Here is a 56793-nt window from a genome sequence, read left to right as displayed (position 1 = left end):
TTCACCAACGGCGCAGTGACCGGCAAAACCGGTTCCCTGACCGCACTGCCGATCATCGAAACCCAGGCTGGCGACGTTTCCGCGTTCGTTCCGACCAACGTGATTTCCATCACTGACGGTCAGATCTTCCTGGAATCGGCCATGTTCAACTCAGGCATCCGCCCTGCAGTGAACGCCGGTGTTTCGGTATCCCGTGTGGGTGGTGCCGCTCAGACCAAGATCATCAAGAAGCTCTCCGGTGGTATCCGTACCGCTCTGGCTCAGTACCGTGAACTGGCGGCATTCGCCCAGTTCGCTTCTGACCTGGACGAAGCGACCCGTAAGCAACTTGAGCATGGTCAGCGCGTTACCGAGCTGATGAAGCAGAAGCAATACGCCCCAATGTCGATCGCTGACATGGCGTTGTCGCTGTATGCCGCTGAGCGTGGGTTCCTGACCGACGTTGAAATCGCCAAGGTCGGCAGCTTTGAACAAGCGCTGATTGCTTACTTCAACCGCGATCACGCCGAATTGATGGCGAAGATCAACGTGAAGGGTGACTTCAATGACGATATCGACGCTGGCATGAAAGCCGGTATCGAGAAGTTCAAGGCCACCCAAACCTGGTAAGCCGCAGCGGGAGCCGCAAGGCTCCCGCTTGCTAACCTGATAGGTGTTACATGGCAGGCGCAAAAGAGATTCGCAGTAAGATTGCGAGCATCAAAAGCACGCAAAAAATTACCAGCGCCATGGAAAAAGTGGCGGTCAGCAAAATGCGCAAGGCACAAATGCGCATGGCTGCTAGCCGTCCTTATGCGGAGCGTATCCGCCAGGTAATTGGGCATCTGGCCAACGCCAACCCGGAATACCGCCACCCGTTCATGATCGAGCGCGCCGTCAAGCGTGTGGGTTATGTGGTAGTGAGCAGTGACCGTGGTTTGTGTGGTGGTCTGAATACCAACCTGTTCAAGGCCCTGGTCAAGGACATGGCGGTAAACCGCGAAAACGGCGTCGAGATTGATCTGTGTGTTGTTGGTAGCAAGGGTGCGGCCTTTTTCCGCAACTTCGGCGGTAACGTCGTTGCAGCTATCAGCCACCTGGGTGAAGAGCCGTCGATCAATGATTTGATCGGCAGTGTGAAGGTGATGCTGGATGCGTACCTGGAAGGCCGTATTGACCGCCTCTCCGTGGTATCCAACAAGTTCATCAACACCATGACCCAGCAGCCAACCGTGGAGCAATTGATTCCACTGGTGGCGACCCCGGATCAGGAACTCAAGCACCACTGGGACTACCTCTACGAACCAGACGCCAAAGAGCTGCTTGACGGCTTGATGGTGCGCTACGTGGAGTCGCAGGTGTACCAGGCGGTGGTCGAGAACAACGCAGCTGAACAAGCGGCGCGGATGATCGCGATGAAAAACGCTACCGATAACGCCGGTGATCTGATCAGCGATTTGCAGCTGATCTACAACAAGGCGCGTCAGGCTGCGATCACCCAAGAGATCTCGGAAATCGTCGGCGGCGCTGCCGCGGTTTAACGGTTCAAATATTCAGAGGATCCAGCTATGAGTAGCGGACGTATCGTTCAAATCATCGGCGCCGTTATCGACGTGGAATTTCCACGCGACAGCGTACCGAGCATCTACAACGCGCTGAAAGTACAAGGCGCGGAAACTACCCTGGAAGTTCAGCAGCAGCTGGGCGACGGCGTAGTTCGTACCATTGCGATGGGTTCCACCGAAGGCTTGAAGCGCGGTCTGGACGTTGTCGACACTGGCGCTGCCATCTCCGTACCGGTCGGTAAAGCGACCCTGGGCCGGATCATGGACGTACTGGGCAACCCGATTGACGAAGCTGGCCCGATTGCCACCGAAGAGCGTTGGGGCATTCACCGCGCAGCACCTTCGTTCGCAGAACAAGCAGGCGGCAACGACCTGCTGGAAACCGGCATCAAGGTTATCGACCTGGTTTGCCCGTTCGCCAAGGGCGGTAAAGTCGGTCTGTTCGGTGGTGCCGGTGTAGGCAAGACCGTAAACATGATGGAACTGATCCGTAACATCGCCATCGAGCACAGCGGTTATTCCGTGTTCGCAGGTGTTGGTGAGCGTACTCGTGAGGGTAACGACTTCTACCACGAGATGAAGGACTCCAACGTTCTGGACAAAGTGGCACTGGTTTACGGTCAGATGAACGAGCCGCCGGGAAACCGTCTGCGCGTAGCCCTGACTGGCCTGACCATGGCCGAGAAGTTCCGTGACGAAGGTAACGACGTTCTGCTGTTCGTCGACAACATCTACCGTTACACCCTGGCCGGTACTGAAGTATCCGCACTGCTGGGCCGTATGCCTTCGGCAGTAGGTTACCAGCCGACCCTGGCTGAAGAGATGGGCGTTCTGCAAGAACGTATCACTTCGACCAAGGAAGGTTCGATCACCTCGATCCAAGCGGTATACGTACCTGCGGATGACTTGACCGACCCGTCGCCAGCCACCACCTTCGCCCACTTGGACGCTACCGTCGTTCTGTCCCGTGACATCGCTTCCCTGGGTATCTACCCAGCGGTCGATCCACTCGACTCGACGTCGCGCCAGCTGGACCCGAACGTGATCGGCCAGGAGCACTACGACACCGCTCGCGGCGTTCAGTACGTGCTGCAGCGTTACAAAGAACTGAAGGACATCATTGCGATCCTGGGTATGGACGAGCTGTCGGAAGCCGACAAGCAGTTGGTAAACCGTGCTCGTAAGATCCAGCGTTTCTTGTCGCAGCCGTTCTTCGTGGCTGAAGTCTTCACCGGTGCCTCGGGTAAATACGTTTCCCTGAAAGACACCATTGCTGGCTTCAAAGGCATCCTCAACGGTGACTACGACCACTTGCCAGAACAAGCGTTCTACATGGTCGGCGGCATCGAAGAAGCGATCGAGAAAGCCAAGAAACTGTAATCCAGGCGCCCGGAAATGGGCGCTCATCAGGTTGAGGCAATCAGATGGCTATGACAGTCCATTGCGATATCGTCAGCGCGGAAGGGGAAATTTTCTCCGGTCTGGTAGAAATGGTGATTGCACACGGCGAACTCGGTGACCTGGGTATTGCCATGGGCCACGCGCCGTTGATCACCAGCTTGAAGCCAGGTCCGATCACTCTGACCAAGCAAGGCGGGGAAAAGGAGGTGTTTTACATCTCCGGTGGTTTCCTCGAGGTTCAGCCGAACATGGTCAAGGTACTTGCCGACACCGTGCAACGTGCTGGCGACCTGGATGAAGCCTCCGCTCAGGAAGCCGTCAAGGCTGCCGAGAAGGCGCTGAACGAAAAAGGCGCAGACTTCGACTACAGCGCTGCTGCAGTCCGTCTGGCCGAGGCCGCAGCCCAGCTGCGTACTCTCCAGCAGATCCGCAAGAAGTAAGCGGCCACGCCGTTTTGCTTGATGCGTGATTGATTAAAAAGGGTAGCCTCGGCTACCCTTTTTCTTTTTTGCAAAACACTTCTTTGGTCTGAACCCGGACCGCCCAGGATTGGTAGCCATTCATGTCTCTTGAAATCGTTATTCTCGCCGCAGGCCAGGGCACCCGCATGCGTTCAGCCCTGCCCAAGGTACTGCACCCGGTCGCGGGCAACTCCATGCTGGGTCATGTTATCCACAGCGCCCGCCAGTTGGACCCACAACGTATTCATGTGGTGATTGGCCACGGTGCAGACCTGGTTCGCGAGCGTCTGGCCGCGGACGATCTGAATTTCGTATTGCAAGACAAGCAACTGGGCACCGGCCACGCGACCGCGCAGGCTGTGCCTTTCATCATCGCGGACACGGTATTGATCCTCTACGGCGATGTACCGCTGATTGAAGTGGAAACCTTGCAACGCCTGCTCAAGCACGTGGTGCCTGGCCAGATGGGCCTGCTGACCGTTGAGCTGGATGACCCTACGGGCTACGGCCGCATTGTGCGCAACGCCGACGGCAAGGTGGCTGCCATCGTTGAACACAAAGATGCCAGCGAAGCCCAGCGCGCGATTACTGAAGGCAACACCGGCATTCTCGCGGTGCCTGCCAACAAGCTCGCCGACTGGATGAGCCGCCTGTCCAACAACAATGCCCAGGGCGAGTATTACCTCACCGACGTCATCGAGATGGCCGTCAGCGATGGCCTGCTGGTCGCCACCGAGCAGCCCCACCATCCGATGGAAGTGCAGGGCGCCAACGACCGCAAACAACTGGCAGAGCTGGAACGTCATTATCAACTGCGCGAAGGCCTGCGCCTGATGGCCCAGGGCGTGACCCTGCGAGACCCGGCGCGTTTCGATGTGCGTGGCGAAGTCACGGTGGGCCGCGACATCCTGATCGATATCAACGTGATCCTCGAAGGCCGCGTGATCATTGAAGACGGTGTAGTCATCGGCCCGAACTGCGTGATCAAGGACAGCACCTTGCGCAAAGGCGTGGTGGTCAAGGCCAATAGCCATATCGACGGTGCGGTGATGGGCGAGGGCAGCGATGCCGGGCCGTTTGCGCGCTTGCGCCCGGGTAGCGAGCTGGGGGCCAAGGCCCATGTGGGTAACTTTGTCGAACTGAAGAACGCTCAGCTCGGCGAAGGCGCCAAAGTCGGCCACCTGACCTACCTGGGCGATGCCGTCATCGGCGCCCGCACCAACATCGGTGCCGGCACCATCACCTGCAACTACGACGGTGCCAACAAGTACCAGACCACCATTGGTGAAGACGTGTTCATCGGCTCCAATAACTCGCTGGTTGCTCCGGTGACCATCGGCGATGGTTCCAACACTGCCGCGGGCTCAACCATCAACCAGGATGTGGATAAGTCCCAACTGGCCGTTGCCCGCGCTCGCCAACGCAACATCGACGGCTGGAAACGCCCGGTCAAAATCAAGAAGACCTGAGTTATCCACAAGTCGATAGGTTGACACACCCTTCTGTGGGAGCTGGCTTGCCTGCGATAGCGGTCTGACATTCAACAGTGATGTCGCCTGACACGCCGCTATCGCAGGCAAGCCAGCTCCCACAGTTGTTTTGTGCAATGCCCGAACGCTTTGCAAAAATTATCTCCGCCCCTTGACGATCTTTCGCCAATAGGTTTTGATTGCCTTCGTTATCTTTCGAAACGAAACTTATCACTACCATGTCGAAACGAAACACCCCCCAACGACGCCACAATATCCTCACCTTGCTCAACGAACAGGGCGAAGTCAGCGTGGACGAATTGGCCAAACATTTCGAAACTTCGGAAGTGACCATCCGCAAGGACCTTGCCGCCCTCGAAAGTAACGGCCTGCTCCTGCGTCGCTATGGCGGCGCAATCACCATGCCACAAGAGCTGGTGGGCGACGCTGCCCAGCCGATCTCGGCCTACAAGCGCGCCATTGCCCGTGCGGCGGTGAAGCGTTTGCGTGAGCATGCGCGCATCATCATCGACAGCGGCAGCACCACTGCCGCGATGATTCCCGAACTGGGCCATCAACCGGGCCTGGTGGTGATGACCAACTCCCTGAACGTGGCCCGCGCCTTGAGCGAATTGGAACACGAGCCGGTGCTGTTGATGACCGGCGGCACTTGGGACCCGCATTCGGATTCGTTCCAGGGCCAGGTCGCCGAGCAGGTCCTGCGTTCCTATGACTTTGATCAGCTGTTCATCGGTGCCGATGGCATTGATCTGCAGCGCGGCACCACCACCTTCAACGAGCTGCTGGGTTTGAGCCGTGTGATGGCCGAGGTCGCCCGTGAAGTGGTGGTGATGGTCGAATCCGACAAGATCGGCCGCAAGATTCCCAACCTGGAACTGCCCTGGAGCAGCGTCCATACCCTTATTACCGATGATCGCCTGCCGCTTGAGGCCCGCGACCAGATCCAAGCCCGCGGCATTACGCTGATATGCGCGGCAATCATCTAGGAGAAGCACCATGTGTGGAATTGTTGGCGCAGTCGCCGAACGTAACGTTACTGCCATCTTGATCGAAGGCCTCAAGCGCCTCGAATACCGCGGCTACGACAGCGCCGGTGTGGCCGTCTTCACCAACGCCGGCAAGCTGGAGCGCATGCGCCGCCCGGGCAAGGTCAGCGAGTTGGACCAGGCCCTGGCCGGTGAGCCGCTGGTAGGTCGCTTAGGCATCGCCCACACCCGTTGGGCCACCCACGGTGCACCGTGCGAGCGTAACGCTCACCCGCACTTTTCCGGCGACCTGGCGGTGGTGCACAACGGCATCATCGAAAACCACGAAGTGCTGCGTGAACAACTCAAGGGGCTGGGCTACGTTTTCACCTCGGACACCGACACCGAAGTGATCGCCCACCTGCTCAACCACAAGCTCAAGGACCACAGCGACCTGACCACCGCCCTCAAGGCCACGGTCAAGGAGCTGCACGGCGCCTACGGCCTGGCCGTGATCAGTGCCAGCCAGCCTGACCGCGTCGTGGCAGCCCGCAGCGGTAGCCCATTGGTAATCGGCCTGGGCCTGGGTGAGAACTTCCTCGCCTCCGACCAACTGGCCCTGCGCCAGGTGACCGACCGCTTCATGTACCTGGAAGAAGGCGATATTGCCGACATCCGCCGTGAAAGCGTGCAGATCTGGGACGTGAACGGTCAGTCCGTCGAGCGCGAAGCCGTGCAGTACCGCGATGGCGCCGAAGCCGCTGATAAAGGCGAGTTCCGCCACTTCATGCTCAAGGAAATCCACGAGCAGCCGTCCGTGGTGCAGCGCACCCTGGAAGGTCGCCTGAGCCAGAACCAGGTGCTGGTCAACGCCTTCGGCCCGCAAGCCGCCGAACTGTTCGCTAAAGTGCGCAATGTGCAGATCGTCGCCTGTGGCACCAGCTACCACGCCGGTATGGTGGCGCGTTACTGGTTGGAAGAACTGGCCGCCATCCCGTGCCAGGTCGAAGTCGCCAGCGAGTTCCGCTATCGCAAGGTGGTGGTGCAGCCCGACACCCTGTTCGTGACCATTTCCCAGTCTGGTGAAACCGCCGACACCCTGGCCGCCCTGCGCAATGCCAAGGAACTGGGTTTCCTCGGCAGCCTGGCGATCTGTAACGTCAGCATCAGCTCCCTGGTGCGTGAATCCGACCTGACCCTGCTGACCCAGGCCGGTCGTGAAATCGGCGTCGCCTCCACTAAAGCCTTCACCACCCAACTGGTGGGCCTGTTGCTGCTGACCCTGTCCCTGGGCCAAGTGCGCGGCACCCTCGCCGAAGGTGTCGAAGCCACCCTGGTGGAAGAACTGCGCCGCCTGCCGACCCGCCTGGGCGAAGCCTTGGCCATGGACAGCACCGTGGAAAAAGTCGCCGAGCTTTTCGCCGACAAGAACCACACCCTGTTCCTCGGCCGTGGCGCGCAATACCCGGTGGCGATGGAAGGCTCGCTGAAACTCAAGGAAATCTCGTACATCCACGCCGAAGCCTACCCGGCCGGTGAGCTGAAGCACGGCCCGTTGGCCCTGGTGGATGACGACATGCCGGTGGTTACCGTGGCGCCGAACAACGAATTGCTGGAGAAGCTCAAGTCCAACCTGCAGGAAGTACGCGCCCGCGGCGGCCAACTGATCGTCTTCGCCGATGAGAAGGCCGGCATGACCAACGGTGAAGGCACCCACGTCATCAACATGCCGCACATCCACGACACCCTGTCGCCGATCCTCTACACCATCCCGCTGCAGTTGCTGTCGTACTACGTCGCCGTGCTCAAGGGCACCGACGTGGACCAGCCGCGTAACCTGGCGAAGTCGGTGACGGTGGAGTAAGCCTTACTGATGTACCCAAAAGGGGCTGTGTTTAACAGCCCCTTTTTTCGTTTTGGATTCGATTAATTCAAGGATGCGTACTGATGCAAAGCTCTTCTGCGACTGTCCAGGCACGTTTGCACAATCGTCGGTTCGTGGTCGCGAATAACGCCCAAGGGTTGTCCGGTACCGGCACCGTGTTTCATTACCAGGTCGAAGATGGCGTGATTTCCAGCACTTACCAGGGTGGCCGAATTCGCCTGGGAACGCAGGTCGGGCGGGTGACCGGTGCAGATGCTATCGAGCTGCTTTATCAGTGCGTCACCCTGGATGGGGAGCTGCTTGCAGGGTGGTCACGAGGCACGGTAGGTGTTGATTACGCCGGGCGTACTACCCTGAGTTTCGTTTGGGGCTGGCTATCGGGTGCGACAGGAGGCGGAGAGTCTAGCTATGTCGAGATCACTGGCTTGAGCTATTGAAAGCACCACAAAACCTACAGGTAAGCGCATATTCCCTGTGGGAGCGGGCTTGCCCGCGAAGGCGGCGTGTCAGTCGCTGCATCTGTTACTGCACCACCGCTTTCGCAGGCAAGCCAGGTCCCACATTTGGATCTCCATCGGGTTTGTAAAAGGGGTGGGTCAAGTCCACCAATACCGCACAAGATGGAAAAAGATCGGCGCCGCAAAGCACACTGAATCCAGCCGATCCAACATCCCGCCGTGTCCTTCGATCATGTGCCCCCAGTCCTTCACACCGCGGTCACGCTTGATCGCTGACATCACGATCCCGCCGGCAAACCCCAGCAAGTTGATCAGTAGGGCGATCAAGAATGACTGCCAGGGATTGAACGGTGTGGTCCACCACAACGCCGCGCCGATCAAGGAGGACAGCAGGATCCCGCCCACAAACCCTTCCACGGTTTTCGACGGCGACAGGTTGGGCGCGATCTTGTGTTTGCCGAACAGCTTGCCGCACACGTACTGCAATACGTCCGACAGTTGCACCACGATCACTAAATAGGCGATCAGCAGCAGGTTGCGGCCTTCGTAGCCGGGGATGTCCAACGTCAGCAGCGCCGGTACGAAAGACACGCAGAACACCGCGATCATCAACCCCCATTGCACCTTCGATGCACGTTCCAGGAAGTGCGTACTGTCGCCGCCTAAGGATGCGAGGATCGGCAGCAGCAGGAACACGTACACCGGGATGAAGATCGAGAACAGCCCATACCAGTCGGCGTAGATCAGCAGGTATTGCAGCGGCAGGGCCAGGTAGAACGCGGCCACCAGGGCCGGGTAGTCGCTGCGCCGGGTGGGCGTGAGGGTGAGGAATTCGCGCAGGGCGTAGAACGACACGGCGTAGAACAACAGGATTACCGCGCCGGTGCCGAGCCAGAAGGCGATGCCGATGACCACCACCATCACCCACCAGGCGTTGATGCGGGCGTTGAGGTTGTCGATCACAGCATTCGGGTTGCCGCGGGTGCGCAGCTTGAGGATCAGGCCGATCAGCGAGGCGATGACCAGGATCGCGCCGATGCCGCCAAATAACATCAGGGTTTGGCTATCCATCTCAAGAATGCTCCGGGGCAAGGGCGAGCAGGGCGTCGCGGCTGCGGGCAAGGAAGGCGGCTTTGTCTTCGCCTTCTTCCAGTTGCAGGGGGGCACCGAAGCTGGTGGTGCATAACAAGGGCAGTGGCAACACGCGACCCTTGGGCATGACCCGGTTCAGGTTGGCTATCCACACGGGGACCAGCTCGGCTTGTGGGTAACTCTTTGCCAAGTGATACAAGCCGCTTTTGAACGGCAGCAAGCCATCCTCCAGATTGCGCGTGCCTTCGGGGAAAATGATCAGCGAGTCGCCGCCCTCCAACGCCGCAAGCATGGGCTGCAGAGGGTTATCCACAGGGTCCTTGCGCTCACGGTCGATCAGCACGCCATTAAACACTCGATTGATGATGTAGCGGCGCAGCGCACTCTTGTTCCAGTAATCACTGCCGGCCACCGGGCGTGTGAACTTGCGCAAGTTCTGCGGCAGCGATGCCCATACCAGCACGAAGTCGCCGTGGCTGCTGTGGTTGGCAAAGTAGATACGCTGCACCGGTACCGGCGCGCACCCCAGCCACAGGCTGCGGGCGCCGGTGACGGTGCGGGCCATGGAAGTAATCAGCGTGGCGACCACGGGTTCGAACATGGGAATTCCTTATCCGGCGAAAGGTAGCCAAGGGCTGGCGAGGATGACGCCCAGGGTCAGCAGCGCTTGCGCGCCCAGCAGCCAGGCTTGTTTACGCAACAGTTTGAGGGCGCCACGACGGCGTTCAGTCCAGGGGCGACCGGCTCGTTTGGGCGGTTGCAGGCCAAGGGTCTGCAGGGCCTGGTCGAGGTCTGGCGTGCGGGTGGTGTCGCGAGCGAGCAGGGCGAACAAGTCGGCGTCAAAGGCCACCCGCAGCGCCCAATATTTTTGCAACAGGCCCAGCACAATCATCCACAGGGCCAACAGCAAGCAAATGGTGGAAATACTGGCCAGCAACAACTGGGCGAGGCCGAACAGCACACCGAGCAGCGTCAGCCCTGTGGATAACTGATCCAATGATCGGCCACGGCGCAACAGGCTGGCGACGACCTGAAGTTCCATATCAGCAGGCATTTGGCAAACCCTCCAACGCTTGACGGTGTGCGGGGTGCAGGACCACATCGGCCCGCGCTGTACGAATAATAGTCAGCGCTTGCTCAACCGTGGCGGCGCGCCCCGTGTTCAGCAGCCAGGCGGCGACGGCGGTGGCGCTGCGTGAGTAACCGAGGGCACAACACACCAACAGCGGGCCGCTCGCTCGCAGGCGTTCAATGGCGTGGGCGGCGTTCAGGCATTCGTCGGGGGTTGGGGCGATCAGGTCCAGCACGGGCACGCAGACGTAAGCACGGCCTTGTGGATCCATCGGCAGTTCGGCGCATAAGTCGACGATGCTCGCGAATGAGCGCTGTTCACCGGTTGTAGGAATGCGCCCAAGCCAGACGTTATCCACAATCAGGTCCGGCTGTGGATGTTTGCGTGTCCACAGCCGCGAATTGATCCACGCACACGCCAAATAAGGCGCATACAACCAGCGGGCGGCAGGCGTAAGACGGCCATTCGCACGTTTTTGAAAGCCCGACGCGCCGATCAAAAGGTAGTTGGCCGCGATCAAGGCCAGGGAAACCGCTGGCCACAGCAGCCACAGCCAGCCGCCGCGGAGCACCAAGGCAAGCGCCAGCAGTAATAGCGCGCCCAGCCCATAGCGCACAGCCAGGCGACAACGTTGGGTATCTCGCGTCAACCGCGCACTTAACAATGGGCTTGGGTGTTCTACCGGCCATAACCAAACGCACAGCCATCCCGCGAGGGCGCCTGTGGGTAAGTCGATAAAGTGATGTTGATAAGTGGTCAGCACCGAAACGCCGATCAACGCGAACCAGCCATGCACCAGCCAACGCCACAATCCTTGAGTGTGCCGCTGGTACATCACCCACAAGATCACCAGCAGCGCGATATGCAGCGAAGGCGCCTGGTTGAAGGGCTTGTCAAAACCGGCCAGCACCGCAAACAACCAACCGAACACACCGTCCAGTTCCGGCCGCTCAAACGTGAAGCGCAGTGGCCAGATCAGAAAGCAACTCACGGCAATCACCTGCGCACTCAGCAGGCGCAGCGCATGCTGTTTGAGCTCATGGCGTGTGTTGGGCAGCAGCAACGAGAAGCCGTAAAGCAGGTCGATGGACCAGTAGGGCACGATGGTCCAGGCCCAGAACGGCATATGGGTTTCCCAGCCGAACACCAGCGTGCCGACGTCGCTGCGCTGGCTGGTGACCCAGGTGGCGAAGCCGTAGGTGCTGAAAAACAGCGGTGCCAACAGCAGCAGCCAGAGCACCGCAGGTTTCAATAAACCGGGTTCGCGCATGTTCAGATCTTCTGTGCCAGGGACACGGTGAAAATGCCCCACTCATCCACGCGCTGGGTGACCTTGCGAAAGCCCGCCGCTTCGACGAGTTGGTCCATTTCCGCCTGGCTACGCCGGCGCATTACCCAAGCCTGGCCCTGACGGTGGCTGGTGAGCGCGCGGGCAATCAGCTCCAATTGTGGGTGCCACGGTTGGCCGGTGTAGACCAGGTAACCACCTGGCTCCACAGCTTCGGCCAGGCCCGCCAGCGAGCCGCCGACCATGGCGTTATCGGCAAACAATTCGTACAGGCCGGACACCACGGCCAGTGTCGGCTTAGGGTCCAGGGCAGCCAGGTCAGCGCGGTCGAACGCATCGCCTTTGACGAAGTGGGCGATGTCCCCCAGGCCCTTCTCGCGAATCAGCGCGCCACCGTCGCGCACGTTGATGTCGCTGTAGTCGCGCAGCAGGATCGATTCCGGCAGCGGCGATACGCCTTGCAAGGCTTCCAGGATGTAGCGGCCGTGGCCGGCGGCGATGTCGACAATGCGCACTTCGCGTTGGTCATCACGCAGCTTGGCCATGGCCAGGCGCAGCAGCTCCTCGACGTTCAGCTTGCGCTGGCGAATACCGCGCCAGCCAATGGAATTGAGGTAATTGGTATCGATCATCCGCCCCAGCCCGCCCTTGCCGGCAGGCTTATTGCGATACACGTAGTCCAGGGTGCTGCCGGAATCGAAGCCGGTGTCGAAGCCCAGCTTCACCCCATCCGACAGGTTTTTACCCAGGCCCATGCTGGCGCGGGTCATGCGCCAGTACAGGTCGCGCAGGGAATTGCGTGGCAACGGCGCGGCGAGGGATTCGGATTCGGCGCACGTGGCGCCAAGTTTGTCGGCGTCCAGTAGAGAGGCGCGGTCCAGCGGGTGTGCGAAGTTCTGCAAAATAAAGCGTTTGGCGCTGCTCACGGCCACGGCGCGATCACGTTCGCCGAGGGTGTCGTGGAAAAAACCGGGGAGGATATGCCGCTCTTTTTTCAGGCTGCCGAGGCGGTCGAAAAACTGCTGCTGGGGTTTACGGTGCACCACAAAATCGGAGCCGGAGATAAGCAACTGGGTCGGCACCTGGATCGCCTGGGCGTCGGCTACAACCCGGTCGGCCGCTTCGTACAGGCCCAGCAGCACATTCACCGAAATGGCTTTGGTGATCAGCGGATCGCTGTCGTAGGACGCCACGCGTTCGGGGTCATGGCTGAGGAACTTGGCCTTGACGTAGCTGTTGACGAAAAAGTTGCCCTTGAACTTGCGCATCAAGGCCAGGCCGGGGCGGGCGAAGGGCACGTACAGCTTGACCTTGAAGGCGGGCGAGGCGAGCACCAGAGCGCGGATTTTTGGCGCGTAATCATGAACCCAGGTGGCCGCGATCACCGCGCCGACGCTTTGGGCGATCACGGCGAGGTCTTCCTCTTCGATGCCGTAGGTGGCATTGATGTGGTCACAGAAAGTCTGCACGTCGCGGGCGCTGGTGGCAAAGCTGGGGCTGTCGCCGCGCTCGCCAGGGGATTGGCCATGGCCACGGGCGTCCCAGGCGAAGAAGTCGAATTCAGGCAGGCCCAGTTCATCCACCAGGTGGGCAATGCGCCCTGAGTGTTCGTGGCCGCGATGGAACAACAGGATCGCCTTGCGCGGCCCGGCACCTGCCGTGGCCGGCCAGTGCCGATAGAAAAGCTCGACGCCATCATGGGTACTGAAGGTGTGCTGTTGCTGTTCGCGCATCGCAAAATCCTTATGCAGAAGGGGAAGTTTGTTGTTCTTTGAGGCCCTGACGCACTCGGTTGACCAAGGTATAGGCGAGCAGGGCGGCCACCAGCCACATCACCACCTCCACCCAACCGGCGCCGAGCCAGCCCAGCGCCACGCCCGTGGCCAACACGCCGAGTACGAACGCCCGATCACTCTTGCCCATGGGCCCGTCATAACGGCGCGACGCGCCCACCATCGGCCCCAGCACCCCGGCGTATTCGCTGAATACCGCAAGCAGCGCCACCAGCAGCACCGGCGCCAGGCTCACATTGGGGATCAATGCAAAGGGCAGGATCAGCGCGCTGTCGGCGATCACATCGCACAGTTCATTGAGATAAGCACCGAGGCGCGACTGTTGGCCGAATTCCCGGGCCAGCATGCCGTCGATGGCATTGAGGGCCATGCGCAGAATCATCCATAGCGGGATCAGCGCAAACAGCCAGAGGTGTTGGGCAAAGCCCGCGATCAACAGCCCCACCAGCAGGGAAAAAACCCCGGCCAGCACGGTGATCTGGTTGGCGGTGGTGCCGTTGTCATAGAGGCGCTGCACGAGAGGGCGCAGCAGGTTTTGAAAACGCGGTTTGAGCTGGTAGATGGAAATCATGGGGGGTGGCGCTTCCTTGTCCGTGAACCCGCGAAAAACTGTTCTGAAGTGTGCCGACTAATCGCAGCCGACACCAGTGATGGCTCGTGTTTATAGGGGGTTAGTCACACTCTCAGCACGATTAGGGGCCAATGTAGGAGCGAGCTTGCTCGCGAAAAACTCACAAGCGCCGCATATATTCAGGATGCCCGCGTTATCGTTGAGGTTTTTCGCGAGCAAGCTCGCTCCTACCGGGGTTTCGAACAAAAATTTCACGCTTCGTGTTATATCGTAACGAATTGTGTACAAGTGGGCGTTGAGCAGATGCAAGTGGATCTAGAGGCTGACGGGGCTTCGGTTGAAGGCCTCGCGCGTTTTCAGCAGGGGCTGTTCCACGCCCGTCGATTGCGCCAGGCCGGTATCGGCCTGACGACCCTGGCCCTCAGCGGTTGGATATTGGCGCTGTTCGTAGCGTTGTTTGCACCGCTGTCGATCTGGCCGGTGGTATTGATCAACTGCGCGTCGGCCTTGCTGCTGCTGGTGGCCGGGTTGCAGTCGGCCTGGTGGGTGGCCGATTGGCGTGCCCAGGCTCTGGAAGCGCCGAGCGGCGAGTTGATCGAACCTCTCAGCGAGCCCACTCCTTGGCACAAGGGCCTGATCAACCGGTTCGGCAACGGCCTGTTGGCGCAGATTGGCGCGCCGGTGCTGTGGTTGGGCGGCTGGTCGCTGTTGGCGCTGGTCAGCATCCTGCAGTTCTGGAACTTGGGCTTGCCCGCTGCCGCCATCGGGCAGTCGGCAAGTATTGGCGCAGCGCTCGCATTGGCCCTGACGTTTGGCCTGTTGGTATTCGAACGCCGTTTGGCCCAGGAAACCGCTGCCCAATGGCCGGAAGCCTCACAGTTGGCGCAGTTGAGCCGGATGGCAATTATTTGCCTGGTGCTCAGCGCGATCTGCCTGCTGTTTGCCAATGCGGAGTCGGTCTGGCCGTTGCGCCTGGCCACTCTCATCGGGCTGTTGCCGGCGTTGGTGGCGCTGGAGTTCCTGCTCAGGGGCGTGCTCTCGCTGTTCAGCCCGCGCCAGCCGCGCCTCGAACCGCGCTTGATGGCGCAGAGTTTTATCGCCGGCCTACTGCGTTGGCCGCCTCAGCCCTTGCTGGCGTTGCAGCATGAACTGCACAACCGCTTTGGCATCGACCTGCGCCAGATCTGGGCCTTTACCTACATGCGCCGAGCGTTTTTCCCGGTGTTGCTGGTGGTGCTGGCGGTAGGTTGGGCGCTGACCGGTGTGCATGAAGTGCCCCTGCAAGGCCGTGGGATTTATGAGCGCTTTGGTAAACCGGTCGAGGTGTTCGGCCCCGGGTTGCATGCGGGCTTACCGTGGCCGTTGGGCCGCGTACTGAATGTTGAAAACGGCGTGGTGCATGAGCTGGCGACCAGCGTCAGTGACGCCGCCACACCGGAGCTGGCCGCAGCCGAAGGCCCGGCGCCGTTGATCGCCAACCGCCTGTGGGACGCCAGCCATGTGAATGACAAATCCCAGGTCATTGCCAGCAGCAGCGGCGGCAAGCAGGGCTTCCAGATCGTCAATATGGACGTGCGCTTTGTCTACCGCATCGGCCTCACCGATCAGGCTGCGCTTGCCGCCACCTACAACAGCGCGGATATCCCGACCCTGATCCGCAGCACCGCCAGCCGCATCCTGGTGCACGATTTCGCGTCGCGCACCCTGGATGAATTACTCGGGGAAGAGCGCACCAGCCTCGCCGACGAGATTGGCCGCAGTGTGCAAGCCGACCTGCAAACCCTCGACAGCGGTGTGGAAATCCTCGCCACGGTGGTCGAGGCGATCCACCCGCCGGCCGGTGCCGCTAACGCTTACCACGGTGTGCAAGCCGCGCAGATCGGCGCCCAGGCGCTGATCGCCCGTGAACGCGGTGTCGCCAGCGAACAGACCAACCAGGCGCTGCTGCAAGCCAGCACTGCTCGCGATCAGGCCCAGGCCAGTGCCCGCGAAGTGAATGCCGGCGCCCAAGCAGCGAACCTGCGCTTTGCCGCCGAACAAAAGGCCTACGCCGCTGCGGGCCAAGCCTTCGTGCTGGAACAGTACCTGGGCCAACTGAGCCAGGGCCTGGCCCAGGCCAAGCTGCTTATTCTGGATCATCGTTTGGGTGCCGACAGTGCGCCGACGATCGATCTGCGTTCTTTTACCTTGCCCGCCGACCCGTCGGCGCCGCGCAAAGCCGTTCAATAAGGAGTCTGTCTGTTGAGCGCTCATTCCCACGATCATGATCACGGTCATCACCACCATCACGGCCACCACTATCACCATCACGGCGATGAGCAGGCGGCCGGGCCTTTTCCCTGGCGTCGCATGGCGTGGGCGGTGTTGCTGGTGCTGTTTGCCGTGGCAGCGGCAAGCCTGGTGCAAGTGCGTTCCGGTGAGGCCACGGTGATTACCCGCTTCGGCAACCCCGCGCGTGTGTTGCTGGAACCGGGCCTGGGTTGGCGCTGGCCGGCACCGTTCGAAGCGGCGATCCCGGTGGACCTGCGTCTGCGCACCACCTCCAGCGGCCTGCAGGATGTGGGCACCCGCGATGGCTTGCGGATTATTGTGCAGGCCTATGTGGCGTGGCAGGTGCAGGGCGATGCCGACAACGTGCAGCGTTTTATGCGTGCGGTGCAGAACCAGCCTGATGAGGCGGCGCGGCAGATTCGTACCTTCGTCGGCTCGGCGTTGGAAACCACCGCAGCCAGCTTTGACCTGTCCAGCTTGATCAATACCGACGCCAGCCAAGTGCGCATCGCCGATTTTGAAGCGCAGTTGCGCCAGCAGATTGATCAGCAATTGCTCACCACTTATGGTGTGCGCGTGGCGCAGGTCGGCATCGAGCGCCTGACGTTGCCGTCGGTGACCCTCACCGCCACGGTTGACCGCATGCGCGCCGAGCGTGAAACCATCGCCACCGAACGCACTGCCGTGGGCAAGCGCGAAGCCGCGCAGATCCGCTCCGCTGCCGAACGTGATGCGCGCATCATGCAGGCCGATGCCACTGTGAAAGCCGCTGATATCGAAGCGCAGTCGCGTGTCGAAGCCGCGCAGATTTATGGTCGTGCCTACGCTGGCAATCCGCAGCTGTACAACCTGCTGCGCTCGCTGGATACCTTGGGCACGGTGGTCACGCCGGGGACCAAGATCATCCTGCGCACCGACGCCGCGCCGTTCCGCGCCTTGGTGGACGGGCCCAAGGACCTGCAGCCATGAGCGAGCCTGAAAGCCCGGACAGCCCGTGGATCCAGGCCGGGCGCCTGACGTTCCTGGCACTCTACGCGGTCACCGTATTGGCGGCGTTGGCCTGGGCCTTTTCCAACGTGCGCCAGATCGACCCGCAGAATCGCGCCGTGGTCTTGCACTTCGGCGCCCTTGATCGCATTCAGAACGCCGGATTGTTGCTGGCCTGGCCGCAACCCTTCGAACAAGTCGTCCTGTTGCCAGCGGCCGACCGGGTGATCGAACGCCGGGTAGAAAACCTGCTGCGTTCCGATGCGGCGTTGCAGGCCGATCGCGTGGCCAGTTTCGCCACGCCCTTGAGCGATGCCCTGGCCGGTTCCGGCTACCTGCTGACCGGCGATGCCGGGGTGGTGCAGTTGGACGTACGGGTGTTCTACAAGGTGACCGAGCCCTACGCCTTTGTGTTGCAGGGCGACCACGTGCTGCCGGCCCTGGATCGGCTGGTGACACGCAGCGCCGTGGCCCTCACCGCTGCGCGGGATCTGGACACCATCCTGGTAGCCCGCCCGGAACTGATCGGCAGCGACAATGGCGCCGCCGAACGCCGTGAGCGGCTGCGCGGCGACCTGGTGCAAGGCATTAATAAACGCCTGGCGGAGTTGGCGGCCAGCGGCTTGGGGCTGGGTATCGAAGCCACCCGCGTCGATGTGCAATCGAGCCTGCCAGGGCCTGCGGTGAATGCGTTCAACGCCGTACTGACCGCCAGCCAGCAAGCCGATAAAGCCGTGGCCAACGCCCGCACTGAAGCGGAAAAACTTACCCAGACCGCCAACCAAGAGGCTGACCGCCAGGTGCAAGTCGCCCATGCCCAGGCCAGCGAGCGCTTGGCCAATGCCCAGGCGCAAACCGCTACCGTTGCCAGCCTCGCCCAGGTCAAAGACCCCGGTTTGCTGTTGCGTCTGTACCGTGAACGCCTGCCGAAGATTCTCGGCCAGGCCGGTTCGGTAACCACCGTCGATCCCAAAGACGACTCCCGCTTGATCATCCAGGGAGCCGAACAATGAGCGCACCCATGCTGACCTCCGCCGAACAGCGCAGCGCTGCCCGGCAATTGACCTTGGCGATGCTCGCCCTGGGCTTGCTCATGCTGGGCCTGGTGTGGCGCTGGCTCGCGCCGGCCCAGAGCGGCGTCAGCCAGTTGCTGCTGGGCGTGGCTTCGCTGTTGGTGGCGGTGCCGGTGATGCGTTCAGCCTGGTACAGCCTGCGCTTTCCAAGCCTGCACGGCATCACCGACCAATTGATCGCCCTGGCCATGCTCGGCGCCTGGGCCACGGGCGATCTGCTCACCGCCGCGTTGCTGCCGATCATCATGATCTTTGGGCATGTGCTGGAAGAGCGCAGCGTGATTGGCTCCCAGGAAGCGATCCATGCCCTGGGCAAACTCACCCGCAGCCACGCACGCCTGGTGCAGGCAGACGGCAGCATCACCGAAGTGGATAACGGCACCTTGAACACCGGCGATATCGTCGAAGTGCGCGCCGGCGACCGCGTGCCGGCCGATGGCGTGGTGTTGTCCGGCCAGGCGAGCCTGGACACGGCGCCGATCACCGGCGAGTCGGTGCCGTTGGAAGCCAGCGTGGGCGTGCAGGTGTTTGGTGGGGCGATCAACCTTGATGGCCTGCTGCGTCTTGAGGTCACGCGCACCGGTAACGAATCGACGTTGGGCAAAGTCATTGCGCTGATGCAGAACGCCGAGCGGTCCAAGCCGCCGATCACCCGGCTGTTGGAGCGCTATGCCGGCAGCTACATGGTGCTGGTGTTGCTGCTGGCGGCCGTCACCTGGTTTGTCACCAATGACGCCCAGGCGATGCTCGCGGTACTGGTAGCGGCGTGCCCCTGTGCCTTGGTGCTGTCGGCACCGGCCACGGCGATTGCCGGGATTGCCGTGGCGGCGCGCCATGGCATCCTGATTCGCAGCTCGGCGTTCCTCGAAGAGCTGGCCGACCTGACTTCACTGGTGGTCGACAAGACCGGCACCCTGACCTTTGGCACCCTGCGCTTGCAGTCCATCGAGACCCGCGTGCCGGATCGCCAAGCGCTGCTGAACCTGGCGGCCAGCCTCGGTTCGGCGAGCAGTCACCCGGTCAGCCGAGCGTTGGCGGGGTTGGCGAGCCAGGAGCAGATGCTTGTTCTTAGCGACATCCGCGAGCGTCAGGGCCTGGGCGTGGTTGCCCAGACCGAGCAGGGCGAAGCGGCGCTGGGACGGCCGGAGTTATTTGAACAGTTGGGCATCGTCACCACCGCCGTACCCACCCATGATGGCCCGATTGCCGGGCTGGCGTTGAACGGCGAGTTCCTCGCCTGGCTGCTGTTGGCCGACAGCGTCAAACCCGAAGCGCGCCAGGCCCTGCAAGAGCTGCGTGACTTGGGCCTGGGCCGCCAACTGCTGCTGACCGGCGATCGCCAAAGCGTGGCCGACAGCCTGGCGCTGGACGTGGGCATCAGTGATGTCGAAGCCCAAGCGCTGCCGGAAGACAAGCTCAACCGCGTGCTGGGCGAAATCAGCAGTGGCTTCAGGCCAATGGTGGTGGGCGATGGCATCAACGACTCCCTGGCGCTCAAGGCCGGTGTGGTCGGTGTGGCCATGGGCGCGGGCGGTGCGGACATCGCCCTGGCCTCGGCGGACGTGGTGCTGATCGGCAGCGATTTGCGCCGCCTGGGCACCTGTGTGCGCTTGAGCCGCCAGTGTCGGCAGACGTTGCAGGTCAATGTGATCATTGGCTTGGGCTGGACGCTGGCCATTGTGGTATTCGCCGCATTTGGCTGGTTGGGGGCGGCGGGCGCGATGATCGCGGCGGTGCTGCATAACCTCAGTACCTTGCTGGTGTTGGGTAATGCCGGGCGTTTGCTGCGCTTCCAGGAGCCGCTGTTAAAGCTTGAGGAATAATTTCAGAAATATTTGCTCAAGGCTGTAACGCCGACAGGGGGCCTCACTCTAGTGCTGTGTCGAGACTGAACAATCCGTTCAGACCGGCTCCACTACTGATCATGAGGAATACAACAATGAGCATTAAATCCGCTGCTGCTGGTGCCGCCCTCGCAATGGCCGCTGCTTCTCTGTTCGCGGGTGTGGCCACTCAGGTACAAGCCGCAGACGCCACCGTGCACTGCTACGGCGTGACCTCCTGCAAAGGCATGAACGATTGCAAAACCAAGGACCACGCGTGCAAGGGCCAGGGCGAGTGCAAAGGGATGGGCTTCAAGGCCATGACCAAGTCGGCCTGTGACGCCGCTGGCGGTAAAGTCGGCGAGTAACCGGCACACGAGTGCAACCGCGGCGGCTGCCTGCCACCGCTGCGGACACTTTGCCCAGGAGTGAGTCATGTCCGCGTCCCTTCCAAGTCTGGGTTACGGCCTGGGTTTGCGCAGTGAGTACTACCACCAGATCCTTGAACAGTCGCCGGCCGTGGATTGGTTCGAAGTGATCTCCGAAAATTACTTGGTACAGGGCGGCAAGGCCTTGTACTACCTGGATGCGATAGGCGAGCGTTACCCCTTGGTGATGCACGGTGTGTCGTTGTCCATCGGCGGGCCGCATGCCCTCGATACCGATTACCTGAACCACATCAAACAGCTCGCAGAGCGCATTCAGCCGGCGTGGATTTCCGATCACCTGTGCTGGAGCCGCGGTAGTGCGCACCAGCTACATGACTTGTTGCCCCTGCCTTACACCGAAGAAAGCCTTTACCACGTGGCCGGCCGTGTACGTCAGGTGCAGGACGTGTTGCAGCGTCCGCTGGTGCTGGAAAATGTCTCCAGCTATGTGCGTTCCAAGGCGGATGAATTCACCGAGTGGGAGTTCCTCAACGCCTTGGCCCACCTGAGCGGCTGCCAGTTGCTGCTGGACGTCAACAACGTCTACGTCAGCGCACGTAACCATGGTTTTGATGCCTGGACCTTCATTCGCAACCTGCCACCCGAAAGCATTCGCCAGCTGCATTTGGCGGGGCATATGGACTATGGCGACTATGTGGTCGATACCCATGACCATCCCGTGTGCGACCCGGTGTGGGCGCTGTATCAGCAAACTCTGGAGCATTTGGGCCCGGTGTCGACGTTGCTGGAACGCGATGACCATTTTCCGCCCTTCGAAGAGTTGCTCACCGAGTTGAACAAAGCCCGTGAGTTGGGTGCCAGCGCCTTGGCCCGGAGAGCGTTATGCGCCTGATCGACTGGCAGTTGGCGTTTGAGCAGCATCTATTATCCGAAGCACCCGCGGCCAACAGTGGCTTTGCCGCCACCTTGCTGGGAGGGCCGACATTGGATGTAGACACCGGCCTGGCGATTTACCACAACGCTTACCTGTCGCGTCTGCAAGAAGTGCTGCGCCATGACTTCGGTGCCATCTGGTATTGGCTGGGAGATGAGGAGTTTTGCTCACTGACCGAGGCCTACATCCGCCGTTATCCCTCGGCCCATTACAGCGTGCGCTGGTTGGGCGAGCGCTTTGCGATGTTTATCGTTGAGCATCTGATGGCTGCGCAAAGTGCGCCTTTGGCTGAGTTGGCACGCCTGGAGTGGGCGTTCACCTTGGCGTTTGACGCCGCCGAAGGGGAGCCGCTGACCTTGAATGACATGGCGCACCTGGCGCCTGAAGACTGGCCCACCTTGCAGGTTGCGCTGGCGCCTTCGGTGCAGCAGCTGCTTTGCCGCTTCAACACGGTGGCGATCTGGCGAGCCAGCAAGGATGAGTCGGATTTCCCCGGCAGCCAGACGCTGGAACCGGCGCAAATCTGCCTGGTGTGGCGCAACCAGAACCGCTGCCACTACCGCAGCCTGGAAGCCGCTGAAGCCTGTGCGCTGTCGGGCATGGTGACCATGGGCTGGAATTTTTCAGAACTGTGTACTGAGCTGGCGGTCACTTATTCAGAGGGGGCGTCGCTGCAAGCGGCCACTTGGCTGAAACAGTGGGTCCAGGAAGGTTTGCTCGAGCGCCGAGCGCCATAGAAGGAGGTTATTCATTCGATAGCTTCCTACTTTGTTTGGCATGGTCTACCCTCACAGCAGACGTCTGAAACAAGGGGGGACTACTCATGCTCGCGCAACTTCCACCGGCCTTACAGAATCTTCAGCTACCGCTGCGTCTTCGACTCTGGGACGGCCATGAATTCAACTTGGGCCCTGAGCCCAGTGTCACCATCGTGGTCAAGGACCCCACGGTTGTCTCCAAGCTGACCCATCCAACGCTCGACTCACTCGGCGAAGCCTTCGTCGAGGGCAAGCTGGAGCTGGAAGGCTCCATCACCGAAGTGATCAGGGTATGTGACGAGTTGAGTCACGCTTTGGTCGATGACGACGAGGGGAGTCGTCCGGTGCGCTCGATTCACGACAAGGCCACCGACGCCGCGGCCATTTCCTACCATTACGACCTATCCAACGAGTTCTACCAGCTGTGGCTGGACCAGGACATGGCGTACTCCTGCGGTTATTTTGAAACCGGCAGCGAGTCGATCGACCAAGCCCAACAAGACAAATTCCGCCACCTGTGCCGCAAGTTGCGGCTGCAGCCAGGTGAGTATCTGCTCGATGTGGGCTGTGGCTGGGGCGGGCTGGCGCGCTATGCCGCGCGGGAGTTCGGGGTAAAAGTGTTCGGTATCACCTTGAGCAAGGAACAACTGGCCCTGGCCAAGGAGCGGGTGAACGCCGAAGGCCTGCAAGACCAGGTCGACCTGCAATTACTCGATTACCGCGACCTGCCCCAGGACGGTCGTTTCGACAAAGTGGTAAGCGTGGGCATGTTCGAACACGTCGGCCACGCCAACCTGGCGCAATACTGCCGGACCTTGTTCGGCGCAGTGCGTGAAGGCGGCCTGGTGATGAACCATGGCATCACCGCCAAGCACACCGACGGCCGCCCCGTGGGCCGTGGCGCTGGTGAGTTTATCGAGCGCTACGTGTTCCCGAACGGCGAACTGCCGCACTTGGCGATGATGACCGCCCAGATCAGCGAAGCGGGGCTGGAAGTGGTCGATGTCGAAAGCCTGCGTATGCATTACGCCCGCACATTGGACCATTGGAGCGAACGCCTGGAAGACAACCTGGAAGCGGCGGCGAAGATGGTGCCTGAGCAGGCGCTACGTATCTGGCGGCTGTACCTGGCCGGTTGCGCTTACGCGTTTGCCCGTGGCTGGATCAACCTGCACCAGATATTGGCGGTAAAACCCCATGCCGATGGCGGGCATGAACTGCCGTGGACGCGGGAAGATCTCTACCGCTGATCTCCAGACACTGAAGATCGAAACTGTGGGAGCTGGCTTGCCTGCGATAGCGTTGTATCAGGACCGGATGAGTCGACTGACACACCGCTATCGCAGGCAAGCCAGCTCCCACATGGGTTGTGTGTTGTCTGTCAGAGGATGGGTGAGATCAAGCGCGCCACGCGCATCCCCAGTTGCTGCAGGCGACGGGTCTCGCGGCTTTCTTCCTGGCTGACTTCATGGGCCAGGGCAAAGTCATCCAGCAACATCTGTTCAACCTGGCTGGCGAAGGCTTCATCCACCGTCAGCAGCATTACCTCAAAATTCAGCCGGAACGAACGGTTGTCCATGTTGGCGCTGCCAATGGCGCTGATTTCGCTGTCCACCAACACCACCTTCTGATGCAAAAAGCCCGGCGTGTAGCGAAACACCCGCACGCCCGCTCGCACCGCTTCGTTGGCATACAGGCTGGATGCGGCGTACACGATGCGATGGTCGGGCCGTGACGGCAGCAGCAGGCGCACATCTACCCCGCGTAACACCGCCAGGCGCAGGGCGGCAAACACCGCCTCGTCGGGAATGAAGTAGGGGCTGGTGATCCATACGCGCTCGGTCGCGGCATGGATGGCCTCGACAAAAAACAGCGAGCAGGTTTCATAAGGGTCCGCCGGGCCGCTGGCGAGCAATTGGCAGAGCACGCCGTCCTCCGGGTAGGTGTCCGGCAGGATCAGCGGCGGCAGTTCCCGGGCGGCCCAGAACCAGTCCTCGGCAAACGACTCCTGCAGGCACGCCACCACTGGGCCGGTGACCTGCACATGGGTATCGCGCCATGGCGCCAGCGGCGGTTTTTTACCCAGGTATTCATCGCCTACGTTATGCCCGCCGACAAACCCGGTGATGCCGTCCACCACGACGATCTTGCGATGGTTACGGAAGTTGACCTGGAAGCGATTGAGCCATCCACTGCGGGTGGCGAACGCCTTGACCTGCACGCCAGCGTCACGCAGCGCTTGCACATAACGATGGGGCAGGGCGTGACTGCCGATGCGGTCGTAGAGCACGTAAATGGCTACGCCCTGGGCGGCTTTTGCCTTCAACAAGGCCTGTAACTGGCGGCCCAGTTCGTCATCGTGAATGATGAAAAACTGGAACAGCACGGCGGTCTTTGCGTGACGGATAGCCTCGAAGATCGCGCCGAAAGTGGCATCGCCATTGATCAACAGGCGCACTTCATTGTTGGCCAGGCACGGCATACGGCCCAGCTTGGGCATGGCGCGCAAGGAGGCATAGGCGCTGGAGTTGCGCGCTGCGAGCGCTTCCTCCACCCACGGGCGCCAGTTCAACTCGGTGATGGCCGTGTGCATTTCCTGGTTGGCCTGGCGACGGGCCTGGATGTACGCGTCGAAGGTGCTGCGGCCAAAAATCAGGTAGGGGATCAACGTCAGGTAGGGCATGAACATCAGTGACAACGCCCAGGCGATCGAGCCTTGTGCGGTGCGCACGGTCAGTACTGCGTGGATCGCGGCGAGCGTTCCCAGAAAGTGCAGCGTGGCAATGACGTAGGCGAGCAGGTGCGGGCCAAAGAAATCCATGAACGACGTAACTCCAGGCAGTCCAGTGCGTAACAGACCATGAACGGCTGTGAATGTCGCTATTTTATTTGCCATGCAACACTGGCTGCTTTGCGACGTCTAACGCCCACAATTACCCAGGAGTTACCCGATGAATGCTCGTCTGCTTGGTTTGGCCATGGTTGTTGGTTTGTCGCTGCCTGTGGCGGCGCAGGCGCAAATGCTGGCGCCGGGCTTGTGGGAATTGACCACCAGCAATATGAAAGTCGATAACCAGGACCTGCCGGACTTGTCGCTGATCCTCGGTCAGCTCAAGCAACAGATGACCCCTGAACAGCGCGCCATGCTCGAAAAGCAAGGCATCAACATGGCCGGTAAAGGCGTGCAGGTGTGCCTGACCCCGGCCCAGGTTGCCTCCGACTCGATCCCACTGACTGACCCTCAATCGGGCTGCAAGCAGGAAGTCACCGACAAGAGCGGCAACCAGTGGAAATTTCGCTTCAGTTGCCCGAAAGCCCAGGGTACTGGGGTAGCAACGTTCCAGAGCCAGAAAGAATTTACCACCAGCGTCAACGGTACGTTCAATGCCACCGGTATCCAGCAAAAAGGTAGCCTGGATAGCCATGCCCAGTGGCTGGGCAACGATTGCGGTACGGTCAAACCCCGCGCTTAACGCCCAAACTGCAGGGGCAAGCCCTGGCAACTGTTGACCACCTGGCCGTTGTGCCAGGCCAGGTGGCCGCTGACCAACGTTGTACTCACGCTGTGGCGAAAGCTGCGCTCTGCAAAGGGCGTCCAACCGCAGCGGGCGAGAACCGGTTGGCTGCTGACCGGCTTGCCGGCAGGCTCCGGTTTGATCAGTACCAGGTCGGCCCAATAGCCTTCACGCACGTAGCCGCGATCAGCAATGGCAAACAGGTCGGCCACGCGGTGGCTGGTCTTGGCGACCAATGTGGTGAGGGGCAAATGCCCGTCGGCCACCAATTCCAGTAACGCCGGCAAGGCATGCTGCACCAGGGGCAGCCCTGACGGTGCGTCACGATAGCCCAACTGTTTTTGCGCCCAGGTGTGCGGCGCATGATCACTGCCAATCACATCCAGACGATCACTCAATAACGCCAGGCGCAGCGCGTCGCGGTCGGCGCGGGTCTTGATTGCCGGGTTGCATTTGATCTGGTGGCCGAGGCGGTGGTAATCACGGTCATCGAACAGCAGGTGGTGCAGGCAGACCTCGGCGGTGATGTGCTTGTCGGCCAGGGGCTTGTCTTCGAATAGCGCCAGTTCGCGAGCGCTGGTCAGGTGCAACACATGCAGGCGCGTGCCATGGCGTTTGGCCAATTCCACGGCAAACGATGACGAGCGATAACAGGCCTCGGCATCGCGGATCAGCGGATGAGCCACGGCGGGAATATGCTCGCCGAAGCGCTCGCGCAGGCGTTGCTCGTTGGCGAGGATGCTGGGTGTGTGTTCGCAGTGAGCGAGCAGGATGGTTGGCACCTCGGCAAACAGACGCTTCAGAATGCGCGGGTCGTCCACCAGCATATTGCCGGTAGAGGCGCCCATGAACACTTTGACCCCAGCCACTTCACGGGGGTCGAGGGCGGCGACGGTGTCGAGGTTGTCGTTGCTCACGCCAAAGTGAAAGCCGTAGTTGGCCACTGAGTGCAGTGCCGCACGGCGCTTTTTATCGGCCAGGGCTTCCAGGCTCAAAGTGGCCGGGTGAGTGTTGGGCATGTCCATGAAGCTGGTTATGCCACCGGCCACCGCCGCGCGGGACTCGCTGTAGAAGCTGCCTTTTTCCGGAGCGCCGGGTTCGCGAAAATGCACTTGGTCGTCGATCATCCCTGGCAGCAGCCACTGGCCGTTGGCATCGATTTCCACTGGTTCGTTATCGCCTTGAATGCTGGTGGCAATCTTCTCGATACGGCCATTGGCGATCAGTACGTCGGCGTCGAATACCTGGCCTTCGTTGACCAGGCGGGCGTTGCGGATCAGCAGGCGGCTCATGGTTCAGAACTCGTTTTGCAGGGCTTTGTAGCCGCGTACCAGGTCGACGTTGGTGCGTGCCACGTCTTCGGAAAACTCCGAGGCGCTGACACTCACCGGCGGAAACTGCGACAGATCCGTGTTGGGGCCGATACGCGTCGTGGAGGGCACGTAGAACGCGGCGGGCAGGTCGCGGCCGTCGACCACCGAGTTGTGGCGCACCACGCATCCATCGCCCACGGCGCAATTGAACAGCACGCTGTTGAAGCCAATAAACACGCGGTTGCCCACCGTACAGGGGCCGTGGACGATGGAGCGGTGAGCAATGGAGGTGAATTCGCCGATGGTCACCGCTGCGCCGGACTTGGAGTGGATGACCACGCCGTCCTGGATGTTGGAGTTGGCGCCGATGGTGATCGGGTCCATGGCGCCGCTGGCATCAACTTCGTCGGCGCGGATCACGGCGTAAGGGCCAACGAACACGTTCTCGCCGATGATGACTTTGCCGCAGATGATCGCGGTCTTGTCGACGTAGGCCGATTCGGCAATCACCGGCAGGTCGCCGGAAGGATTTTTGCGGATCATGGCTGGCTCAGTGCGGCGCACAGGGTGTTGAGGTTGTATTCGAACAGCCCGAGAAAGGTGCTGGCCGGGCCTTCTGCGGCGAGGGCGTCGGAGTACAGCGTGCCGCCGATCTGTGCGCCGCTTTCGTCAGCGATCTGCTTGAGCAGGCGTGAGTCTTTGATGTTTTCCATGAACACGGCTTTGACCTTGTCCTTGCGAATCTGGGTGATTAGCGCGGCAACTTCAGCAGCCGAAGGGTCACGTTCGGTGGACAAGCCCTGGGGCGCGAGGAACTGGATGCCATAGGCCTGGCCCAGGTAGCCGAAGGCGTCATGGGAGGTGACGATGCGGCGGTTACCCGGTGGCAGGGCGCCGAACTTGGCTTTGGCCTCTTCCAGCAGGCTATGGATTTGTTTGAGGTAGGCCTGGCTGTTGCGCAGGTAGGCGGTCTTGTTTGCCGGGTCGGCGGCCACCAGGGCCTTGGTGATGTTGCTCACATAGATCTCGGCATTGGCCAGGTTGTGCCAGGCATGCGGGTCGGGAATGGTTTCGCCATCCTCGTCCATGGTGTGGGAAATCACGCCTTTGCTGGCGGTGACCACCGTTGCCTTGGTTTCGGTGCTGGTGACCAGGCGGTCCAGCCACGGCTCGAAACCCAGGCCGTTCTTGATGATGACCTTGGCCTTGAGCAGTGCCTTGGCGTCATCCGGCGTGGGTTCATAGGTATGAGCATCGGCGTCCGGGCCGACCATGTTGCTGATCTGGATATGCTCCCCACCGATCTGGTGGGTGATGTCATCGAGAATACTGAAGCTGGTGACCACTTGGAGTTTGTCTGCCGCGTGAGCCATCGACAGCGGTAGCAGCAGACTGAACAGCACGAGTAGAGCGCGCATGGGGAAACACCTCATTGGGATGTGAGCAAAGGCGGGCGGCGCAACAAACCGTGCACCGGACCGAACACCACGGACAACAAATACCCAGCGCCCGCCACCAGCACGATTGCCGGCCCACTGGGCAGTGAGTAGTAGAACGACAGCAGTAAGCCCAACCACACCGACAGGCAGCCCAGCAGCGCCGATACTGCGATCAACACCGGCAGGCGTCGACTCCAGAAGCGTGAGGCGATGGCCGGCAACATCATCAAACCGACCACCATCAGCGCGCCGATGGCCTGGAAACCGATCACCAGGTTCAGCACCACCAGGGTCAGGAATACGCCATGGGCGAGGGGGCCGAGGCGGCTGACCGTTTGCAGGAACAGCGGGTCGAGGGTGTCCAATAGCAGCGGTTTGTAGATCAGCGCCATGGCGATCAGGCTGAAACCCGAAACCCAGAGCATGCCGGTCAGGGTGGTTTGATCCACGGCCAGGGCAGAGCCGAACAGCAGGTGCAGCAGGTCCAGGCGCTTGCCGGCAAGGCCCAGGATCAGCACGCCGGCGGCCAGAGAAATGGGGTAGATGGCCGCGAGGCTGGCGTCTTCGCGCAGCCCGGTGCGGCGGGTGATCCACGCAGCCAGGCCGGCCATACTCAGTCCCGCACCCAGGCCGCCGAGGGTCAGCGCGGGCAGGCTCAGGCCGGCGAACCAGAAACCCAGAGCGGCGCCGGGCAGGATGCCGTGGGCTACCGCATCACCGATCAGGCTCATGCGCCGCAGGATCAGAAACACCCCCAGCGGCGCGGTGCTGCAAGCGAGCACCAAACCGCCGATGAGTGCGCGGCGCATAAAAACGAACTCATGAAACGGCAGCCACAAGTGGGCAGTGAAGTGCATTCAGGCCACCTGCATCTGCGGTTGCGGGCGGATCAGCTCTTTGCTGGGGCCAAATAGGCAGCCGGTGTTTTTGATCTGCAGTACGTGCTGGGTGTGGTGACGCACGGAGGCCAGGTCATGGCAGACGATCACCAGGGTGCGGCCTTCGCTGTGCCAGGCATGGATGTGTTGCCAGCACAGCGCCTGGCCGTCCTCGTCGAGGGCTGCATGAGGTTCGTCGAGTAGCAGAACCGGCGCCTCGGCCAGGCTCATGCGTGCCAGCAGGGCGCGCTGCAATTCGCCGCCGGACAGTGCCATCAAGGGGCGGTGTTCCAGGCCAATCAGACACCAGTCTTCCAGCACCGCTTGCAGGCGTTGGCTGCGTTGTTGAGCGGTGTGTTGGGTGCCCCAAAAACCTGCAGCCACCAGTTCTTGCAGGCTGATAGGAAACTGGCGGTCCAAGTGTTGCTGCTGGGGCAAGAAGGCCAGGCCGCCACGGCGTGGAACATCCACGATGACTTTTCCCGCCAAAGGCTTTTGCAGGCCGGCGATGACTTTGAGCAGGCTGCTCTTGCCCGTGCCGTTGGCGCCGATGATGCCGGTGAGGCTGCCTTTTTGCAGGGTCAAATTCAGTGCCGGGGTGAGCGGTTGCCCGGGGGCACCCCAGCACAACGCGTTGCAGGTGATCATGCAGAAGCTCTCGTCCAGCGGCTTTCAGCCACGGCATCGTGCGCGTGCAGGCTTTCGGCGTGGATCACTTTGAGGTGGAAGGCGTTGATGGCATCCGAGCGTTTCAAGGCGAGGTGTAGGCGGCGAGCGGCGTCTTCGCAGAACATCAGGTTCTGCCCGTTGGCCAGGGCGAAGGCTTGTTCGTCTGCGCGTTTCACCGCGGTTTGTACGGCGGTGCCGAGCGCGGCTTCGGCAGCGTTGATCAAGTCGACTATCGGCAGGTCAGTACCTTGCAACTGAACGTGCAACTGCGCGCTGCTGCGTTGGCTATGGGGTGTGGCGACGATGCCGTTGGCACTGCCAAGCCAGGCCAGCACCGCTTCGTGCTGCAACGGCGTATTGGCGAAATCATCGACAAATTGCTGCTGAATCAACTGCCTGGCGAGGGCGGCGGAGCAAGGGCAGGTTGAGGAATAAGTAACGTCAATTTTTAGTTCCACGTGGAACATCTGGTTTTCCAGGCGCGCTTCGATGCTCACGGGGTAGGTCTTCCAGCCGGCTAATGGGCTGACCAGGGCAGGGCGTTTAAGCAGCAGCTGGGTGTGGATGCGCAGGTATGCGTTCTTAGATAAACCTTCATGTGTGTCGAGAAAACGCTGCAGTACATTACGCAGCAGTGCCGATGTCAGCGGCTGTTGATCAAGCATTTCCAGGGCCAGGTACAGGCGTGACATATGAATGCCACGGGCCGTGCCGTCGTCCAGGCTTACACCCGCGTCGGCGGTGGCGGTCAGGTGTTGACCGTCAATCAGGATCGGCAAGGCGATGCCGCACATCCCCACCCAGTCGAGTGGCAAGGCTTGGCGTGAAGCCTGCGCGGCGATATCCGGCAGAGTCAGCGCGTTCATAAGCAGGTCCATCGTTGGAAATAATTCGACATGTTATAGTATAACAATACGAGCTACGATGAATTTTCTGCTCCAGCCTTTGTTCAGTCATATCGAGTAGGGACGCTCCTTTATCTGCGGTATATGTCATGCACAGACGTCAGCTCCTTAACCTGCTGCTGGTCAGCCCTCTGTTCACCTTGCCTTTGGGGGCTTACGCCACACAGATTCGTAATGCACGCCTGTGGCGCTCGGACGATAAGCTGCGCCTGGTGTTCGACCTCAGCGGCCCGGTGCAATACAAGACCTTTTCCCTGACCTCACCGGACCGCTTGATCATCGACTTGAGTGGCGCCGGGCTCAGCGGCGACTTTTCCCAATTGGCGTTGAAGAACAGTGGGATTACCTCGATCCGTTCCGGGCATTTCGGCAAGAGCGATACGCGCATCGTGCTGGACCTGGTCGAGCCCATGCAGCTCAACAGCTTCGTGCTGCCGCCCCAGGATGGCCAAGGCCATCGCCTGGTGCTGGATTTGACCAACGCGACCCGTGCGCCCCGGCAAATCGCCGCAGAGCCGGCACCCTTGGTGACGCCGGTAGACAAGGCGCATCCCAAGCGCGACATCATCGTGGTGGTCGACCCCGGCCATGGCGGCAAAGACCCAGGTGCCATTGGCTCCAAGGGCCAGCGCGAAAAAGATGTGGTGCTGTCGATTGCTCAGTTGTTGGCTAAACGCTTGAAGCGCGAAAAGGGTTTTGACGTAAAACTGGTGCGCAACGACGACTTCTTCGTGCCACTGCGCAAGCGCGTGGACATCGCCCGTCAGCACAAGGCCGATATGTTTATCTCAGTGCATGCCGACGCCGCGCCACGGCTGACCGCGTCGGGCGCCTCGGTGTATGCGTTGTCGGAAGGGGGCGCTACTTCGGCTACGGCACGTTTCATGGCCCAGCGCGAAAATGGCGCCGACTTGCTGGGCGCCACCACCTTGCTCAATCTGAAGGACAAGGACCCGATGCTGGCCGGGGTCATTCTCGACATGTCGATGAATGCGACCATCGCCTCCAGCCTGCAACTGGGCAGCTCGGTATTGGGCAGCCTGCAGAACATCACCAGCCTGCATCAGAAACGTGTGGAGCAGGCCGGGTTCGCCGTGCTCAAGTCACCGGACGTACCCTCGATTCTGGTGGAGACCGGGTTCATCTCCAATGCGCGCGACGCCCAGCGGCTGGTGACGGCGCGCCATCAACAGGCGGTGGCGGATGGCCTTTTCGAAGGCCTCAAACGTTACTTCCAGAAGAACCCACCCATGAACAGCTACATGGCCTGGGTGCAGGCGCAGAAAAACAGCCAGGCCTAACAGCCGGTCATTCGGCTGCAGGTGAACTTGGCGCTGGCGCCTCCTGAGCTGGAAAAGCGGTTGATGGTGGTCCAGCCCACGCGCCGCGTGTAGCCGACCCACGCCTCGCCATCCGATGCGAACCCGGTAAAGAACGTCAGTTGCCCATACCGGCTGTTGGTCTGCGCCCAATAGCGTTTGCCGATCACTTCGAATCCGCGCAGGTAAGTGGTGCTGCCGACGGTCGCCACGCTATAGGCATTGCCCAACGGGTCCACACACGCCAGCAGGTTGGCGCTGCGTGTGCACTTGGCCAACAGGCTGGGTGCCTGGGCGCAGGCAGGCCCGGCTACTGCCAATAGCAGCGCGCACAGCAGGTATTTCATCGAGGTTCTCAACATAGGCAGGTGACCCAGCATTGCGCCCTTCGTCGCGGCGAGCAAGAGGGATTGGCTTATTTGTATTGTTATACTATAACATAAAAGCACAGCCCGACCCGCGAACCGCTTCCCATGACCGAACACGATCTTTTGGCCCAACCAGCGGCCGACTACATGAACGAGGCCCAGCAGCGTTTTTTCCGCGAACTGTTGCTGGCTCAGCGCGATGACTTGCAAGCCCGTATCGACGCGCAGTTCCAGGCGCTGCGCGAGCAGGAAACCAACAGCGACCTGGCGGATATCGGCAGTGCCGAAGAGCAACGCCAATGGCAACTGCGCCTGCTGGAGCGTGAAAAGAAGCTGTTGGACAAGATCGACGACGCCCTGGAATTGCTGGCCCGTGGCGAATACGGCTGGTGCCGTGAAACCGGCGAGCCCATCGGCCTGCAACGCCTGCTGCTGCGTCCCACCGCCACCTTATGTATCGAAGCCAAAGAACGTGAAGAGCTGCGCGAACGCCATAAACGGGCAGTTTGACCGGCCAACCTTGATGAGGAATACCTGATGCCCAATCGTCTCCCTGTGACCGTGTTGTCCGGCTTTCTCGGTGCCGGTAAAAGTACGCTGCTCAATTATGTCCTGCGTAACCGCGACAACCTGCGAGTGGCGGTGATCGTCAACGACATGAGCGAAATCAACATCGACGGCAGCGAAGTGCAGCGTGATGTCACGCTCAATCGTTCGGAAGAAAAGCTGGTGGAGATGAGCAATGGCTGCATCTGCTGCACCTTGCGCGAAGACTTGCTTGAAGAGGTAGGAAAGCTCGCCAAGGAAGGCCGGTTCGATTACCTGCTGATCGAATCCACCGGTATTTCCGAACCTTTGCCCGTGGCCGAAACCTTCACGTTTCGCGATGAAAACGAGCAAAGCCTGGCCGACATTGCACGCCTGGACACCATGGTCACTGTGGTCGACGGTATGAATTTCCTGCTCGACTACCAGGCTGCCGAAAGCCTGGCTTCACGGGGCGAAACCCTCGGTGAAGAAGATGAACGTTCCATCACCGACCTGTTGATCGAACAGATCGAATTCGCCGACGTCATCCTGATCAGCAAGATCGATCTGATCAGCAGCCGCGAACGCGAAGAACTGATGGCCATCCTCGAGCGCCTCAACGCCCAGGCGGAAATCATCCCGATGGTCATGGGCGAAGTGCCGCTAAACAAGATCCTCAACACCGGCCGTTTCGACTTTGAGCGCGCCGCCCAAGCCCCGGGCTGGTTGCAGGAATTGCGCGGTGAGCATGTGCCGGAAACCGAGGAATACGGCATAGCGTCCACCGCTTACCGTGCGCGCCGGCCCTTCCATCCACAGCGGTTTTTCGACTTTATCGACCGCCCCTGGGTCAACGGCAAACTGTTGCGCTCCAAAGGTTTCTTCTGGTTGGCCAGCAAACATCAGGATGCGGGCAGTTGGTCCCAGGCGGGCGGGTTGATGCGCCATGGATTTGCCGGGCGTTGGTGGCGCTTTGTGCCGAAAAGCCAGTGGCCGCAGGACGAAGAAAGCGTGGCGGCGATCATGGCCAACTGGCAATTGAGTACCGGTGACTGCCGCCAGGAACTGGTGTTTATCGGGCAAAACATCGACTTTGCCCAGATGCGTACCGAGCTGGACGCCTGCTTGCTCAACGATGAGGAAATGGCCCTGGGTGTCGAAGGTTGGCGCCAGCTGCCCGACCCGTTTGGCCCTTGGTATGAGCAGGTCGCCTGATGTTGGCCCCGGTCATCCCCCTGCGCCCCGTCATCCGCCAGACACATGGGGAAACGCCGCTGGCGCTGTCCGATATCCTCAATGACGGCGTCAACCTGGCCATCTGGCAGCGCCAACTGCCCCTGCATATCGCTGAGTTTGGCGCTTTGCTGGTGGCGCTCAATGAACCGTTGGCCGAGTCCTTGGTGGTCGAGTTGGTTAGCGAAGACTCCGTGCCGAACTTGCAGGGTTTGGCGTCCAGCTGTCGCGATCTTGAAGGCTACGATGGGTTTATCGCCGATGTGTCGTGGCTGATCAGTGCATTCGCCTGCCTGCTGGGCGCCAAGCGCATCGGCGTGCGTCTACGGCTATTGGACAAGGCCATGTGCCCGCGTTTTCACGTCGATCACGTACCGGTTCGGCTGATCACCACCTACGCCGGTATCGGCAGCCAATGGTTGCGTGAAGGCGTCATGGACCGGCGCGCATTGAGCCAGGTGGATGCCGAGCCCACGGAGCGCATCGAGCAGATCCATTGCGGTGAGGTGGCGCTGCTCAAAGGCACCAAATGGCACGGCAATGAAGGGCATGGCCTGATCCACCGCTCGCCGGCGCTCAAGGCCGATGAGCGACGGTTGATCCTGACGCTGGATTGGCTGGCATAACCGCGTAGGATCAAACGCTCTAAACGGCCTGAACCATGCCTCTTATGCTGCAGAACATTCCTACCCATGTGATTGCCGGGCCCTTGGGCGCCGGCAAGACCAGCCTGATCAAGCACCTGCTTGCCCAGCGCCCGGCCAACGAGCGCTGGGCGGTGCTGATCAACGAGTTCGGCCAGATCGGCCTGGACGCAGCCCTACTCACACAAGACGATGAAGGTATCGCCTTGGGTGAGGTGGCGGGCGGCTGTTTGTGCTGTGTGAACGGTGCACCATTCCAGGTAGGGCTGGGCCGTTTGTTGCGTAAGGCCAAGCCGGATCGGCTGTTTATCGAGCCCTCAGGCTTGGGCCATCCAGCGCAATTGCTCAAGCAACTGCGGCAGGCACCATGGCAAGGCGTGCTGGCCGTGCAGCCTTGCGTGCTGGTACTCGATGCCCAGGCTCTGGCGGCCGGCAAGCCGTTGCCGCAGGCACAACAGGAGGCGTTGACCAGTGCCGGCCTGCTGGTGCTGAACAAGGACGAGACGCTGACCGCAGCGCAACGTCAGGCGATTGAAGCGCAATTACCCAATTGCCCGCTCCATTGGACACGCCAGGCGCAACTGCCACTCGACCGGTTGCCCGGTTTGAAAGCACAGGCCCAAGTAGCTGTGGATAATTTCGGCGTTCCTGAAGCGGTGGGGCAAATGCCGGCGATCTGGAGCGACCCGGGGCTGCCGATCTGTCTGAGTCAGAGCCAGGAGGGCGGCTGGAGCATCGGCTGGCGCTGGCACCCAAGCCAGCGATTCGATGTTAGCCGTCTGCATCAGTGGCTATCGAGTTTGGGCTGGCGCCGGGCCAAATTGGTTATCCACAGTGTTGACGGCTGGGTGTCCGCCAACGCGGTGGATAATAGTCCACTGCACTGGCAACCCAGCGCTTGGCGGCGCGATTCACGTGTTGAATTGATCTTCAGCGCACCACAGGACGTGGCCGCATTGCAGAGCGCCCTGGCAGCCTGCCGTTACTGATGTTTCTTGCTGGCGTGGTCCTGGCGCCACTGGCTCAATTCGATGATCTCGGCGCTGGGCAGCGGCTCTTTGGTTTCGAACGGGTAGGGCGCCAGTTCGATCTGCGCGCTGTGGGCGCCGAATTGGGTGATGACCCCGGCATGCCGGGTTTCGCCGGTTACCGTAAACTCGAAATTATAGATGCGCGCCAGGCGTCGACGGCCATTGGCATCCTTGACGAAACCGATGCGTTTGAGCGCCACGGCACCGTCAAGCAGCTCGATATCGAGCTTGGCGCAATGCTGCTTGACCCGCGCCAACGCCCGTTCACGCAGGCCGTGGTTGTGCCAAACCCAGGCGGCGCCGGTGGCCAGCAGCATCAAGACGAAGATGTTTCCCAGGGTCAGCATTCCATGAACTCCAACAAAGTGAGCGCAGCTTAACTGTGTCGCCGGTCTGTCGTACAGGCTGCGTTTAGTCGCATACTGCTCGGCCAGAAATTCAACGGTTTTACGGAAATCTCCCGCATGAAACGTACACCTCACCTGCTTGCGATCCAGTCTCATGTGGTCTTCGGCCACGCCGGAAACAGCGCCGCCGTGTTCCCCATGCAGCGGGTCGGGGTGAACGTCTGGCCGCTCAACACGGTGCAGTTCTCCAACCACACACAGTATGGACAGTGGGCGGGCGAAGTGTTGGCGCCGCAGCAAATTCCTGCGCTGGTAGAGGGTATTGCCGCGATTGGTGAACTGGGCAATTGTGATGCGGTGCTGTCCGGATACCTGGGCAGTGCAGACCAGGGCCGCGCCATCCTCAGCGGTGTGGCGCGCATCAAGGCGATCAACCCCAAGGCGCTGTACCTGTGCGACCCGGTGATGGGCCACCCGGAAAAGGGTTGCATCGTGCCGCAGGAGGTCAGCGATTTCCTTTTGGACGAGGCTGCCGCCATGGCGGACTTCCTGTGCCCCAACCAACTGGAGCTGGACAGTTTTGCCGGGCGCAAGCCGCAATCGCTGTTCGATTGCCTGGCGATGGCCAAGGCATTGCTGGCGCGTGGGCCCAAGGCGGTGCTGGTCAAGCACCTGGATTACCCAGGCAAACTGCCAGAAGGGTTTGAAATGCTGTTGGTGACGGCTGATGGCAGTTGGCACTTACGTCGGCCACTGCTGGCGTTTCCACGTCAGCCAGTGGGCGTGGGCGACCTGACGTCCGGGCTGTTCCTGGCGCGGGTGCTGTTGGGGGATAGCCTGGTGGCTGCCTTTGAATTCACCGCCGCGGCCGTGCATGAAGTGCTGCTGGAAACCCAGGCCTGCGCCAGTTATGAACTGGAACTGGTGCGGGCCCAGGACCGTATTGCCCATCCGCGTGTGCGCTTCGAAGCCACACCGATCAGCCTGTAATGACACAGATCCCAATGTGGGAGCGGGCTTGCCCGCGATGACGGAGTCTCAGTCAAAGAGATGTCGACTGAACCACTGCTATCGCGGGCAAGCCCGCTCCCACACTTTTTTGAGTTGATTCACCGCTTGGAGTTTACGGCGCGTCGGCTTTGATTTCCCGGTAGCGCTTTTCCAATTCCTGGCGAATCTGCCGACGCTGCTGGGCCTGCACAAAGCGGCGCTTGTCCTCGCTGTTCTGCGGCTGCAACGGCGGTACAGCGGCAGGTTTGCGCTGGTCATCCACGGCCACCATGGTGAAGAAGCAGCTGTTGGTATGGCGCACCGAGCGCTCACGGATGTTCTCGGTCACCACCTTGATGCCCACTTCCATCGACGTATTGCCGGTGTAGTTGACTGACGCCAGGAAGGTCACCAGTTCACCGACATGGATCGGCTCGCGAAAGATCACCTGGTCCACCGACAGCGTGACCACATAACGACCGGCATAACGGCTGGCGCAGGCGTAGGCCACTTCGTCGAGGTACTTGAGCAGCGTGCCGCCGTGCACATTGCCAGAGAAGTTGGCCATGTCAGGGGTCATCAGTACCGTCATCGACAGCTGGGCGTTTCCGGGTTCCATAGCACACTCACGGGTTGTAGGCATTGGTTGGGGGGAAGGCACCTCTGCGGGTACTCAAAGTCTTTGCAGCGCCATCCCTAACGGGACGCCGTCAGGCGGCTTGCCGTCACGCGCGCAGCGATCTGTTTCCATATATTGCACCGGCTTTCCAGCAGAAGTCGCGGTGTTACCCTTCAAAAGCCCTTCTCAGGGCTTTTCTTACGATCAAGGCAGACTTTTCCGACCCTTCAAAGGCGCGGCCGGAAGTGGGAAAAGTGCCGGCACCCTCAAGGAGCCCCTCGCCATGCACGCCATCAGCTTTATCCAGGACTTGGCCGTGATCATGCTGGTGGCAGGGGTGGTCACCATCCTGTTTCACCGCTTCAAGCAGCCGGTGGTGTTGGGCTACATCGTCGCCGGCTTCATTATCGGCCCCCACACCCCGCCGTTTGGCCTGATCCACGACGAAGACACGATCAAGACCCTGGCCGAGTTGGGGGTTATCTTCCTGATGTTCTGTCTGGGCTTGGAATTCAGCCTGCGCAAGCTATTCAAGGTAGGAGCTACGGCGTTTATCGCGGCGTTCCTGGAAATCGTGCTGATGATCTGGATCGGCTACGAGATCGGCCGCTGGTTCGATTGGAGCACCATGGACTCGCTGTTCCTCGGCGCGATCCTGGCGATCTCCTCGACCACCATTATCGTCAAGGCCCTCAACGACCTGAAGATGAAAGACCAGCGGTTCGCCCAGCTGATTTTCGGCGTGCTGATTGTCGAGGACATCCTGGGTATCGGCATCATTGCCTTGCTGTCGAGCATTGCCGTCAGTGGCACGGTCAGCTCCGGCGAGGTGTTCTCCACGGTCGGCAAGCTCTCGTTGTTCATGATCGTCGCCCTGGTGATTGGTATTTTGCTGGTGCCGCGCCTGCTGGCCTATGTGGCCAAGTTCGAAAGCAACGAGATGCTGCTGATCACCGTGTTGGGCCTGTGTTTCGGTTTCTGCCTGCTGGTGGTGAAGTTGGAATACAGCATGGTGCTCGGGGCCTTTCTGATTGGCGCGATCATGGCTGAATCCCGCCAGTTGATTAAGATCGAGGGCCTGATCGAGCCCGTTCGCGACATGTTCAGCGCAATTTTCTTCGTGGCGATTGGCTTGATGATCGACCCGCAGATCCTGCTGCAATACGCCTGGCCCATTGCAGTGATCACCGTGGCCGTGGTGCTGGGCAAGATGCTGTCTTGCGGGCTGGGCGCGTTTATCGCCGGCAACGATGGTCGCACCTCGCTGCGGGTGGGTATGGGGCTGTCACAAATTGGCGAGTTTTCTTTCATCATCGCGGCGCTGGGGATGACCCTGCAGGTCACCAGCGACTTTCTGTACCCCGTGGCGGTGGCCGTTTCGGCGATCACCACGCTGCTCACGCCCTACCTGATTCGTGGCGCGGACCCACTGTCGTTGAAGATCGCGGCGGTGATGCCCAAGCGTATGAGCCGAGTGTTCGGCATGTATGGCGAATGGCTGCGCAGCATTTCGCCTCAGGGCGAGGGGGCGATGTTGGCCGCGATGATCCGCAAGATCATCCTGCAGGTCGGGGTAAACCTGGCGTTGGTGATCGCGATCTTCTTTGCCGGCAGCTTTTTCGCGGAGCGCATCGGTGGGTATCTGGAGGGCTGGGTCAGCGATCAGAGCTGGCAGAAGGCGTTGATCTGGGGCGGGGCGCTGCTGGTGTCGTTGCCGTTTCTGATTGCGGCGTATCGCAAGCTCAAGGCGTTGTCGATGCTGCTGGCGGAGATGAGCGTGAAGCCGGAAATGGCCGGACGGCATACCCAGCGTGTGCGACGGGTGATTGCCGAGCTGATCCCGATCTTGTCGCTGCTGGTAATCTTCCTGCTATTGGCAGCCTTGTCGGCCAGTATTCTGCCGACCAACAAGTTGCTGGTGCTGATTGCCGTGGTCACGGCGGCGGTGGCTGCAGTGCTCTGGCGCTGGTTTATCCGTGTGCATACGCGGATGCAGGTTGCGTTGCTGGAGACGCTGGATAACCACAAGGATACACAGTAGAGCGAGCTTGCTCGCGAAGATTGTTAACGATAACGCGGGAAACCTGACACAAAGCGGCGCCCTCAGGTTTCTCGCGAGCAAGCTCGGCTTCTACAAGGGACTCAGCTTTCCAGCCAGACGTCCCGCGCCCAGTGCCACACCGATTCCCAGGTTTCTTCCTGGACGAGTTCTTCTTCGGCAGACCACAACACCACGGTGCCGTCTTCTTCGACGCAGTAGTAGTCATCGCCGTCCTGGCAGATAGGGATCAGGCTGCGATCAACACCGGCATCCCAGGCGTTGGCGGCAACGTCAGGCAGGTAGGTGTGGGACTGCGGGTCGGTGACGGTCACTGGCTCCAGGCTGCCATAGACCACGTCACTGACGGTCAGCAGGAATTCGCGGAAGACAAAGGGGATGTCGATGAACAGTTGTTCTTCGATTTCCACCAGTTGGTCTTCGTCAGGCAGCTCCAAAGGAACCGGGACCGGTTCGTTGGCTTCACGCAGTTGTTCGATGATTTCTTCCACGGCCGGGATCCTCTTGCTAGATGGCGCGGTTTATAGGGGCGTTTTATACAGTAGCTCGCTATAAGTGCAACCGTGAAATAGAAAACCCCGGACATGTCCGGGGTTTTTGTTACCGCTTGCTCAACCGCGCAGGTATTAACCGTTCTGGCGGATACCGGCGACCAGCCAAGGCTGGTCGTCGCCCTGGGCGCGTTCCATGTTCCAGCTTTCGCTGAACACTTCGCCCTGGTCGAAACGCGAGGACTTCGACACACCGCTGAAGGTCAGGGTGGCGATGGTCTTGTCGGCGCGATCATCCACGCCATCGAGCTGTACGCGCAGGTCGTCGATGTAGGTCGACTGGAAGGCGTCACCGATCTCGGCACGTTCGCGCTTGAGGAACTCCAACAGCTGCGGGGTCACGAACTCGGAGATCTTGTCCATTTCGTTGGCGTCCCAGTGCTGTTGCAGGGACTGGAAGTGGCTGCGGGCCGCTTCGACGAAACGCTCTTCGTTGAACCAGGCCGGTGCGTTGATCACCGGACGGGCGGCAGGAGCTGCCGAACCACCGAAGATCGAACCCATGGCAGGCTTCTGTTCGAACGCTTCACGCTGCATTGGCGCGCCGGCTGGAGCCAGGTGCTCCTGCTGCTTGCGGCGACGGGCGGCGATAAAGCGGAAGACCAAAAAGGCGATGACGCCCATGATCAGGATGTCGAAGATCTGCATGCCCTGAAAGCCGTCGCCCATGAACATGGACGCCAGCAGGCCACCGGCGGCGATGCCGGCCAGTGGGCCCAGCCAGCGCGAAGCACCGCCGGCCTTGGCAGCAGCGCCAGCGGCACCGGCTGCGCCTGCAGTCGCCGCAGCACCGCCCGCACCGGCGGATGGAGCCATTTGGCTGGTCTGGTGAGTCGGTGCCGCGCCCGAGCTTTTGCCGCCACCGAAGCGTTTGGCGTTGGCGTCGAGGCTCATCGTCAGGCCGATGCACAACGCCATGGCGATGCTAAGAAAACGTTTCATATAGGGAATTCCCATTTGTGGATTGCACGCGCGCCATGTTGCACAGGTGTCGTGGCAGTGGCTAGCGGCATAATGTTTCGGGCTTTTGCGTAAGACCAAATCCGAAGGGTCTGTAGGACTAATTACAGATATTGGCCCGCACGCGTGAAATACAAGGGCGCGGCCGTATCTTCCCGTAGGAGCGAGCTTGCTCGCGAAAATCGTCAACGATCACGCGGGCATTCTGGATGAACGCATTGTCTGGGCGTTCTTCGCGAGCAAGCTCGCTCCTGCAGGAATGGGGTTCAGATAGCCTCGAGCTTGGCGTAACCCATCATCAGCCACTTGCTGCCCTCGGCGAAGTTCACCTGCACCCGCGCCTGGGCGCCTGCGCCTTCGAAGTTGAGGATCACGCCTTCGCCGAAGATCGCATGCTTGACCTGCTGGCCCAGGCTGAACGGGGTTTCTGGTATTTCGGAGCCGGCAAACAGGCTGCTGGAATTCTGTTGCTGGCCACCGCCAAACGGGCGGCTGACGCTGTTGGACAAGCGTACTTCCTGGATCAGCCCCTTCGGCACCTCACGTACGAAGCGCGACACCTTGTTGTAGGTTTCGCTGCCGTACAGCCGTCGGGTCTCGGCGTAGGTCATCACCAGGTTCTGCATCGCCCGGGTAATGCCCACGTAGGCCAGGCGGCGCTCTTCTTCAAGGCGGCCGGGTTCTTCCAGGCTCATCTTGTGAGGGAACAGGCCTTCTTCCATGCCCACCAGGAACACGTAAGGGAATTCCAGGCCCTTGGCGCTGTGCAAGGTCATCAGTTGGATGCTGTCTTCATGCTCATCGGCCTGGGTATCGCCGGCTTCCAGCGAGGCGTGGCCCAGGAAGGCGGCGAGCGGCGTCAGCTCTTCGTCGTCCTCGGTGTTTTCGAACGCACGAGCAGCGCTGACCAGTTCCTCAAGGTTTTCTACCCGGGCCTGGCCTTTCTCACCCTTTTCCGCTTCGTGATAGGCGATCAGCCCGGACTGCTCGATGACAGTTTGGGTCATCAGGTGCAGCGGCATTTCTGCGCACTTGGCCGCCAGGTTCTCGATCAGCTCGACGAACACCCCCAACGCCCCGGCAGCACGGCCGGTCAGGCCTTTATTGGCGATCAGCAAGCGCATGGCTTCCCACATCGACACATCGGCATGGCGCGCATGGTCGCGGATCGCTTCGACGGTTTTCTCGCCAATGCCACGCGCCGGGATATTGATCACCCGCTCCAGCGCCGCATCGTTACCCCGGCCTTCCAGCAAGCGCAGGTAGGCCATGGCGTTCTTGATTTCGGCACGTTCAAAGAAGCGCTGGCCGCCGTAGATGCGGTACGGGATGCGTTCGCGCAGCAAGGCTTCTTCCAGCACCCGCGATTGGGCGTTGGAACGGTACAGAATCGCGATATCGCTGCGGGCCAGGCCGGTTTTCAGTGCGCTTTCGATGGTTTCGACCACGTAGCGCGCTTCATCGTGCTCATTGAACGCTGCGTACAGGTTGATCGCTTCGCCTTCGCCGCCGTCGGTCCACAGCTCTTTGCCCAGGCGCCCGGTGTTGTTGGCGATCAAGGCGTTGGCAGCCTTGAGGATGCCGGCGGTGGAGCGGTAATTCTGCTCCAGGCGGATGGTCACCGCGTCCGGGAAGTCTTCGGAATACTGGTAAATGTTCTCGATTTTCGCGCCACGCCAGCCGTAGATCGACTGGTCGTCATCGCCCACCACCATCAGGCTGTCGCCGCCCTTGGCCAGCAGGCGCAACCAGGCGTACTGCACGGCGTTGGTGTCCTGGAACTCGTCCACCAGAATGTGGCGAAAGCGTTTCTGGTAATGGGCCAGCAAACCGGGGTTGTCGCGCCACAGGTCGAGGGCACGCAGCAGCAGTTCGGAGAAGTCGATGACGCCGGCGCGCACGCAGGCCGCTTCATAGGCTTCATAAATGCTGCGCATGGTGGCTAGGAACAGGTCGCCGCTGGCCTGGATATGTTGCGGGCGCAGGCCTTCGTCTTTCTGGCCGTTGATAAACCACTGCGCCTGGCGCGCCGGCCAGCGTTGTTCGTCCAGGCCCAGCTCGCGGATCACGCGCTTGACCAGGCGTTGCTGGTCGTCGCTGTCGAGAATCTGGAAGGTCTGGCTCAGCCCCGCTTCCTGCCAATGCGCCCGCAACAGGCGGTGCGCCAGGCCATGGAAGGTGCCCACCCACATGCCGGCCGGGCTGATGCCCATCAACTGCTCGATGCGATGACGCATCTCGGCAGCGGCCTTGTTGGTGAAGGTCACCGACAGGATGGAATGCGGGGACGCGTTTTCGACCTGGATCAACCAGGCGATACGGTGCACCAGCACTCGGGTTTTACCGGAGCCAGCACCGGCCAGGACCAACTGACGGCCAACGGGGGCCGCTACGGCCTGGCGTTGGGCATCGTTGAGGGAGTTCAGCAAAAGAGAGAGATCATCGCGCATCGACGCATTCTATGGGCCTTGGGGGGCCTGGGCAAATCCCAATGCCGGATGGTCGATGCAAAACGCCTGCACGCTAGCGCCGGGGGCGTACATTCTGGCGGGGGTGATGACCGGTTGGTCATCGGCCGCAGCCCGTGCCGTGTCTTGCCCAAGCGGTCTGGGCCAAAGGTTTGCGGCCAATCGCAACAGGTTTTTTATGACTTGTAGCAGTTTGGCCCGGGCGCTTGCTTGTGTATGCTCCGTCGACGTTTCGGGCTCACCATTATAAGAACACCGCCTATGACCCTTAGCACCGACCTGTTTGGCCTCTCGCCGGCCCCAGCACAGGTCATCCATAAACACTATGCAACCGAAATCGCGGTTGAGCGCACACGCCTGCTGTATCAGGGTTCGTTGCTGCCGACGCTGTTGATGCTGGTCAATGGCCTGGTCTGCGCCTGGCTGCTGTGGAACCCCGATCAGTACCTGCTGGACAGCGTCTGGCTGCTCTGGCTGCTCGCCCTGGTGGCAATGCGCGTGATCCAAGTGGCGGCCTTTGACTCGGCCATGCCCAGCCGCCAGGCCCAGCCCGTGTGGCGGCGTATGTTCATGCTCGGCTCGGCGGTCAGTGGCCTGACCCTCTCCGTTGCGGCCATTGCCCTGGTGCCCACGGACAGCTTCATGCATCAGGCCTGGGTGTTTGGCCTGATTGGCGCCGCCACCTTGTCGGCCAGCGTGGCCTATGCCGTGAGCCTGTGGGCCTACCTGTCGTTTGCCTTGCCGTGCCTGGTGCCGGCCATCGTCTACCTGTTCTGGGATGGCACCCCGCAGCAACAAGGCTGGGGCGTACTCGGCCTGATCCTACTGGCGTCCCTGAGCCTGGTCGCGTGGCAGGTCAACCGCCTGATCCAGCGCGGGCTGTTGCGCCGTTTCCAGAACCAGGCCCTGATCGAGCATCTACAGCAGGCGCAGCAACGCAGTGAGCAGTTGAACCAGGAGCTGGTGCGCGAAGTCGAGCAGCGCCGCGAGGTGGAGCAGGACTTGCGTGAAGCCCAGGTCGGCCTGCAAGACCGTGTGGCGCAACGCAGCCAGCAACTGGATGCTGCCAGTCTCGCCTTGAGTAAAAGCGAAGCGCGCCTGGCCATGGCCCTGCAAGCCAGTGAACTGGGCCTGTGGGACTGGAACCTGCAAACCGACGAGGTCCACCACACCCAGCTCAAGGAGTTGTTTGGCCTGGAGCCCGAATACGTCACGGCGATGCTCAGCCACCTCAAACCGCGCCTGCACCCCGACGATCTGCCTTTGCTCAAGCACGCGTTGGTGGAGCATCTCAAAGGCCGCAGCGAGGACTATCAGGTGGAATACCGGATACGTCATGGCGATGGGCATTGGGTGTGGATTCAAGACCGCGGGCGCGCCGTGGAGCGCACGCCCAGTGGCCGCGTTATCCGTATGCTGGGCACGCGCCGCGACATCAGTGCCGGCAAGGCGGTGGAGGAGCAGCAACGCCTGGCTTCGACGGTGTTCGAGGCGGCCAGCGAAGGCATTGTGATCCTCGACCCGAACTATGCGTTGATCGCCGTGAACCAGGCGTTCAGCCGCGTCACCGGCTTTGACATCGACGACATGCTTGGCCGCAACGTCGTGGAACTGCCCTGCAGTCGCGATGCCCGGCGCCACTTCCCGCTGATCCGCCAGGCATTGCTCAGCCACGGCACGTGGCAGGGCGAATTGGTGGAAACGCGCAAGAATGGCGAACTCTACCCGCAATGGCTACAGCTGAACGTGGTGCGCGATGTACGGGGAAATGTCAGCCATATTGTAGGGTTCTTCGCCGATCTGTCGGCGCGGCGCGAGTCTGAAGAGCGTATGCGCTACCTCACTCACTACGACGAGTTGACCGGCCTGGCCAACCGTTCGCTGTTTCGCGAACGGCTGCGCGAAGCTCACCAGCGCGTGCGCCAAGGCGGGCGCAGCCTGGCGCTGCTGCATATCAACCTCGACCGCTTCAAATTGCTCAATGACAGCCTGGGCCATGAAGTGGCTGACCAACTGCTGCAAAAAATGGCACGGCGCTTGATCAACGCGCTGCCGGAGGCTGACACCATCGCGCGCCTGTCCGGGGATGAATTCGCCGTGCTGTTCGACGCCTATGGCAACTTATCGAGCCTGGCGCGGGTGGCGACCCGGCTGCTGGCGAAATTGCGCGTGCCGGTGAATGTGGAGGGGCATGAACTGGTGGTCAGCGCCTCGATGGGCGTCAGCCTATTGCCGGATAACGCGCGGGAAATTTCTGCGCTGGTCAGCCAAGCGAATATGGCGATGCAGCATGCCAAGCACTTGGGCGGGAATAATTTCCAGTTCTTCACCGACAGCCTGCAAGCCAGCACCCTGGAGCGTTTGCAGCTGGAAAACCACCTGCGCAAAGCCATCGACGAGCGTCAGCTCACGGTGTTCTACCAACCCAAGCTGTGCCTGGCCACTGGCAAACTGAACGCTGCCGAGGCGTTGGTCCGCTGGGAGCATCCGCAGTGGGGCATGGTGCCGCCGGGTGACTTTATCGGTTTGGCGGAAGAAACCGGCTTGATCGTGCCGTTGGGCGAATTTGTGCTGCGCCAGGCCTGCTGGCAGGCCTGCGAATGGCAGCGCCAGGGGCTGGCGCCGATTCGCGTGTCGGTCAACTTGTCGGTGCATCAGCTGCGTCAGGGCAAGCTGGTCAGCCTGGTACGCCAAGTGCTGGAAGAAACCGCACTGGACCCGCAATACCTGGAGCTGGAACTGACCGAAAGCCAGTTGCTCGACAGCGTTGAACACATCATCGCCACCTTCCAGCAATTGCGCGACCTGGGGGTGAAGCTGGCCATCGACGACTTTGGCACCGGTTACTCATCCCTCAGCTACCTCAAGCGCATCCCGGTGGACTACGTAAAGATCGACCAGGCCTTTATCCGCGGGCTTGGCCAGGGACGCGAAGATGCGGCGATCACCCGCGCGATCATCGCCATGGCCCACGGGTTGGCGCTCAAGGTAGTGGCCGAAGGTGTGGAGGATCAGCAGCAGCTGGATTTCCTGCGCGGCGAGCAGTGTGACGAGGTGCAGGGTTACCTGATCAGCCCGCCCATGCGGGCCGAAGGGCTGGCGGATTTGTTACGTAAAAATGCAGATTTTTCTTAACGCAGCGTAGGCCGCCTTTATGGCTACATAGCGCCTGCCCGCTGAATCAGGGGGGAGCGGGGCGATTTAGTGATGCATCGGACGGGCAAAACGACAATTCTTGTAGTATAACTACAAGCTTGCTACATCCCTGGCGTCTGCCAATAACAAGAGTCCTGCCCTTTGAACCTGTTGCAACATATCGCCCAGTCGCGCCACCTGTTACGCAAATCGGAACTCAAGGTTGCCGATCATGTGCTGCTTGACCCTGCGGCCGTGATGCACAGTTCCATGGCCGACCTGGCCCACAGCGTGGGCATCAGTGAGCCGACCATCGTGCGCTTTTGCCGCGCCATTGGTTGCTCCGGGTTTCAGGATCTGAAACTCAAGCTGGCGCAAAGCCTGGCTGCTGGTGCGAGCTTCGGCCAGTTTGCAATCCATGAAGACGACTCCGTCGCCGACTACAGCCTGAAAATCTTCGACACCACCTTGCACACCCTGATGGAAGTGCGTGAGAAGCTCGACCCGGTGGAGCTGCAAAAGGCCGTGACCGCAATGTCCCAGGCCCAGCGCGTCGAGTTCTACGGCTTCGGTGCGTCCGGCGCGGTGGCGGCCGATGCCCAGCACAAGTTCTTCCGCCTGCTGCTGACCGCCGCGGCCTATAGCGACCCGCACATGCAGGCGATGTCGGCGGTGACCTTGAAGCCCACTGACGTGGCCATCTGCATTTCCCAGTCGGGTCGTTCCAAAGACCTGCTGATCACCGCCAACCTGGTGCGTGAGAGCGGCGCTTCGCTGATTACCCTGTGCCCGAGCCAGACGCCATTGGCGGAGCTGTCCACGGTGAACCTGGCGATCGACGTGCATGAAGACACCGAAATCTACACGCCGCTGACCTCACGCATTGCCCACCTGGTGGTGATCGACGTGCTGGCGATGGGCGTGGCCATGGCCCGTGGCCCGAGCCTGGTCAACCACCTCAAGAGCGTGAAGCGCAGCTTGCGCAGCCTGCGGTTGTCGCCCAAGTCCGTCAAAGCCCTCGACGACTGAGGGCCTGTGGGAGCTGGCTTGCCTGCGATAGCGGTCTGCCAGTTACCCTCTTCATTGCCTGATACACCGCCATCGCAGGCAAGCCAGCTCCCACAGGGAATTTGCGCCAGTTTCGCAAGATTCATCATCCTGTAACCCCCGCGCCGCCAAACCGTCATCCCCCACGCCCATCCTGTACTCCCCGTACTCGCATTGGGAGACTCCAAATGACCCGGCCCTACGAAGACAGCAACAGCACCGTCAAGACCCGTCGTCAGCAGGAAGACCAGCGCCGCATGGCGTTCCGTCGCGCCATCGAAGACCGTTGTGAGGAGCGCCAGTTGCTCCAGAGCATCAGTGACTACCCGGAATTGCATTGGCAGGCACCCGTGGCTGCCCAGCGAAACGCTCAGCCAACGCGCTGATCTGCACCCGTTCGCTGCGAATAAAGCCCAGGAACGCATGGGCCACCGGTGACAGGCGCTTAGCCTTGGCCTGCACCAGGCACCAACTGCGGTACAGCGGCAGTTCTTCCACCGGCAGCTCCTTGAGCCCGCCGGTGGCCAGCTCCAGGTTCAAGGCGTGGCGCGTCAGCAGGGCCACGCCCAACCCTGCGACCACGCACTCACGCTGCGCCTCCGCCGAGGCCACTTCTACCGTCTGGGTGAAGTGCACGCGTTTTTCCTTGAAGTACTCTTCGCAGGCCAGCCGTGTGCCAGAGCCCGGTTCACGGATGAGCAGGGTATAAGGCTCCAGGTCCTGCAGGCGCAGCGGCCCTTGCAGGCTCAACGGATGATCCGGCAATGCCACGGCCACAATCGGGTTGTTGAGAAACGGCAGGAACTCCAGGCCCATGTCCTGGGGCACCATGGACATGATCACCAGGTCGTCGCGGTTGTCCGAGAGCCTGCGGATCACCTGGGCACGGTTGACTACCGTGAGCTGCAATTGCACTTCCGGATGCTGACGCTTGAAGGCGGCGAACAGGTGCGGCACGAAATACTTGGCGCTGGACTCCACCGCCAGTTTCAGTTGGCCTTGCAGTGAACCCTGCATGTCCGATAGCTGCATATCGAGGTTTTCCAGGCGCCCGAAAATATCGCGGCTGGCCCGTTGCAGGGCTTCGGCAGCCTCGGTCATGTAGAGCTTTTTGCCAACATAGTCGAACAGCGGCTGGCCGATCAGCTCTTCCAACTGGCGAATTTGCAGGCTGACCGCCGGTTGGGTGAGGGACATTTCCTCGGCGGCACGGCTGTAGGAACGCAAATCACACACTTCATTGAAGATCTGCAATTGACGCAATGTCATACGCATCAATGACTTACGCATTTTATAAGCCCTTAGCTCCCAAGTCGTCCGGCCAACTATAAGTCTTTACTTATACACAACCCAATAATTATTGATTTTTGTTAATTCTCCTATGCGCATAGTGTGTGTCTCGCGACTGTCATGAAACATTTGGTCACGCGCCGGCCCGGCTGCAACGGGTCGAAGCACGCAAATCGGCTCAAGGGAATTTCCAAGTGATAAAAAAGATCCTGATCGCCAACCGTGGTGAAATTGCCGTACGAATCGTGCGTGCCTGCGCCGAGATGGGCATTCGCTCGGTCGCGGTCTATTCGGACGCCGACCGCCACGCGTTGCACGTCAAGCGTGCCGACGAAGCCCACAGCATCGGTGCCGAGCCCCTGGCCGGCTACCTGAACCCGCGCAAGCTGGTGAACCTGGCGGTGGAAACCGGCTGCGATGCGCTGCACCCCGGCTACGGCTTCCTGTCGGAAAATGCTGAGTTGGCAGACATCTGTGCCGAACGCGGCATCAAGTTTATCGGCCCCTCGGCAGAAGTGATTCGCCGCATGGGCGACAAGACCGAAGCGCGCCGCAGCATGATCAAGGCCGGTGTGCCGGTTACGCCGGGCACCGAAGGCAACGTCGCCGACATCCATGAAGCCCTTACCGAAGGCGACCGCATCGGTTACCCGGTGATGCTCAAGGCCACCTCCGGTGGCGGTGGTCGTGGCATTCGCCGTTGCAACAGTCGCGAAGAACTCGAGCAAGCCTTCCCCCGCGTGATTTCCGAAGCCACCAAGGCCTTCGGTTCGGCGGAAGTGTTCCTGGAAAAATGCATCGTCAATCCCAAGCACATCGAGGCGCAAATCCTCGGTGACAGCTTTGGCAACGTGGTGCACCTGTTCGAGCGTGATTGCTCGATCCAGCGTCGCAACCAGAAGCTGATCGAAATCGCCCCCAGCCCGCAACTGACCCCGGAACAGCGCGCCTACATCGGCGACCTGTCGGTGCGCGCGGCCAAGGCTGTGGGTTACGAGAACGCCGGCACCGTGGAGTTCCTGCTCGCCGAGGGCGAGGTGTACTTCATGGAGATGAACACGCGGGTGCAGGTGGAACACACCATCACCGAAGAAATCACCGGCATCGATATCGTTCGCGAGCAAATCCGCATCGCCTCCGGCCTGCCGTTGTCGGTCAAGCAGGAAGACATCCAGCACCGGGGTTTCGCGTTGCAGTTTCGTATCAACGCCGAAGACCCGAAGAACAACTTCCTCCCAAGCTTCGGCAAGATCACCCGTTACTACGCCCCCGGCGGTCCCGGCGTGCGGACCGACACGGCGATCTACACCGGTTACACCATTCCGCCGTTCTACGACTCCATGTGCCTGAAACTGGTGGTGTGGGCGTTGACCTGGGAAGAAGCCATGGACCGCGGCCTGCGTGCCCTGGACGACATGCGCCTGCAAGGCGTGAAGACCACCGCCGCCTACTACCAGGAAATCCTGCGCAACCCGGAATTCCGTAGCGGCCAGTTCAATACAAGCTTTGTGGAAAGCCACCCTGAGCTGACCAACTACTCGATCAAGCGCAAACCCGAAGAGCTGGCCCTGGCCATCGCCGCCGCCATCGCCGCCCACGCAGGCCTGTGAGGAATATAACAATGAGCAAGAAGATCTTCGTAACCGACACCATCCTGCGCGACGCCCACCAATCGTTGCTGGCTACCCGCATGCGCACCGACGACATGCTGCCGATCTGCGAGAAGCTCGACAAAGTCGGCTACTGGTCCCTGGAAGTCTGGGGCGGCGCGACCTTCGACGCCTGTGTGCGCTTCCTCAAGGAAGACCCGTGGGAGCGCCTGCGCCAACTGCGCGCCGCGCTGCCTAACACACGCCTGCAAATGCTGCTGCGCGGCCAGAACCTGCTGGGCTACCGCCATTACAGCGACGACGTGGTCAAAGCCTTCGTGGCCAAGGCGGCGGTCAACGGTATCGACGTGTTCCGCATTTTCGATGCAATGAACGACGTGCGTAACTTGCGCGTGGCCATTGAAGCGGTCAAGGCCGCTGGCAAACATGCACAAGGCACTATCGCCTACACCACCAGCCCGGTGCATACCGTTGAGGCGTTCGTGGCCCAGGCCAAGCAATTGGAAGCCATGGGCTGCGACTCCATCGCGATCAAGGACATGGCTGGCCTGCTCACGCCCTACGCCACTGGCGAGCTGGTCAAGGCACTCAAAGCCGAGCAGAACCTGCCGATCTTTATCCACTCCCACGACACCGCCGGCCTGGCCGCGATGTGCCAACTCAAGGCCATCGAAAACGGTGCCGACCATATCGACACGGCCATCTCCAGCTTTGCCTGGGGCACCAGCCATCCGGGCACCGAGTCGATGGTCGCTGCCCTTAAAGGCAGCGAGTTCGATACCGGCCTCGACCTGGAACTGCTGCAAGAGATCGGCCTGTACTTCTACGCCGTGCGCAAGAAGTACCACCAGTTCGAGAGCGAATTCACCGCCGTCGACACCCGTGTGCAGGTCAACCAGGTGCCGGGCGGGATGATCTCCAACCTGGCCAACCAGCTCAAGGAGCAGGGCGCTCTGAACCGCATGAGCGAAGTGCTGGCCGAGATCCCGCGGGTGCGTGAAGACCTCGGCTTCCCGCCGCTGGTAACGCCGACCTCGCAGATCGTCGGCACCCAGGCGTTCTTCAACGTGCTGGCCGGTGAGCGCTACAAGACCATCACCAACGAAGTGAAGCTCTATCTGCAAGGCGGTTACGGCAAGGCGCCGGGCACGGTGAACGAAAAACTGCGCCGCCAGGCCATCGGCAGCGAAGACGTGATCGACGTGCGCCCGGCGGATTTGCTCAAGCCGGAAATGACCAAGCTGCGCGGCGAAATCGGCGCACTGGCCAAGTCCGAAGAAGACGTGCTGACCTACGCTATGTTCCCGGACATCGGGCGCAAGTTCCTCGAAGAACGCGACGCCGGCACCCTGGCTCCTGAAGTGCTGTTGCCGATCCCGGAAGCGGGCGGCGTGGCCCGTGCTGGCGGCGAAGGCGTACCGACCGAATTCGTTATCGACGTGCACGGCGAAAGCTACCGCGTGGATATCACCGGTGTCGGCGTGAAGGCCGAAGGCAAGCGCCACTTCTACCTGTCCATCGACGGCATGCCGGAAGAAGTGGTGTTCGAACCGCTCAACGAGTTTGTCAGCAGCGGCGGCAGCAAGCGCAAGCACGCGACCGAACCGGGCCATGTCAGCACGGCGATGCCGGGCAATATCGTCGATGTGCTGGTCAAGGTCGGCGACGTGGTCAAGGCTGGCCAGGCCGTGCTGATTACCGAAGCCATGAAGATGGAAACCGAAGTGCAGGCAGCAATTGCCGGCAAGGTGAGCGCTGTACATGTGGCCAAGGGCGACCGGGTGAACCCTGGCGAAATCCTGATTGAGATCGAAGGCTGATCACAGCCTTCGAGACTAACGTTTAATCCTCGGGGGGGCAGGTGCTCCCCTTTTTTTTCGCCTGCAATTTAAGTGTTTGGCAGGGTTAGAAGCTCATTTTCCACTGGCCGGTCAGACCTTGGTCGTGGCCATGGTTGCCGGCTTGGCTGGTGTAAGTCAGGCCGACGCTGTGTTGTTTGGACAAGGCAAGGTCCAGGCCCGCTTGCAAGTCAAAGCTATCGCGGTCCAGGGCGGTGCCGGTGATGGTGTAACCGTCGATCAGACCCGGCGCATAGCGCGAGGTTTGGCGGACCTGGCTGTTGACGTCGCCGTAGAGGTGTTTCCAGCTCGTGCTGAGGTGGGGCGTGAGGCTCATGTTGTTGTCGAAGCGATACAGCGTTGCCAGGCGCAGGCCAAAGGTGCTGTTCAGGTTTCGCTGGGTTTGTGGGCCGACGTTCAATGCGGTCACGCCGCCGCTCTCTTTGAAACGGTCGCGCTGATAGCGTTGGTAGCCGAGACCGACGAAGGGTTCGACAGTGGAATCACCGCTGCCCAATTGATAGCCCAGTTCGGAGAACAGGGTCTGGCTGCTAGCGTTGTATTTGCTTTTGAGCGAGTCGTGGTAATTGAGCAGGCTGACGCTGCGTTTGTTCTGCCCGGCATGGTTGCTGTAGATCGCCCCCAGGCGCAGGGCGAAGGGGCCGTCCTGGCGCACGGCGTAGCCGCCCAAGTGCCAGCTGTCCAGGTCGGCGGCATAACGCGGGGCATCCAAGCGGCTAGAGGTCTTGGCGCCCATGACACCCACCCGCCAGGCATGGTCGACCGCCCAGTCGGCGCCCAGCAACAGGCCTTGGGTATCGTGTTTCAAGCCGGCGCTACCGTGTTGTGCGTCTAGGCTGCCGCCGTTGCCCAGGCCTTGCACCCAGAAGTGGCCTTCGTCGTCCGTGGGCAGTGTGCGCAGGGTGGAGAGCAATTGGCGGCTCAGGTGCTGGGTGGTGGCCTGGGTTGCGGTGGCCAGGTTGGCGTTTTGGCTGGCGGCCAGTTGCTCGAGGGCTGCGCCGATTCCGCCGGGCTGATTGCTCAATTGCTCGAATGATTTCTGCAATTCCTTGAGCTCTTGCGAGTTAAGTTCGCCGGAGGCCACGAGTTGAATCAATGCCGGCTCCAGCACCTTGGCAACCTGCAAGCCATTGTGCGACGTGGCCTGTTGGGTGAGGAATCCGTCGAAGGGCGGTGGAAGGGGCGGCGCTTCGAACGCCGACAGGAATGCCCAACTATCGTCGGCGGCGTCGTAGGGATAGCTCCCGTAGGGCCTGTATTCGATATCGCCTCGCGCATGGGCGGGCTGAAAACTGGCGGCCACTGCCAGGCTGATGACTATCGCGATTCTTTGAAGTGTAAAGCGCATGAATTCCCAACCTCTGATGAATGAGGCCGGGAATTTAGGCGAGGTGCGGGGGGATAACTGTCAGGCTATCGACCGCTGATGTGCGGGAGTTGTCTCTAGTACGGTGCGATTAAAAACTCATCTGCCATTGGCCGGTCAGCGCATGGTTGCGGCTGTTGCTGCCCACTTCGCCGGTATAGCCCAAGCCCAGGCGATGACGGGCGGATAAGCCTACGTCCAGGCCTGCTTCGAGCAACAGGCTGTCGCGGTCCAGGGCGCTGCCTTGCACATTGAAGGCGGTGCCACCGGCCAGGAAAGCCTGGCGTGTGGTGCTGTCGACATCGCCATAGGTATGTTTCCAGCCAAGGCTGGCACGGGGTGTGAGGCTGACGCCGTTGTCCAGCTGGCTCAGGTGGGCCAGGCGCAGGCCGAAGGTACTGCTGAAGTTGTCCTGGGTCTGGCCTTCCACGTGCAACGCAGCGGCGCCGCCTTTTTCGTTGTAACCGTCGCGCTGATAGCGCTGGTAGCCGAGGTTGGCGAACGGCTCTGCGCTCAAGCGACCACTGCCCATGGCGTAGCCCAGTTCAGCGAAAGCCTGCTGGCTGTTGGCGTCATAGTCGCCTTTGGCGCGGTCGTTAAAACCGCTGAAGGCCAGCGTGCGTTTACTGTCGCCCTGGTGCCCGCTGTAGGCCGCACCCAGTCGCAACGCCAATGGGCCGCTCTGGCGCAGGGCATAGACGCCGGCGTGCCAGCTGTCGACGCTGCCGTCGACACCGGTGGTGTCCAGGTCGGTCTTGGAGTAACCCCCTAGCACACCCAAGCGCCAGTCGCTGTCCAGCGCCCAATCGGCGCCGAGCACTGTGCCTTTGGTGCGTTGGGTCAAGCCGTTGCTGCCGTGCTCGCCATCAAGCTTGCCGTAGCTGCCGATGCCTTGCAGCCACAGTCGGCCGCGGGCATTCGGGTCATTGAGGTTGCGCACCTCGGCGGGCACGCCGGTGGCGGCCAGTACCGGTGTATCTTTGTCATTGAGCCCTACCAGCAGTCCCGCACCGCCGCCCACCTTGTGCATGGCGGCGAGCATGCTGTTGCCCACTTGCGCACTGGCATTGAGGGTGGCGCTGGTGAGGTTGGCGGTGCTGCTGCCCGCCAGTTGCTCGATAGCGGCACCGGCTGTGCCGGTGGTGGTATTGAGCAGGGCGTTGTACAGCGGGTTGGTCGTGCCCAGGCCCGCCAGGCTGTTGGCGGCGCTGGCGCCGTTGCCGGTGCTGGCGAACTGGTTGAAGGCGATGTCGTTACGGGTGTACGTAAGGCCGACCTGAGTGGCGCTGTAATCCAGGGTCGGGGTCAGGAAGGCGTAGTCGCTGGTGACCTTGCCAAACGTGCCATTGATGCTGCCGGCTTGCAGCACGCTGTAGTGGCTTTGCCAGGGGTAGGTGCCTTCGCCGGGGTTGACCGTCAGCGTCGCCCCATTAAGGTAAGCGGTGCCGCCGACCTTGATCGGTGCGCTACTGCCGTCGGCGTTGACGCCATAGGCGAGGGTCGAGCCGCTGCCCATGCGCAAGTCACGGCTGATGCTGGCGGTACCCAATACGGTGTTGGTCTGCAGAGTGCCGTTGACCAGCAGGCTGCCCACCGAGCCGCCGCCGGCATACACACCGCCTGCGTCGACCGTCACGTTACCGGCAATGCCGCCTTGGTTGACCAGCGTGGCACCGCTGGAAATCTCGCCGCCGTCGCTGAAGTCACCCTGGCCGGTCAACGTCCAGGTGCCTTGCTTGACCTCCAACCGTTCGAGGTTGCGGCTGTCGCCAAAACTGCCACCGGCGACGTCGTCCAGGGTCAGTCGGTCGTAACCGCTGCCGCCGTCCACCGTGCCGATAAAGCGGCTGCCGTTACGCAAGATCAGCTGGTCATCGCCGCCGCCCAAATCCAGGGCCAGGCCATTACTGCCGCTTATGGTGCCGCTGTTGATGACCGTGTCGGCATAGTTGCCGACGAACTTCACGCCAAAGCCATCCAGGCCTTCAATCGTGCCGTGGTTCTCCAGGGTGGTGGCCGCGAGCCCCGGCCCGTCGCTGCCGTCGTCCACCAGGATGGCATTGCTGGCACCACTGATCAGCGCGCCTTTGGCGTTGTAGAGAGAGCCACCGCCCAGGGCGATCCCTTCGCTGCCGTTGGCGAAGCCGTTCTTGTCGACACCCCCGGCGCCTACACCCTGGATAACACCGTAATTTTCGATATGGGCGATCTTGTCGATGTCCACACCGTCACCGTCGCCATCCGGTTGCAGGCCGGAGAACGCGCCTATGATGGTGCCGTGGTTGACCACAGTGCCGTCGCCATCGGAACCAAAGCCCGAGCCGTTGCGGCCGATCACCGTGCCGTAGTTGGTCAGCGTGGCGCCCTCGTCCGTGGTGATGCCATGGCGGCCACC

At 61.1% G+C, this 56793-nt stretch carries 51 protein-coding genes (2 of these 51 running past the window's edge); 29 read left to right on the top strand and 22 right to left on the bottom strand.

Features of this window, described 5'->3' with window-relative positions; genetic code table 11:
• The 8 genes from atpA to TX24_RS15320 form a co-directional block, all read left to right on the top strand.
• Window positions 1-609: the end of a F0F1 ATP synthase subunit alpha gene (atpA, locus tag TX24_RS15355; protein WP_003195831.1), read on the top strand. The gene continues 936 nt to the left of window position 1, outside the view; the window shows 609 of its 1545 coding nt (coding positions 937-1545); its start codon lies beyond the left edge, outside the window; the stop codon is at window positions 607-609.
• A 50-nt stretch (window positions 610-659) separates the two neighbouring features.
• Window positions 660-1520, top strand: a complete 861-nt coding sequence (gene atpG / locus TX24_RS15350) for a F0F1 ATP synthase subunit gamma (RefSeq protein ID WP_003195829.1) — start codon at window positions 660-662, stop codon at window positions 1518-1520.
• A gap of 27 nt (window positions 1521-1547) precedes the next feature.
• Window positions 1548-2924: a F0F1 ATP synthase subunit beta gene (atpD, locus tag TX24_RS15345; protein WP_003195827.1), complete on the top strand. Its 1377-nt coding sequence runs from the start codon at window positions 1548-1550 to the stop codon at window positions 2922-2924.
• Between the two features lie 44 nt (window positions 2925-2968).
• Window positions 2969-3385, top strand: coding sequence for a F0F1 ATP synthase subunit epsilon (locus tag TX24_RS15340; RefSeq protein WP_003177061.1), 417 nt, complete (start codon window positions 2969-2971; stop codon window positions 3383-3385).
• Window positions 3386-3507: 122 nt separating this feature from the next.
• Window positions 3508-4875, top strand: a complete 1368-nt coding sequence (gene glmU / locus TX24_RS15335; protein ID WP_057710631.1) for a bifunctional UDP-N-acetylglucosamine diphosphorylase/glucosamine-1-phosphate N-acetyltransferase GlmU — start codon at window positions 3508-3510, stop codon at window positions 4873-4875.
• A 239-nt stretch (window positions 4876-5114) separates the two neighbouring features.
• The gene (locus TX24_RS15330) at window positions 5115-5882 is read left to right on the top strand and encodes a DeoR/GlpR family DNA-binding transcription regulator (RefSeq protein WP_003195822.1); all 768 of its coding nucleotides are present in this window, start codon (window positions 5115-5117) and stop codon (window positions 5880-5882) included.
• Between the two features lie 10 nt (window positions 5883-5892).
• The gene (gene glmS / locus TX24_RS15325) at window positions 5893-7725 is read left to right on the top strand and encodes a glutamine--fructose-6-phosphate transaminase (isomerizing) (RefSeq protein WP_057710630.1); all 1833 of its coding nucleotides are present in this window, start codon (window positions 5893-5895) and stop codon (window positions 7723-7725) included.
• An 83-nt stretch (window positions 7726-7808) separates the two neighbouring features.
• Complete coding sequence (locus TX24_RS15320) at window positions 7809-8183, top strand: avidin-fold protein (RefSeq protein ID WP_057710629.1); 375 nt, start codon at window positions 7809-7811, stop codon at window positions 8181-8183.
• Window positions 8184-8342: 159 nt separating this feature from the next.
• On the opposite strand, the gene TX24_RS15315 is transcribed toward TX24_RS15320, so the two are convergent.
• Genes TX24_RS15315 through TX24_RS15290 form a run of 6 tightly spaced genes read right to left on the bottom strand, consistent with a single transcriptional unit; the run spans window position 8343 to window position 14020 of the window.
• Window positions 8343-9275 (bottom strand): phosphatidate cytidylyltransferase, encoded by a 933-nt coding sequence (locus tag TX24_RS15315; protein WP_057710628.1) that lies wholly within the window; start codon window positions 9273-9275, stop codon window positions 8343-8345.
• Window position 9276: 1 nt separating this feature from the next.
• Window positions 9277-9897, bottom strand: coding sequence for a lysophospholipid acyltransferase family protein (locus TX24_RS15310; RefSeq protein WP_003195812.1), 621 nt, complete (start codon window positions 9895-9897; stop codon window positions 9277-9279).
• A gap of 9 nt (window positions 9898-9906) precedes the next feature.
• A complete protein-coding gene (locus tag TX24_RS15305; protein ID WP_044270111.1) occupies window positions 9907-10350 on the bottom strand; it encodes a hypothetical protein in 444 nt (147 codons plus the stop codon).
• Window positions 10340-11638, bottom strand: a complete 1299-nt coding sequence (locus tag TX24_RS15300) for a phosphatase PAP2/dual specificity phosphatase family protein (RefSeq protein ID WP_057710627.1) — start codon at window positions 11636-11638, stop codon at window positions 10340-10342. The genes TX24_RS15305 and TX24_RS15300 overlap by 11 nt, the downstream gene beginning before the upstream one ends.
• 2 nt (window positions 11639-11640) lie before the next feature.
• Window positions 11641-13389, bottom strand: a complete 1749-nt coding sequence (locus TX24_RS15295) for a bifunctional alpha/beta hydrolase/class I SAM-dependent methyltransferase (protein WP_057710626.1) — start codon at window positions 13387-13389, stop codon at window positions 11641-11643.
• A gap of 10 nt (window positions 13390-13399) precedes the next feature.
• A complete protein-coding gene (locus tag TX24_RS15290; protein WP_057710625.1) occupies window positions 13400-14020 on the bottom strand; it encodes a CDP-alcohol phosphatidyltransferase family protein in 621 nt (206 codons plus the stop codon).
• Window positions 14021-14323: 303 nt separating this feature from the next.
• Between TX24_RS15290 and hflK (TX24_RS15285) the strand changes: the two genes are divergently transcribed.
• The 8 genes from hflK (TX24_RS15285) to cfaB all read left to right on the top strand — a co-directional run bounded on the left by hflK (TX24_RS15285) (window position 14324) and on the right by cfaB (window position 23505).
• Window positions 14324-16249, top strand: coding sequence for a protease modulator HflK (gene hflK / locus TX24_RS15285; RefSeq protein WP_057710663.1), 1926 nt, complete (start codon window positions 14324-14326; stop codon window positions 16247-16249).
• A 9-nt stretch (window positions 16250-16258) separates the two neighbouring features.
• Entirely contained in the window at window positions 16259-17260 is a 1002-nt protein-coding gene (gene hflC, locus TX24_RS15280; RefSeq protein ID WP_167348426.1) for a protease modulator HflC, read from the top strand.
• Window positions 17257-18291: a protease modulator HflK gene (gene hflK / locus TX24_RS15275; RefSeq protein ID WP_003195796.1), complete on the top strand. Its 1035-nt coding sequence runs from the start codon at window positions 17257-17259 to the stop codon at window positions 18289-18291. Before hflC ends, hflK (TX24_RS15275) begins: the two co-directional genes overlap by 4 nt.
• On the top strand, window positions 18288-20174 hold the full coding sequence (locus TX24_RS15270; RefSeq protein ID WP_057710623.1) for a cation-translocating P-type ATPase: 1887 nt from the start codon (window positions 18288-18290) through the stop codon (window positions 20172-20174). Before hflK (TX24_RS15275) ends, TX24_RS15270 begins: the two co-directional genes overlap by 4 nt.
• 116 nt (window positions 20175-20290) lie before the next feature.
• Complete coding sequence (gene bufA2, locus TX24_RS15265) at window positions 20291-20542, top strand: BufA2 family periplasmic bufferin-type metallophore (RefSeq protein WP_003195792.1); 252 nt, start codon at window positions 20291-20293, stop codon at window positions 20540-20542.
• A 67-nt stretch (window positions 20543-20609) separates the two neighbouring features.
• Window positions 20610-21455: an MNIO family bufferin maturase gene (bufB, locus tag TX24_RS15260; RefSeq protein ID WP_003195790.1), complete on the top strand. Its 846-nt coding sequence runs from the start codon at window positions 20610-20612 to the stop codon at window positions 21453-21455.
• Window positions 21446-22234 (top strand): HvfC/BufC N-terminal domain-containing protein, encoded by a 789-nt coding sequence (locus tag TX24_RS15255; protein ID WP_057710622.1) that lies wholly within the window; start codon window positions 21446-21448, stop codon window positions 22232-22234. The genes bufB and TX24_RS15255 overlap by 10 nt, the downstream gene beginning before the upstream one ends.
• Window positions 22235-22320: 86 nt before the next feature.
• A complete protein-coding gene (gene cfaB / locus TX24_RS15250) occupies window positions 22321-23505 on the top strand; it encodes a C17 cyclopropane fatty acid synthase CfaB (RefSeq protein ID WP_034134113.1) in 1185 nt (394 codons plus the stop codon).
• 131 nt (window positions 23506-23636) lie between these two features.
• On the opposite strand, the gene cls is transcribed toward cfaB, so the two are convergent.
• Window positions 23637-25076, bottom strand: a complete 1440-nt coding sequence (gene cls / locus TX24_RS15245) for a cardiolipin synthase (protein WP_003195783.1) — start codon at window positions 25074-25076, stop codon at window positions 23637-23639.
• Between the two features lie 130 nt (window positions 25077-25206).
• On the opposite strand from cls, the gene TX24_RS15240 reads away from it, so the two are divergent.
• A complete protein-coding gene (locus TX24_RS15240; protein WP_003195781.1) occupies window positions 25207-25728 on the top strand; it encodes a DUF3617 domain-containing protein in 522 nt (173 codons plus the stop codon).
• Here the strand turns inward: TX24_RS15240 and TX24_RS15235 are convergent.
• The 6 genes from TX24_RS15235 to folE2 are packed head-to-tail and all read right to left on the bottom strand — an operon-like array spanning window position 25725 to window position 30935.
• Window positions 25725-27062, bottom strand: coding sequence for a dihydroorotase (locus tag TX24_RS15235; protein ID WP_003195778.1), 1338 nt, complete (start codon window positions 27060-27062; stop codon window positions 25725-25727). The two genes, TX24_RS15240 and TX24_RS15235, sit on opposite strands and share 4 nt — an antisense overlap.
• A gap of 3 nt (window positions 27063-27065) precedes the next feature.
• The gene (locus TX24_RS15230) at window positions 27066-27626 is read right to left on the bottom strand and encodes a gamma carbonic anhydrase family protein (RefSeq protein ID WP_003195776.1); all 561 of its coding nucleotides are present in this window, start codon (window positions 27624-27626) and stop codon (window positions 27066-27068) included.
• Window positions 27623-28501: a metal ABC transporter substrate-binding protein gene (locus tag TX24_RS15225; protein ID WP_003195774.1), complete on the bottom strand. Its 879-nt coding sequence runs from the start codon at window positions 28499-28501 to the stop codon at window positions 27623-27625. The genes TX24_RS15230 and TX24_RS15225 overlap by 4 nt, the downstream gene beginning before the upstream one ends.
• A gap of 11 nt (window positions 28502-28512) precedes the next feature.
• Window positions 28513-29379: a metal ABC transporter permease gene (locus tag TX24_RS15220; RefSeq protein ID WP_003195772.1), complete on the bottom strand. Its 867-nt coding sequence runs from the start codon at window positions 29377-29379 to the stop codon at window positions 28513-28515.
• A complete protein-coding gene (locus tag TX24_RS15215; RefSeq protein WP_003195770.1) occupies window positions 29380-30048 on the bottom strand; it encodes a metal ABC transporter ATP-binding protein in 669 nt (222 codons plus the stop codon). It lies immediately after the preceding gene.
• Complete coding sequence (folE2, locus tag TX24_RS15210; protein WP_057710621.1) at window positions 30045-30935, bottom strand: GTP cyclohydrolase FolE2; 891 nt, start codon at window positions 30933-30935, stop codon at window positions 30045-30047. Before folE2 ends, TX24_RS15215 begins: the two co-directional genes overlap by 4 nt.
• A 128-nt stretch (window positions 30936-31063) precedes the next feature.
• Here folE2 and TX24_RS15205 point away from each other — a divergent pair, with 128 nt between their 5' ends.
• Window positions 31064-32275 carry an N-acetylmuramoyl-L-alanine amidase gene (locus tag TX24_RS15205; RefSeq protein ID WP_057710620.1) on the top strand — a complete coding sequence of 404 codons (1212 nt, stop codon included), beginning with the start codon at window positions 31064-31066 and terminating at the stop codon, window positions 32273-32275.
• On the opposite strand, the gene TX24_RS15200 is transcribed toward TX24_RS15205, so the two are convergent.
• The gene (locus TX24_RS15200) at window positions 32272-32640 is read right to left on the bottom strand and encodes a hypothetical protein (RefSeq protein WP_057710619.1); all 369 of its coding nucleotides are present in this window, start codon (window positions 32638-32640) and stop codon (window positions 32272-32274) included. The genes TX24_RS15205 and TX24_RS15200 overlap by 4 nt on opposite strands.
• 126 nt (window positions 32641-32766) lie before the next feature.
• On the opposite strand from TX24_RS15200, the gene dksA reads away from it, so the two are divergent.
• The 4 genes from dksA to TX24_RS15180 are packed head-to-tail and all read left to right on the top strand — an operon-like array spanning window position 32767 to window position 36055.
• Window positions 32767-33171 carry an RNA polymerase-binding protein DksA gene (gene dksA / locus TX24_RS15195; protein WP_034134106.1) on the top strand — a complete coding sequence of 135 codons (405 nt, stop codon included), beginning with the start codon at window positions 32767-32769 and terminating at the stop codon, window positions 33169-33171.
• A 27-nt stretch (window positions 33172-33198) separates the two neighbouring features.
• Window positions 33199-34404 carry a zinc metallochaperone GTPase ZigA gene (zigA, locus tag TX24_RS15190; RefSeq protein ID WP_003195759.1) on the top strand — a complete coding sequence of 402 codons (1206 nt, stop codon included), beginning with the start codon at window positions 33199-33201 and terminating at the stop codon, window positions 34402-34404.
• Window positions 34404-35048, top strand: a complete 645-nt coding sequence (locus tag TX24_RS15185) for a DUF1826 domain-containing protein (protein WP_003195756.1) — start codon at window positions 34404-34406, stop codon at window positions 35046-35048. The genes zigA and TX24_RS15185 overlap by 1 nt, the downstream gene beginning before the upstream one ends.
• A gap of 44 nt (window positions 35049-35092) precedes the next feature.
• Window positions 35093-36055, top strand: a complete 963-nt coding sequence (locus TX24_RS15180; protein WP_057710618.1) for a CobW family GTP-binding protein — start codon at window positions 35093-35095, stop codon at window positions 36053-36055.
• Here the strand turns inward: TX24_RS15180 and TX24_RS15175 are convergent.
• Window positions 36049-36444: a DUF3301 domain-containing protein gene (locus TX24_RS15175; protein ID WP_003195752.1), complete on the bottom strand. Its 396-nt coding sequence runs from the start codon at window positions 36442-36444 to the stop codon at window positions 36049-36051. The two genes, TX24_RS15180 and TX24_RS15175, sit on opposite strands and share 7 nt — an antisense overlap.
• A 117-nt stretch (window positions 36445-36561) precedes the next feature.
• Between TX24_RS15175 and pdxY the strand changes: the two genes are divergently transcribed.
• A complete protein-coding gene (pdxY, locus tag TX24_RS15170) occupies window positions 36562-37434 on the top strand; it encodes a pyridoxal kinase PdxY (RefSeq protein ID WP_003195749.1) in 873 nt (290 codons plus the stop codon).
• Between the two features lie 133 nt (window positions 37435-37567).
• Here the strand turns inward: pdxY and TX24_RS15165 are convergent, their stop codons facing one another.
• Window positions 37568-38053, bottom strand: coding sequence for an acyl-CoA thioesterase (locus TX24_RS15165; RefSeq protein WP_003195747.1), 486 nt, complete (start codon window positions 38051-38053; stop codon window positions 37568-37570).
• A 283-nt stretch (window positions 38054-38336) separates the two neighbouring features.
• On the opposite strand from TX24_RS15165, the gene TX24_RS15160 reads away from it, so the two are divergent.
• Window positions 38337-40094: a cation:proton antiporter gene (locus TX24_RS15160; RefSeq protein WP_003195744.1), complete on the top strand. Its 1758-nt coding sequence runs from the start codon at window positions 38337-38339 to the stop codon at window positions 40092-40094.
• 101 nt (window positions 40095-40195) lie between these two features.
• Here TX24_RS15160 and TX24_RS15155 read toward each other — a convergent pair whose 3' ends face one another.
• The 3 genes from TX24_RS15155 to uvrD all read right to left on the bottom strand — a co-directional run bounded on the left by TX24_RS15155 (window position 40196) and on the right by uvrD (window position 44073).
• Window positions 40196-40603: an SMI1/KNR4 family protein gene (locus TX24_RS15155; RefSeq protein WP_003195742.1), complete on the bottom strand. Its 408-nt coding sequence runs from the start codon at window positions 40601-40603 to the stop codon at window positions 40196-40198.
• 135 nt (window positions 40604-40738) lie between these two features.
• Entirely contained in the window at window positions 40739-41605 is an 867-nt protein-coding gene (locus TX24_RS15150; RefSeq protein ID WP_003195740.1) for a Tim44 domain-containing protein, read from the bottom strand.
• A 284-nt stretch (window positions 41606-41889) separates the two neighbouring features.
• Window positions 41890-44073, bottom strand: a complete 2184-nt coding sequence (gene uvrD / locus TX24_RS15145; RefSeq protein ID WP_003195738.1) for a DNA helicase II — start codon at window positions 44071-44073, stop codon at window positions 41890-41892.
• Window positions 44074-44352: 279 nt separating this feature from the next.
• Between uvrD and TX24_RS15140 the strand changes: the two genes are divergently transcribed.
• From TX24_RS15140 to TX24_RS30865, 3 genes are all read left to right on the top strand, one after another.
• Window positions 44353-47226 carry an EAL domain-containing protein gene (locus TX24_RS15140; protein ID WP_057710617.1) on the top strand — a complete coding sequence of 958 codons (2874 nt, stop codon included), beginning with the start codon at window positions 44353-44355 and terminating at the stop codon, window positions 47224-47226.
• A gap of 162 nt (window positions 47227-47388) precedes the next feature.
• Window positions 47389-48255: a transcriptional regulator HexR gene (gene hexR / locus TX24_RS15135; protein ID WP_003177007.1), complete on the top strand. Its 867-nt coding sequence runs from the start codon at window positions 47389-47391 to the stop codon at window positions 48253-48255.
• Between the two features lie 206 nt (window positions 48256-48461).
• Complete coding sequence (locus TX24_RS30865) at window positions 48462-48659, top strand: PA3496 family putative envelope integrity protein (protein ID WP_020302818.1); 198 nt, start codon at window positions 48462-48464, stop codon at window positions 48657-48659.
• On the opposite strand, the gene TX24_RS15130 is transcribed toward TX24_RS30865, so the two are convergent.
• Window positions 48589-49563, bottom strand: coding sequence for a LysR family transcriptional regulator (locus tag TX24_RS15130; RefSeq protein WP_003195734.1), 975 nt, complete (start codon window positions 49561-49563; stop codon window positions 48589-48591). The two genes, TX24_RS30865 and TX24_RS15130, sit on opposite strands and share 71 nt — an antisense overlap.
• Window positions 49564-49757: 194 nt before the next feature.
• On the opposite strand from TX24_RS15130, the gene TX24_RS15125 reads away from it, so the two are divergent.
• Complete coding sequence (locus TX24_RS15125; RefSeq protein ID WP_003195732.1) at window positions 49758-51173, top strand: acetyl-CoA carboxylase biotin carboxylase subunit; 1416 nt, start codon at window positions 49758-49760, stop codon at window positions 51171-51173.
• 11 nt (window positions 51174-51184) lie between these two features.
• Complete coding sequence (oadA, locus tag TX24_RS15120; protein WP_057710616.1) at window positions 51185-52993, top strand: sodium-extruding oxaloacetate decarboxylase subunit alpha; 1809 nt, start codon at window positions 51185-51187, stop codon at window positions 52991-52993.
• Window positions 52994-53078: 85 nt separating this feature from the next.
• Here the strand turns inward: oadA and TX24_RS15115 are convergent, their stop codons facing one another.
• Both TX24_RS15115 and TX24_RS15110 read right to left on the bottom strand, forming a co-directional pair.
• Complete coding sequence (locus tag TX24_RS15115; protein ID WP_057710615.1) at window positions 53079-54380, bottom strand: autotransporter outer membrane beta-barrel domain-containing protein; 1302 nt, start codon at window positions 54378-54380, stop codon at window positions 53079-53081.
• A gap of 109 nt (window positions 54381-54489) precedes the next feature.
• Window positions 54490-56793, bottom strand: the 3' portion of a protein-coding gene (locus TX24_RS15110) for an autotransporter outer membrane beta-barrel domain-containing protein (protein WP_057710614.1). 663 nt of this gene lie beyond the right edge of the window; the window shows 2304 of its 2967 coding nt (coding positions 664-2967); its start codon lies off the right edge, out of view — the gene reads right to left on this strand; the stop codon is at window positions 54490-54492.

Origin of the sequence: Pseudomonas lactis (assembly GCF_001439845.1) — a bacterium.
Classification (GTDB): Bacteria; Pseudomonadota; Gammaproteobacteria; order Pseudomonadales; family Pseudomonadaceae; genus Aquipseudomonas; species Aquipseudomonas lactis.
The sequence above is the reverse complement of the archived record's forward strand: the minus strand, read 5'-3'. Positions and strand labels throughout refer to the sequence as shown.

What these genes read in the sequence shown, in the direction of transcription:
- TX24_RS15270 (WP_057710623.1), top strand. Translation starts at nt 18,288, where the DNA reads ATGAGCGCACCCATGCTGACCTCCGCCGAACAGCGCAGCGCTGCCCGG.
- TX24_RS15290 (WP_057710625.1), bottom strand. Translation starts at nt 14,020, where the DNA reads ATGATTTCCATCTACCAGCTCAAACCGCGTTTTCAAAACCTGCTGCGC.
- TX24_RS15175 (WP_003195752.1), bottom strand. Translation starts at nt 36,444, where the DNA reads ATGCTGACCCTGGGAAACATCTTCGTCTTGATGCTGCTGGCCACCGGC.
- TX24_RS15230 (WP_003195776.1), bottom strand. Translation starts at nt 27,626, where the DNA reads ATGATCCGCAAAAATCCTTCCGGCGACCTGCCGGTGATTGCCGAATCG.
- TX24_RS15150 (WP_003195740.1), bottom strand. Translation starts at nt 41,605, where the DNA reads ATGAAACGTTTTCTTAGCATCGCCATGGCGTTGTGCATCGGCCTGACG.
- TX24_RS15255 (WP_057710622.1), top strand. Translation starts at nt 21,446, where the DNA reads ATGCGCCTGATCGACTGGCAGTTGGCGTTTGAGCAGCATCTATTATCC.
- pdxY (WP_003195749.1), top strand. Translation starts at nt 36,562, where the DNA reads ATGAAACGTACACCTCACCTGCTTGCGATCCAGTCTCATGTGGTCTTC.
- TX24_RS15205 (WP_057710620.1), top strand. Translation starts at nt 31,064, where the DNA reads ATGCACAGACGTCAGCTCCTTAACCTGCTGCTGGTCAGCCCTCTGTTC.
- TX24_RS15160 (WP_003195744.1), top strand. Translation starts at nt 38,337, where the DNA reads ATGCACGCCATCAGCTTTATCCAGGACTTGGCCGTGATCATGCTGGTG.
- TX24_RS15240 (WP_003195781.1), top strand. Translation starts at nt 25,207, where the DNA reads ATGAATGCTCGTCTGCTTGGTTTGGCCATGGTTGTTGGTTTGTCGCTG.
- uvrD (WP_003195738.1), bottom strand. Translation starts at nt 44,073, where the DNA reads ATGCGCGATGATCTCTCTCTTTTGCTGAACTCCCTCAACGATGCCCAA.
- TX24_RS15235 (WP_003195778.1), bottom strand. Translation starts at nt 27,062, where the DNA reads ATGAGCCGCCTGCTGATCCGCAACGCCCGCCTGGTCAACGAAGGCCAG.
- zigA (WP_003195759.1), top strand. Translation starts at nt 33,199, where the DNA reads ATGCCCAATCGTCTCCCTGTGACCGTGTTGTCCGGCTTTCTCGGTGCC.
- hflK (WP_057710663.1), top strand. Translation starts at nt 14,324, where the DNA reads ATGCAAGTGGATCTAGAGGCTGACGGGGCTTCGGTTGAAGGCCTCGCG.
- TX24_RS15140 (WP_057710617.1), top strand. Translation starts at nt 44,353, where the DNA reads ATGACCCTTAGCACCGACCTGTTTGGCCTCTCGCCGGCCCCAGCACAG.
- glmU (WP_057710631.1), top strand. Translation starts at nt 3,508, where the DNA reads ATGTCTCTTGAAATCGTTATTCTCGCCGCAGGCCAGGGCACCCGCATG.
- TX24_RS15180 (WP_057710618.1), top strand. Translation starts at nt 35,093, where the DNA reads ATGCTGCAGAACATTCCTACCCATGTGATTGCCGGGCCCTTGGGCGCC.
- TX24_RS15115 (WP_057710615.1), bottom strand. Translation starts at nt 54,380, where the DNA reads ATGCGCTTTACACTTCAAAGAATCGCGATAGTCATCAGCCTGGCAGTG.
- TX24_RS15185 (WP_003195756.1), top strand. Translation starts at nt 34,404, where the DNA reads ATGTTGGCCCCGGTCATCCCCCTGCGCCCCGTCATCCGCCAGACACAT.
- TX24_RS15310 (WP_003195812.1), bottom strand. Translation starts at nt 9,897, where the DNA reads ATGTTCGAACCCGTGGTCGCCACGCTGATTACTTCCATGGCCCGCACC.
- TX24_RS15305 (WP_044270111.1), bottom strand. Translation starts at nt 10,350, where the DNA reads ATGCCTGCTGATATGGAACTTCAGGTCGTCGCCAGCCTGTTGCGCCGT.
- TX24_RS15130 (WP_003195734.1), bottom strand. Translation starts at nt 49,563, where the DNA reads ATGCGTAAGTCATTGATGCGTATGACATTGCGTCAATTGCAGATCTTC.
- TX24_RS15200 (WP_057710619.1), bottom strand. Translation starts at nt 32,640, where the DNA reads ATGAAATACCTGCTGTGCGCGCTGCTATTGGCAGTAGCCGGGCCTGCC.
- bufB (WP_003195790.1), top strand. Translation starts at nt 20,610, where the DNA reads ATGTCCGCGTCCCTTCCAAGTCTGGGTTACGGCCTGGGTTTGCGCAGT.
- TX24_RS15295 (WP_057710626.1), bottom strand. Translation starts at nt 13,389, where the DNA reads ATGCGCGAACAGCAACAGCACACCTTCAGTACCCATGATGGCGTCGAG.
- TX24_RS15340 (WP_003177061.1), top strand. Translation starts at nt 2,969, where the DNA reads ATGGCTATGACAGTCCATTGCGATATCGTCAGCGCGGAAGGGGAAATT.
- TX24_RS15225 (WP_003195774.1), bottom strand. Translation starts at nt 28,501, where the DNA reads ATGCGCGCTCTACTCGTGCTGTTCAGTCTGCTGCTACCGCTGTCGATG.
- TX24_RS15330 (WP_003195822.1), top strand. Translation starts at nt 5,115, where the DNA reads ATGTCGAAACGAAACACCCCCCAACGACGCCACAATATCCTCACCTTG.
- dksA (WP_034134106.1), top strand. Translation starts at nt 32,767, where the DNA reads ATGACCGAACACGATCTTTTGGCCCAACCAGCGGCCGACTACATGAAC.
- cfaB (WP_034134113.1), top strand. Translation starts at nt 22,321, where the DNA reads ATGCTCGCGCAACTTCCACCGGCCTTACAGAATCTTCAGCTACCGCTG.
- TX24_RS15165 (WP_003195747.1), bottom strand. Translation starts at nt 38,053, where the DNA reads ATGGAACCCGGAAACGCCCAGCTGTCGATGACGGTACTGATGACCCCT.
- folE2 (WP_057710621.1), bottom strand. Translation starts at nt 30,935, where the DNA reads ATGAACGCGCTGACTCTGCCGGATATCGCCGCGCAGGCTTCACGCCAA.
- TX24_RS15220 (WP_003195772.1), bottom strand. Translation starts at nt 29,379, where the DNA reads ATGCACTTCACTGCCCACTTGTGGCTGCCGTTTCATGAGTTCGTTTTT.
- bufA2 (WP_003195792.1), top strand. Translation starts at nt 20,291, where the DNA reads ATGAGCATTAAATCCGCTGCTGCTGGTGCCGCCCTCGCAATGGCCGCT.
- atpD (WP_003195827.1), top strand. Translation starts at nt 1,548, where the DNA reads ATGAGTAGCGGACGTATCGTTCAAATCATCGGCGCCGTTATCGACGTG.
- hflK (WP_003195796.1), top strand. Translation starts at nt 17,257, where the DNA reads ATGAGCGAGCCTGAAAGCCCGGACAGCCCGTGGATCCAGGCCGGGCGC.
- atpG (WP_003195829.1), top strand. Translation starts at nt 660, where the DNA reads ATGGCAGGCGCAAAAGAGATTCGCAGTAAGATTGCGAGCATCAAAAGC.
- TX24_RS15300 (WP_057710627.1), bottom strand. Translation starts at nt 11,638, where the DNA reads ATGCGCGAACCCGGTTTATTGAAACCTGCGGTGCTCTGGCTGCTGCTG.
- TX24_RS15215 (WP_003195770.1), bottom strand. Translation starts at nt 30,048, where the DNA reads ATGATCACCTGCAACGCGTTGTGCTGGGGTGCCCCCGGGCAACCGCTC.
- oadA (WP_057710616.1), top strand. Translation starts at nt 51,185, where the DNA reads ATGAGCAAGAAGATCTTCGTAACCGACACCATCCTGCGCGACGCCCAC.
- cls (WP_003195783.1), bottom strand. Translation starts at nt 25,076, where the DNA reads ATGGATTTCTTTGGCCCGCACCTGCTCGCCTACGTCATTGCCACGCTG.
- TX24_RS30865 (WP_020302818.1), top strand. Translation starts at nt 48,462, where the DNA reads ATGACCCGGCCCTACGAAGACAGCAACAGCACCGTCAAGACCCGTCGT.
- glmS (WP_057710630.1), top strand. Translation starts at nt 5,893, where the DNA reads ATGTGTGGAATTGTTGGCGCAGTCGCCGAACGTAACGTTACTGCCATC.
- TX24_RS15315 (WP_057710628.1), bottom strand. Translation starts at nt 9,275, where the DNA reads ATGGATAGCCAAACCCTGATGTTATTTGGCGGCATCGGCGCGATCCTG.
- TX24_RS15320 (WP_057710629.1), top strand. Translation starts at nt 7,809, where the DNA reads ATGCAAAGCTCTTCTGCGACTGTCCAGGCACGTTTGCACAATCGTCGG.